Annotated in this window: 48 protein-coding genes (2 of these 48 cut by a window edge); 17 read left to right on the forward strand and 31 right to left on the reverse strand. The window is 72.2% G+C overall.

The window, feature by feature from the left end:
* The 6 genes from hflX to miaA form a co-directional block, all read right to left on the reverse strand.
* Nucleotides 1-353, reverse strand: partial view of a GTPase HflX gene (gene hflX / locus ADL29_RS15585; protein WP_053924252.1) — the 5' portion only. The gene continues 1,135 nt to the left of window position 1, outside the view; 353 of the gene's 1,488 nt are visible here — the first part of the coding sequence; it begins with the start codon at nt 351-353; its stop codon lies off the left edge, out of view.
* 248 nt (nt 354-601) lie between these two features.
* On the reverse strand, nt 602-2,122 hold the full coding sequence (locus ADL29_RS15590; RefSeq protein ID WP_053924253.1) for a M1 family metallopeptidase: 1,521 nt from the start codon (nt 2,120-2,122) through the stop codon (nt 602-604).
* A 110-nt stretch (nt 2,123-2,232) separates the two neighbouring features.
* Nucleotides 2,233-4,413 carry a RelA/SpoT family protein gene (locus ADL29_RS15595; RefSeq protein ID WP_053924254.1) on the reverse strand — a complete coding sequence of 727 codons (2,181 nt, stop codon included), beginning with the start codon at nt 4,411-4,413 and terminating at the stop codon, nt 2,233-2,235.
* Between the two features lie 170 nt (nt 4,414-4,583).
* Entirely contained in the window at nt 4,584-5,456 is an 873-nt protein-coding gene (dapF, locus tag ADL29_RS15600; protein WP_053924255.1) for a diaminopimelate epimerase, read from the reverse strand.
* Nucleotides 5,457-5,831: 375 nt separating this feature from the next.
* On the reverse strand, nt 5,832-6,341 hold the full coding sequence (locus ADL29_RS15605) for a hypothetical protein (RefSeq protein ID WP_053924256.1): 510 nt from the start codon (nt 6,339-6,341) through the stop codon (nt 5,832-5,834).
* Between the two features lie 108 nt (nt 6,342-6,449).
* Complete coding sequence (gene miaA / locus ADL29_RS15610) at nt 6,450-7,388, reverse strand: tRNA (adenosine(37)-N6)-dimethylallyltransferase MiaA (protein WP_046925662.1); 939 nt, start codon at nt 7,386-7,388, stop codon at nt 6,450-6,452.
* 199 nt (nt 7,389-7,587) lie between these two features.
* On the opposite strand from miaA, the gene ADL29_RS15615 reads away from it, so the two are divergent.
* A complete protein-coding gene (locus ADL29_RS15615) occupies nt 7,588-7,908 on the forward strand; it encodes a hypothetical protein (protein WP_053924257.1) in 321 nt (106 codons plus the stop codon).
* A gap of 88 nt (nt 7,909-7,996) precedes the next feature.
* Here ADL29_RS15615 and ADL29_RS15620 read toward each other — a convergent pair whose 3' ends face one another.
* Both ADL29_RS15620 and miaB read right to left on the reverse strand, forming a co-directional pair.
* Entirely contained in the window at nt 7,997-8,707 is a 711-nt protein-coding gene (locus tag ADL29_RS15620; RefSeq protein ID WP_053924258.1) for a class III extradiol dioxygenase subunit B-like domain-containing protein, read from the reverse strand.
* A 139-nt stretch (nt 8,708-8,846) separates the two neighbouring features.
* Nucleotides 8,847-10,364 (reverse strand): tRNA (N6-isopentenyl adenosine(37)-C2)-methylthiotransferase MiaB, encoded by a 1,518-nt coding sequence (gene miaB / locus ADL29_RS15625; RefSeq protein ID WP_053924259.1) that lies wholly within the window; start codon nt 10,362-10,364, stop codon nt 8,847-8,849.
* Nucleotides 10,365-10,658: 294 nt separating this feature from the next.
* Here miaB and ADL29_RS15630 point away from each other — a divergent pair, with 294 nt between their 5' ends.
* Nucleotides 10,659-11,561, forward strand: a complete 903-nt coding sequence (locus ADL29_RS15630; protein ID WP_053924260.1) for a 4Fe-4S domain-containing protein — start codon at nt 10,659-10,661, stop codon at nt 11,559-11,561.
* Nucleotides 11,562-11,580: 19 nt separating this feature from the next.
* On the opposite strand, the gene ADL29_RS15635 is transcribed toward ADL29_RS15630, so the two are convergent.
* Both ADL29_RS15635 and ADL29_RS15640 read right to left on the reverse strand, forming a co-directional pair.
* Nucleotides 11,581-12,843 carry an FAD-dependent oxidoreductase gene (locus ADL29_RS15635; protein ID WP_053924261.1) on the reverse strand — a complete coding sequence of 421 codons (1,263 nt, stop codon included), beginning with the start codon at nt 12,841-12,843 and terminating at the stop codon, nt 11,581-11,583.
* 116 nt (nt 12,844-12,959) lie between these two features.
* On the reverse strand, nt 12,960-13,604 hold the full coding sequence (locus ADL29_RS15640; protein ID WP_053924262.1) for a maleylpyruvate isomerase family mycothiol-dependent enzyme: 645 nt from the start codon (nt 13,602-13,604) through the stop codon (nt 12,960-12,962).
* Nucleotides 13,605-13,790: 186 nt separating this feature from the next.
* On the opposite strand from ADL29_RS15640, the gene ADL29_RS15645 reads away from it, so the two are divergent.
* Nucleotides 13,791-14,729, forward strand: coding sequence for a LysR family transcriptional regulator (locus ADL29_RS15645; protein WP_053924263.1), 939 nt, complete (start codon nt 13,791-13,793; stop codon nt 14,727-14,729).
* A 56-nt stretch (nt 14,730-14,785) separates the two neighbouring features.
* The gene (locus ADL29_RS15650) at nt 14,786-15,784 is read left to right on the forward strand and encodes a TAXI family TRAP transporter solute-binding subunit (RefSeq protein WP_053924264.1); all 999 of its coding nucleotides are present in this window, start codon (nt 14,786-14,788) and stop codon (nt 15,782-15,784) included.
* Nucleotides 15,785-15,807: 23 nt separating this feature from the next.
* Here the strand turns inward: ADL29_RS15650 and ADL29_RS15655 are convergent, their stop codons facing one another.
* From ADL29_RS15655 to ADL29_RS15670, 4 genes are all read right to left on the reverse strand, one after another.
* Entirely contained in the window at nt 15,808-17,283 is a 1,476-nt protein-coding gene (locus ADL29_RS15655) for a DEAD/DEAH box helicase (protein WP_078971027.1), read from the reverse strand.
* The gene (locus ADL29_RS15660) at nt 17,280-17,483 is read right to left on the reverse strand and encodes a cold-shock protein (protein ID WP_030809389.1); all 204 of its coding nucleotides are present in this window, start codon (nt 17,481-17,483) and stop codon (nt 17,280-17,282) included. The genes ADL29_RS15655 and ADL29_RS15660 overlap by 4 nt, the downstream gene beginning before the upstream one ends.
* Nucleotides 17,484-17,734: 251 nt before the next feature.
* Nucleotides 17,735-19,150 (reverse strand): sensor histidine kinase, encoded by a 1,416-nt coding sequence (locus tag ADL29_RS15665; RefSeq protein WP_053924265.1) that lies wholly within the window; start codon nt 19,148-19,150, stop codon nt 17,735-17,737.
* 16 nt (nt 19,151-19,166) lie between these two features.
* Nucleotides 19,167-19,922: a response regulator transcription factor gene (locus tag ADL29_RS15670; protein ID WP_053924266.1), complete on the reverse strand. Its 756-nt coding sequence runs from the start codon at nt 19,920-19,922 to the stop codon at nt 19,167-19,169.
* 330 nt (nt 19,923-20,252) lie between these two features.
* Here ADL29_RS15670 and ADL29_RS15675 point away from each other — a divergent pair, with 330 nt between their 5' ends.
* The 8 genes from ADL29_RS15675 to ADL29_RS15705 all read left to right on the forward strand — a co-directional run bounded on the left by ADL29_RS15675 (nt 20,253) and on the right by ADL29_RS15705 (nt 26,869).
* Nucleotides 20,253-21,038 carry an amino acid ABC transporter ATP-binding protein gene (locus tag ADL29_RS15675; protein WP_053924267.1) on the forward strand — a complete coding sequence of 262 codons (786 nt, stop codon included), beginning with the start codon at nt 20,253-20,255 and terminating at the stop codon, nt 21,036-21,038.
* A 56-nt stretch (nt 21,039-21,094) separates the two neighbouring features.
* Nucleotides 21,095-22,009, forward strand: a complete 915-nt coding sequence (locus ADL29_RS15680) for a glutamate ABC transporter substrate-binding protein (protein ID WP_046930730.1) — start codon at nt 21,095-21,097, stop codon at nt 22,007-22,009.
* A 133-nt stretch (nt 22,010-22,142) separates the two neighbouring features.
* Nucleotides 22,143-22,790: an amino acid ABC transporter permease gene (locus ADL29_RS15685; RefSeq protein WP_053924268.1), complete on the forward strand. Its 648-nt coding sequence runs from the start codon at nt 22,143-22,145 to the stop codon at nt 22,788-22,790.
* A 73-nt stretch (nt 22,791-22,863) separates the two neighbouring features.
* A complete protein-coding gene (locus tag ADL29_RS15690) occupies nt 22,864-23,805 on the forward strand; it encodes an amino acid ABC transporter permease (protein WP_053924269.1) in 942 nt (313 codons plus the stop codon).
* Between the two features lie 202 nt (nt 23,806-24,007).
* A complete protein-coding gene (locus ADL29_RS15695) occupies nt 24,008-25,762 on the forward strand; it encodes an FAD-dependent monooxygenase (protein WP_053924270.1) in 1,755 nt (584 codons plus the stop codon).
* Entirely contained in the window at nt 25,755-25,841 is an 87-nt protein-coding gene (locus tag ADL29_RS46290; protein WP_342671165.1) for a putative leader peptide, read from the forward strand. The genes ADL29_RS15695 and ADL29_RS46290 overlap by 8 nt, the downstream gene beginning before the upstream one ends.
* A 78-nt stretch (nt 25,842-25,919) precedes the next feature.
* Nucleotides 25,920-26,480, forward strand: a complete 561-nt coding sequence (locus tag ADL29_RS15700) for a cupin domain-containing protein (protein ID WP_053924271.1) — start codon at nt 25,920-25,922, stop codon at nt 26,478-26,480.
* Nucleotides 26,477-26,869 carry a rhodanese-like domain-containing protein gene (locus ADL29_RS15705; protein ID WP_053924272.1) on the forward strand — a complete coding sequence of 131 codons (393 nt, stop codon included), beginning with the start codon at nt 26,477-26,479 and terminating at the stop codon, nt 26,867-26,869. Before ADL29_RS15700 ends, ADL29_RS15705 begins: the two co-directional genes overlap by 4 nt.
* 85 nt (nt 26,870-26,954) lie before the next feature.
* On the opposite strand, the gene recX is transcribed toward ADL29_RS15705, so the two are convergent.
* The 5 genes from recX to ADL29_RS15730 form a co-directional block, all read right to left on the reverse strand.
* Nucleotides 26,955-27,608 carry a recombination regulator RecX gene (gene recX, locus ADL29_RS15710; protein WP_053924273.1) on the reverse strand — a complete coding sequence of 218 codons (654 nt, stop codon included), beginning with the start codon at nt 27,606-27,608 and terminating at the stop codon, nt 26,955-26,957.
* Between the two features lie 6 nt (nt 27,609-27,614).
* Nucleotides 27,615-28,736 carry a recombinase RecA gene (gene recA, locus ADL29_RS15715; RefSeq protein ID WP_053924274.1) on the reverse strand — a complete coding sequence of 374 codons (1,122 nt, stop codon included), beginning with the start codon at nt 28,734-28,736 and terminating at the stop codon, nt 27,615-27,617.
* Between the two features lie 190 nt (nt 28,737-28,926).
* Complete coding sequence (locus tag ADL29_RS15720) at nt 28,927-30,477, reverse strand: hypothetical protein (protein ID WP_053924275.1); 1,551 nt, start codon at nt 30,475-30,477, stop codon at nt 28,927-28,929.
* Between the two features lie 65 nt (nt 30,478-30,542).
* Nucleotides 30,543-31,790, reverse strand: coding sequence for an AI-2E family transporter (locus tag ADL29_RS15725; RefSeq protein WP_107094986.1), 1,248 nt, complete (start codon nt 31,788-31,790; stop codon nt 30,543-30,545).
* A 122-nt stretch (nt 31,791-31,912) separates the two neighbouring features.
* On the reverse strand, nt 31,913-32,107 hold the full coding sequence (locus ADL29_RS15730; RefSeq protein WP_046925681.1) for a DUF3046 domain-containing protein: 195 nt from the start codon (nt 32,105-32,107) through the stop codon (nt 31,913-31,915).
* Between the two features lie 78 nt (nt 32,108-32,185).
* Between ADL29_RS15730 and ADL29_RS15735 the strand changes: the two genes are divergently transcribed.
* Nucleotides 32,186-33,109: a hypothetical protein gene (locus ADL29_RS15735; protein ID WP_053924276.1), complete on the forward strand. Its 924-nt coding sequence runs from the start codon at nt 32,186-32,188 to the stop codon at nt 33,107-33,109.
* 36 nt (nt 33,110-33,145) lie between these two features.
* On the opposite strand, the gene ADL29_RS15740 is transcribed toward ADL29_RS15735, so the two are convergent.
* From ADL29_RS15740 to ADL29_RS15750, 3 genes are read right to left on the reverse strand one after another with little or no spacing between them, the layout of a single operon-like run.
* On the reverse strand, nt 33,146-33,454 hold the full coding sequence (locus ADL29_RS15740) for an AzlD domain-containing protein (RefSeq protein WP_053924292.1): 309 nt from the start codon (nt 33,452-33,454) through the stop codon (nt 33,146-33,148).
* Between the two features lie 5 nt (nt 33,455-33,459).
* Nucleotides 33,460-34,278: an AzlC family ABC transporter permease gene (locus tag ADL29_RS15745; RefSeq protein WP_078971029.1), complete on the reverse strand. Its 819-nt coding sequence runs from the start codon at nt 34,276-34,278 to the stop codon at nt 33,460-33,462.
* Between the two features lie 10 nt (nt 34,279-34,288).
* A complete protein-coding gene (locus ADL29_RS15750; protein ID WP_053924277.1) occupies nt 34,289-35,230 on the reverse strand; it encodes a helix-turn-helix transcriptional regulator in 942 nt (313 codons plus the stop codon).
* A 123-nt stretch (nt 35,231-35,353) separates the two neighbouring features.
* Between ADL29_RS15750 and ADL29_RS15755 the strand changes: the two genes are divergently transcribed.
* The 3 genes from ADL29_RS15755 to ADL29_RS15765 all read left to right on the forward strand — a co-directional run bounded on the left by ADL29_RS15755 (nt 35,354) and on the right by ADL29_RS15765 (nt 41,797).
* A complete protein-coding gene (locus ADL29_RS15755; RefSeq protein WP_245689427.1) occupies nt 35,354-40,129 on the forward strand; it encodes an Lhr family helicase in 4,776 nt (1,591 codons plus the stop codon).
* 41 nt (nt 40,130-40,170) lie between these two features.
* On the forward strand, nt 40,171-40,959 hold the full coding sequence (locus ADL29_RS15760; protein WP_046925685.1) for a DNA-formamidopyrimidine glycosylase family protein: 789 nt from the start codon (nt 40,171-40,173) through the stop codon (nt 40,957-40,959).
* A gap of 61 nt (nt 40,960-41,020) precedes the next feature.
* Nucleotides 41,021-41,797: an SDR family NAD(P)-dependent oxidoreductase gene (locus ADL29_RS15765; protein ID WP_053924279.1), complete on the forward strand. Its 777-nt coding sequence runs from the start codon at nt 41,021-41,023 to the stop codon at nt 41,795-41,797.
* A gap of 397 nt (nt 41,798-42,194) precedes the next feature.
* Here ADL29_RS15765 and ADL29_RS15775 read toward each other — a convergent pair whose 3' ends face one another.
* From ADL29_RS15775 to ADL29_RS15815, 9 genes are all read right to left on the reverse strand, one after another.
* Complete coding sequence (locus tag ADL29_RS15775) at nt 42,195-42,665, reverse strand: Dps family protein (RefSeq protein WP_053924280.1); 471 nt, start codon at nt 42,663-42,665, stop codon at nt 42,195-42,197.
* Between the two features lie 244 nt (nt 42,666-42,909).
* Nucleotides 42,910-43,293, reverse strand: a complete 384-nt coding sequence (locus ADL29_RS15780; protein ID WP_046925688.1) for a helix-turn-helix domain-containing protein — start codon at nt 43,291-43,293, stop codon at nt 42,910-42,912.
* A 94-nt stretch (nt 43,294-43,387) separates the two neighbouring features.
* Nucleotides 43,388-43,924, reverse strand: coding sequence for a CinA family protein (locus ADL29_RS15785; protein WP_046925689.1), 537 nt, complete (start codon nt 43,922-43,924; stop codon nt 43,388-43,390).
* The gene (gene pgsA / locus ADL29_RS15790; protein WP_046925690.1) at nt 43,921-44,580 is read right to left on the reverse strand and encodes a CDP-diacylglycerol--glycerol-3-phosphate 3-phosphatidyltransferase; all 660 of its coding nucleotides are present in this window, start codon (nt 44,578-44,580) and stop codon (nt 43,921-43,923) included. Before pgsA ends, ADL29_RS15785 begins: the two co-directional genes overlap by 4 nt.
* Nucleotides 44,577-46,070: a 30S ribosomal protein S12 methylthiotransferase RimO gene (gene rimO / locus ADL29_RS15795; RefSeq protein ID WP_053924281.1), complete on the reverse strand. Its 1,494-nt coding sequence runs from the start codon at nt 46,068-46,070 to the stop codon at nt 44,577-44,579. Before rimO ends, pgsA begins: the two co-directional genes overlap by 4 nt.
* 125 nt (nt 46,071-46,195) lie before the next feature.
* Nucleotides 46,196-47,038 (reverse strand): helix-turn-helix domain-containing protein, encoded by an 843-nt coding sequence (locus tag ADL29_RS15800; RefSeq protein WP_053924282.1) that lies wholly within the window; start codon nt 47,036-47,038, stop codon nt 46,196-46,198.
* 233 nt (nt 47,039-47,271) lie between these two features.
* Nucleotides 47,272-50,037: a DNA translocase FtsK gene (locus ADL29_RS15805; RefSeq protein ID WP_211274327.1), complete on the reverse strand. Its 2,766-nt coding sequence runs from the start codon at nt 50,035-50,037 to the stop codon at nt 47,272-47,274.
* A gap of 113 nt (nt 50,038-50,150) precedes the next feature.
* Nucleotides 50,151-50,807 carry a response regulator gene (locus ADL29_RS15810; protein WP_046925694.1) on the reverse strand — a complete coding sequence of 219 codons (657 nt, stop codon included), beginning with the start codon at nt 50,805-50,807 and terminating at the stop codon, nt 50,151-50,153.
* 255 nt (nt 50,808-51,062) lie between these two features.
* Nucleotides 51,063-56,573: a HAMP domain-containing protein gene (locus ADL29_RS15815; protein WP_078971030.1), complete on the reverse strand. Its 5,511-nt coding sequence runs from the start codon at nt 56,571-56,573 to the stop codon at nt 51,063-51,065.
* Nucleotides 56,574-56,871: 298 nt separating this feature from the next.
* Here ADL29_RS15815 and ADL29_RS15820 point away from each other — a divergent pair, with 298 nt between their 5' ends.
* Nucleotides 56,872-57,671, forward strand: the beginning of a protein-coding gene (locus ADL29_RS15820) for a SpoIIE family protein phosphatase (protein WP_107094987.1). Its footprint extends 1,831 nt past the window's final position; the window shows 800 of its 2,631 coding nt (coding positions 1-800); its start codon is at nt 56,872-56,874; its stop codon lies beyond the right edge, outside the window.

Here is a 57,671-nt window from a genome sequence, read left to right on the forward strand (position 1 = left end):
TCGCGGCGCTGGATGACGCCGTCGAGCACCACGGCGCCGGCCGTCTCGGCCAGGGCGGCGAGCTCCGCCAGGGAGTTCTCCGACTCCTGCACCGAGCCGGTGGTCCAGACGCCGACCAGGACGACCCGCTCCAGACGCAGCTGGCGGTACTCGACCTCGGTGACGTCTTCGAGCTCGGTGGACAGGCCCGCCACACGGCGCAGCGCGGCGCGCTCCGAGCGGTCGTACTGGTCGCCGTCACGCTCCCCGTCGATCTCGTGGCTCCAGGCGACGTCCTCTTCCATCAGGGCGTCGGCCCGAAGGCTCTCGGGGAGGCGCTGCCGGTCCTGCGGAAGGGAAGAAGAGGAGGTCATTTGATCCTTTGTGTCGTCGGTATGTGCGTGCCGGGGACCGGGCGGTCCCTGGGACGGGCGCGGATGCTCTGCGCTGTCGCCCATCACAACGTCGGAGCCACCCCGAATGATTCCCGGGCGGCCGTCGGCGTCGACCCGAAGATGGTCGCACGGCCCGTTACGGCGCGTCACGCGGGTTTCCGGCGTTTTTCCGCGGCGGGGCGCGCTGTGCCTCGTACGGCCCACCGGGGAGGCGGGCCGTCCGGTCATTACGGCTTCTTGGACTGCCACTCCGGGTGGCCGGGCATCGGCGGGGTCTTCGCCTCGTAGAGCCAGCTCCGGAAGAAGCCGGTCAGGTCCTGCCCGGCGATCTCGGAGGCGAGGCGGACGAAGTCGGCGGTCCCTGCGACGCCGTCGCGGTGGCGGGTCACCCAGGTCCGCTCGAGGCGGTCGAAGGCGGCGGCGCCGATGCGTTGCCGCAGGGCGTAGAGGGCCAGTGCGCCGCCGTCGTAGATGGAGGGCCGGAAGATGCTGATCTTCTTGCCGGGGCTGGCGGCCTTGGGGGCCGCGGGCGCGCCGCCGTCGGCCCGCCAGCCGTCCGACTGCTGGTAGGCCCGCTGCATCCGGGTGTCCAGGTTGGCCTGCCCGCCGGCCTTGTCCTGGGCGTAGAGCGCTTCGTACCAGGTGGCGTGTGCCTCGTTCAGCCAGACGTCGGACCAGCGGTGGGGGCTGACGCTGTCGCCGAACCACTGGTGGGCCAGCTCGTGCACCATGACCGACTCGATGTACCAGTCGGGGATCCGGCCGGTGGTGAACAGGTCCTTCTCGAAGAGCGAGAGGGTCTGGGTCTCCAGCTCGTAGCCGGTGCGGGCATCCGCGAGCAGCACCCCGTAGGTCTCGAAGGGGAAGCGGCCGACGTGGCGCTCCATCCAGGCCAGATGACCGGGTGTCTTGGCCGCCCAGCGGGCGAGTGCCGCGCGGTGGGCGGTCGGCACGACGCTCCGTACCGGCAGGCCGTGCGGCCCCTGGGACCGCAGGACGGTGGACCGGCCGAGGGAGACCTGCGCCAGCTCGGTGGCCATCGGATGGGCGGTGCGGTAGGTCCAGACGCGGCGCGGTCCGCGGTCCGCCTGTCCGGCGGGCTCTCCGTTGGCGACGGCCGTCACGCCCTGGGGTGCGGTGATCCGGAAGGTGAAGAAGGCCTTGTCGGAGGGGTGATCGTTGCAGGGGAAGACGCGGTGCGCGGCGTCCGCCTGGTTCGCCATCGCCAGCCCGTCGGCGGTACGGATCCAGCCTGCGTCGCTTCTGCCCCGGGGGTCGCTGGTGTGCCGTACGACGATCCGCAGCTTCTGCCCGGGGGCGATCCGCTCGGCCGGGGTGATCACCAGGTCCTCGCCGTCCTGCTGGTGGCGGGCGGGCCGGCCGTCGATCTCCACGGAGTGGACCTGGCCGCGGGCGAAGTCGAGGTTGAGGTGGCCGAGCCCCGTGGTGGCGCGGGCGGTGATCTCGGTGACGGCGTTCAGCGGGCGGTCGTTGTGCCCGGAGTAGTCCAGGTCGACGCGGTAGGAGGTGACGTCGTAACCGGGGTTACCGAGGGTGGGGAACAGCCGGTCGCCGATGCCGAGCGCACGGGGGGCGTCCGGGGGCGAGGCGGCGCCCAGCAGGGTGACGGCGGCGAGCGAGAGGGCGGCGGCCCGGCGGGCGCCCCGCGACGGGATCCGCCGGCGCGGGCTGTGGGGCGCGGCGGCGGGGCCGGTATCGGGGGCAGGTCGACGCGAGGGAAGGGACATGGGCTAGGGCTTATCAGCGCCGTCGCCCGGCCTGTGGACGGCGCGGCAAAACGGCACCCGAACGGGCGGTGGATCGGGCGTCCGGCTCCTCCACGGGTGCGGCGCTGCTCTCAGGGCCGCAGTGCGGCGGCCGGCCTGTCCCGTCCCGCGCGCAGGACATCGAAGACGCCCGGGACCTCGCGCATCGCGCGCATCAGGGAGGGCAGTCCGGCGGCGTTGGGCAGATGCAGCGTGTAGGTGTGCCGCACCCGCTGCTCATGCGGTGGTTCGACGGCGGCGGACACCACGGCGACGCCCTGGGCGGCGATCGCCTCGGTGAGGTCGGCCAGCAGATGAGGGCGGCTGAATGCCTCGGCCAGCAGGGTCACCCGGCAGCCGTGGTTGGTGCGGCCCGCGCGGCGCCAGCGCACTCCGACCGGCTGGCGGCCGGTCGCGGCCATCCGGGCCACGACGGGGCACAGGGCGCGGTGCACGGTGACCGTGCCGCCCCGTACGGCGAATCCGGTGACGTTGTCCGGCGGCACCGGGGTGCAGCAGCCCGCCAGGCGCACCGAGGCGCCGGGCAGATCGGCGACGGCCAGGACGGCGGCGGGGGTGATCTCGGCCGCGGCTCCGGTGTCGTGGCCGCTGGCGGCGGGGCCCGGCGGGGGCGGCTGCGGGGCCGGCTCGCCGGTGTCCTGCCCGGCGGACCGGGACAGCCACCGGGAGATGGCGAGCCGGGCGGCCGGGGTACGGGCGTGGTCGAGCCACTCCGGTGCGGGCCCGGCGGCCGTATCGGGGGCGTCCGGCGCCATCAGGAGGTGCAGGCTGTCGCCGTCGTGCAGGACGGTGGCGAGGGCGGCGAGGCGGCCGTTGACCCGCGCGCCGATGCAGCAGTGCGCCGCCTCGCCGTACCGGGCGTAGGCGGCGTCCACACAGCTCGCCCCGGCGGGCAGGCCGATGGTGCCGTCCGCGGGGCCGCCGGGCGGGCCGCCCGCGCAGAAGACCGTGATCTCCAGGTCCTGCGCCAGGTCGTCTCGCAGCGAGGTCCAGAAGGTGTCGGGGTCGGGGGTGGTGCGCTGCCATTCCAGGAGGCGGGAGAGCCAGCCGGGGCGGGTCGGGTCGGCCCGCTCGCCTTCGGGGGCGTCCGGGCCGTCCGTGGGGGTGTACGGGTTGCCCAGCGCGATCACCCCGGCCTCGGCGACGCGGTGCATCTGGTGCGTGCGGATCAGCGTCTCGGCGATCTGGCCGGACTCGCCGGTGACGGCGGTGTGCAGCGACTGGTAGAGGTTGAATTTCGGGGCGGCGATGAAGTCCTTGAACTCGGAGACGACCGGGGTGAAGCAGGTGTGCAGCTCGCCCAGGACGGCGTAGCAGTCGGCGTCCTCGGCGACCAGGACCAGCAGTCGCCCCAGGTCCGCGCCGGTCAGCTCGCCGCGGGCCATCCGGACGCGGTGCACGGAGACGAAGTGGCGGGGGCGTACCAGGACCCGGGCCTGGATTCCGGCCTCGTCCAGGGTGGTGCGGACCCGCGCGGCGATGGCGGCGAGCGGGTCGGGGCGGCCGGCGTGCTCGTCGACCAGGCGGCGGGTGGTGGCGTATTCCTCCGGGTGCAGGATCGCGAAGACCAGGTCCTCCAGCTCGGTCTTGAGTGCCTGGACGCCGAGGCGTTCGGCGAGCGGGATGAGGACGTCGCGGGTCACCTTGGCGATCCGGGCCTGTTTCTCGGGGCGCATCACACCGAGGGTGCGCATGTTGTGCAGCCGGTCGGCGAGCTTGATGGACATGACCCGGACGTCGTTCCCGGTGGCGACCAGCATCTTGCGGAAGGTCTCCGGCTCGGCGGCCGCGCCGTAGTCGACCTTCTCCAGCTTGGTGACCCCGTCGACCAGATAGCTGACCTCGGCGCCGAACTGTTCCCGTACCTGATCGAGTGTCACCTCCGTGTCCTCGACGGTGTCGTGGAGCAGGGAGGCGGTCAGGGTCGTGGTCTCCGCGCCGAGTTCGGCAAGGATGAGGGTGACCGCGAGGGGGTGGGTGATGTACGGCTCGCCGCTCTTGCGCATCTGTCCGCGGTGCGAGGACTCGGCCAGCACATACGCCTTGCTCAGGATGTCCAGTCCGGCGTCCGGGTGGTGGCGGCGGTGCACCTGGGCGACGTGTTCCAGGGCGTCGGGGAGGCCGTCGCGGCCGGCCGTGCCGATCAGCGCGGCCCGTCCGATCCGGCGCAGCCCCCGGACGTCCAGCCGGGGGCGGGCGCGCCTGCGGCCCGCCGCTTCAGGGGTAGCGGGGTCAGTGGCCTCTGCGCTCATGGGCACCTCCGGCGGCGTCGACCGGCGGCGGGACGCCCTCCCTCGGCATCACTCGGAACGTCCGGGCCGGTGCTTGATGCTACCGAGCCCATCACGCACCGCTGTACGCCTCTCGCTCAGCGTGAAACGGATCATCCATTCGAGCGAATTTCCCGGCGAAACCGCACCCGTCAGCTGAGCGCTGTGGTCAACCAGGCCGGGTCGAAGGTGCCCTCGGCGACGATCACGGCCGGTCCGGTCATCTCGACCGTGCCGTCGGGCAGCTCGGTGATCGACAGGCTGCCGCCGAGGACGTCGACGGTGTAGGTGACGGGCAGTCCGGTCACGGCGGGGTCGGCGCCGTCCCGGCGGGCGGCGGCGACCGCGACCGCGCAGGCGCCGGTGCCGCAGGAGCGGGTCTCGCCCGAGCCGCGCTCGTGCACCCGCATCGCCACATGGCGCGGGCCGCGGTCGACGACGAACTCGATGTTCACGCCGTCCGGATAAACCGCCGCTGGGCTGAACGGCGGTACGGTCCGCAGCTCCCCGGCGTGGGCCAGGTCCTCGACGAAGGCGACCGCGTGCGGATTGCCCATGTTGACGTTGCGGGCCGGCCAGCTGCGGCCGTCCAGGGTGACGGTGACGCTCTCCTCGGGGAGCTGGGCGCGGCCCATGGAGACCGTGACATCGCCGGTCTTGTCCAGATGCACCCGGCGCACTCCGGCGCGGGTGGCGATCGCGAGGTCGCCCGCCTCCACCAGGCCGGCGTGCAGCAGGTAGTGCGCGAAGACCCGGACGCCGTTGCCGCACATCTCGGCGAGGGAACCGTCGCCGTTGCGGTAGTCCATGAACCACTCGGCCTCGCCGGCCTGGTCGCGCGCCTCCGGGTGCGCGGCGGACCGTACGACATGCAGCAGGCCGTCGCCGCCGAGCCCCGCGCGCCGGTCGCAGATCCGGGCGACCGCGGCCGCGGACAGGTCGAGGCGGCCGTCCGGGTCGGGAACGATCACGAAGTCGTTCTCGGTGCCATGGCCCTTGAGGAAAGCGATGCGCTGTGTGGTCACCCCTGCATCGTACGGGCTTGCGCCTGGCGGGGACGGGTTGTCCACAGGCACCTGGGACGGGCTGCGTGCGGCCGGCTGCGGATTCAGCGGCCCGCCCCTCGGAGGCCACGCTCGTACGCCCGGGCCGCCCCCGGAGGCCGCGCTCATGGATCCGCTCCCGCGTCGCAGGCCGCGCTCCTGCACCCGGCCGTCCCCTCGCAGGCGACACTCATGCACCCGCTCCCCCGTCGCAGGCCGCGCTCATACACCCGCCCACCCCCCGAAGGGGGGTGGGCGACGGGGAAAAATCTGGGCGGGAACCTGGACGCACACGACGGGACCCCGGACAAGAGCCTGCCCACGCACCCGAACAGGCACCCCGCGGAAACCGGCCGCTCAGCGCAGCCGGGCCACCCGCCAGATGGCGAGCGCCGCCAGGACGGCCACCACCGCGGCGTAGATCAGCAGGATGCGCCAATCGGCGCGGCGGCCGGAGCTCCGGGAGGGCAGGCCGGGCCAGGTGTGGCCGGCGCGGCGGGCGGCCATCATGCCCCAGCCGGCGGCGCAGCAGCACAGCAGCAGGCCGAGCATGGCTATCACCGCCCCGCCGTCGCCGCCGAATTCGAAGGCCAGCGGGAAGCCGAACATCAGCGAGCCGACGGAGGCGAGCACCACGATCGGAGCGAGCTGCCACAGGCGCAGTCGGCGCGGAGGGCGCAGCTCCCGGAAGGACTCGCCGCCCTCCGGGGGCGTGTCGGCGTCGGCGTCCAGGCCGTCGTGGGCGTCAAGACCACCGTCGAGGCTGTCAGGGGCGTCGTGGAAGTCCGGACCGTCCTGGGTCAGCGGTGTCGTTCCGTCGCCGCCGTGGTCGGTTTCCTGGGCTCCGTTGCGAGGGCCGGCCTCCATTGCCACGCGCCCTCCCCACTGCAGACTGCACGCCTCGATCGAAGGTCGATGATGACACGCCCTCAGGGGCCCGGATGACGGCCGGAGCGTCCCGATGCCATGACGTGATCAGGCTGTGACCGGTCGTTCGAGCAACTCCAGCGCGAGCCGCGGCAGGTCCGCGCGGCGGTCGGCGGCGCCGCTGAGCCAGTGGACCCGCGGGTCCCGGCGGAACCAGGAGTCCTGGCGGCGCGCGAAGCGCTTGGTGGCGCGCACCGTTTCGTCGCGCGCCTCCTGTTCGGTGCACTCCCCCGCCAGCTGGGCGAGCACCTGCTGGTAGCCGAGCGCCCGGGAGGCCGTACGGCCCTCGCGCAGCCCCTCGCCCTCCAGACGGCGCACCTCGTCCACCAGGCCCGCGTCCCACATCCGGTCGACCCGGCGCGCGATGCGCTCGTCGAGTTCGGGGCGTTCGACGTCGACGCCGATCTGCAGGGTGTCGTAGACCGCCTCGTGACCGGGGAGGTTGGCGGTGAACGGACGGCCGGTGATCTCGATGACCTCGAGGGCGCGCACGATGCGCCGGCCGTTGCTGGCCAGGATGGCGCGTGCCGCCTCCGGGTCGGCGGCGGCGAGCCGGTCGTGCAGGGCGCCGCTGCCGTGTTCGGCGAGCTCGGCCTCCAGGCGGGCGCGTACCCCGGGGTCGGTGCCGGGGAAGTCGAGGGCGTCGATGGCGCCGCGTACGTACAGGCCGGAGCCGCCGACGAGCACCGGCGTGCGCCCCTCGGCCAGCAGCCGGTCGATCTCGGCGCGGGCCAGCCGCTGGTACTCGGCGACGCTGGCCGCCCGGGTCACGTCCCAGATGTCCAGGAGGCGGTGCGGGACGCCCTGCTGCTCCTCGGGCGTGAGTTTGGCGGTGCCGATGTCCATGCCGCGGTAGAGCTGCATGGAGTCGGCGTTGATGACCTCGCCGCCCAGGTGGCGGGCGAGCGCGACGCCCAGATCGGACTTTCCGGCCGCGGTGGGACCGACGACGGCGATGACCCGCGGAGCGGGAACGGCGGTGTTCACCCGGTCAGTCTCGCAAACATCACGCTCTCATCCCGAATGAGCGACGTGACGGGCTACCCATGGCGTCGTTGCCTGTTCGGGGTCCCGAGAGCCGGTGCACAACCGGCGCCCGCGGGCGGCGCAACAGGACGCTCCGGGCTTCGACGGATTTCACCCTTTTGTGCACAGCTGAAGACGTCATGAGAAGTAAGGAGCGGTTATGGGCCTGTTTTCGCGGTTCGGGCGGCGCAAGGAAGCGGCCGGTTCCGAGGAGTCGGCGGTGGCGTCGGATTCCGTGGAGCCGGGGGACGCGGCGGACGAGGCCGGTGTGACGGCCGGGGCCGAGGGGGCGGCGAAGGAGCCGGCCGCCGACGGCCGGGCCGAGAGCCGGGATGCCGGGAAAACCGCGGCGGGCGAGAAGGACCGGGAGGCGGAGGAGACCGGCAAGGGCGACGAGTCCGCCGGGAGCCCGGGGATCCCGCGGCAGCAGTCCGCGGAGGCGGCGGCCGACAGCGGGACGGGGGACGGCGCCCGCAAGTAGGGCGGCGCGGGACACGGCGGCGGCCGCGGGGCACCAAGCCCTCGTGGCCGCCGTTGCCGTACGGACGCCGCCTCAGGGGCGGCGGCGGTCAGGACCAGGCCGCCACGAAGTAGCCGACGCCGTAGGGCGCCTCCTCGCGGAGGAGTTCGCCCTGCAGGTCCGCGCCCTGGGCGGCGCCCGCCAGGATCTGCCAGCAGGCGCGCCCGGACGCCTGGAGGTCGAAGGCGAGTTCCTCGTCCAGTGCGGTCAGCGCGGAGGTGTCGGCGGCTCCGAGGGCGCGGGCCGCCGCCGCGTCGAACGCCTCGGCCCGCTCGTCGAAGTACCCCGGGGCCTTCACCGTGCGGCGGGCGCTGCCGTCGCCCATCGCCAGGATCGCGATCCGCGGCGCGGAGGCGGCGATCTCGCGGCCCACCGGGAGGCAGCGGTCGCGGGGCAGCGGTTCGCCCACGCCCAGCCCTTCGACGGGGGCGTCGTCCCAGTCCGCGCGGGACAGCAGCCAGGCGCCGACGGCCAGCGACGGCGGGAGTTCCCGCTCGGGCGACTCGTCCGAGGCGCCCAGCGGGACCTCGAGGTCCACCCCGAAGCCGCGGAACGAGCCGACGGCGCCCTGGGGATGCGGGCCGCGGCCCGCCTGTTCGGCCGGGCCGAGGACGACCAGCCGATCCGGGCGGGCGGCGGCCAGCACGCCGACCGCGTCGAGGCAGGCGGCCCGCAGCGGGTCCAGCTCGGGCGCGGCCCCGGAGGCGACCTCCGGGACGAGGAGCGGCGGACAGGGACAGATGGCGGCGGCTACGAGCATGGCACGCAGCGTAACGCTCCGGGTGGGCGGCACTGCGGCTCGGCCGCCCTTCGGCCGGGCCGGTGGACGCGGCCCGGCAACCGGCGTGCGCCGGCAACGGGCATGCCCCGCAACAGGCATGCCCGCTCACCGTCGCGGCTCAGTCGCAGCCGCAGCCCGCCGCCGGGGCCGGGGCGGGCGCCGGGGCACCGATCGTCGGCAGCCCCAGGAGAACGCCCTTGGGCTTCTCCTGCGGGGCGGCGTTGCGCTTCTCCCAGGCGTCGCCGGCCCGGGTGCGCCGTACGGAGCGGACCGGGCCCTCGGCGAGGAGGTGGTGCGGGGCGGCGTAGGTGATGTCGACCGTGACCATGTCCCCGGGGCGGACCGGCTCTTCGGGCCGGGTGAAGTGGACGAGGCGGTTGTCGGGGGCGCGGCCGGACAGCCGGTGCGTGGCGTCGTCCTTGCGTCCCTCGCCCTCGGCGACCATGACCTCGAGCGTGCGCCCGACCTGTTTCTTGTTCTCCTCCCAGGAGATCTCCTCCTGGAGGGCGACCAGCCGCTCGTAGCGCTCCTGGACGACCGCCTTGGGGATCTGGTCCTCCATGTCGGCGGCCGGCGTCCCGGGGCGCTTGGAGTACTGGAAGGTGAAGGCCTGTGCGAAGCGGGACTCGCGGACCGTGTGCAGGGTCTGCTCGAAGTCCTCCTCGGTCTCGCCCGGGAAGCCGACGATGATGTCCGTCGAGATGGCGGCGTCCGGCATGGCGGCCCGCACCTTCTCGATGATGCCCAGGAAGCGCTCCTGGCGGTACGAGCGACGCATGGCCTTCAGCACGCGGTCGGAGCCGGACTGCAGCGGCATGTGCAGCTGCGGCATGACATTGGGCGTCTCGGCCATGGCGGCGATGACGTCGTCGGTGAAGTCGCGCGGGTGCGGCGAGGTGAAGCGCACCCGCTCCAGCCCCTCGATCCTCCCGCAGGCCCGCAGCAGCTTGCTGAACGCCTCGCGGTCGCCGATGTCGGACCCGTACGCGTTCACGTTCTGGCCGAGCAGGGTGATCTCGCTGACGCCCTCGGCGACCAGCGCCTCGACCTCGGCGAGGATGTCGCCGGGCCGGCGGTCCTTCTCCTTGCCGCGCAGCGCCGGGACGATACAGAAGGTGCAGGTGTTGTTACAGCCGACGGAGATCGAGACCCAGGCCGCGTACGCGCTCTCGCGCCGGGTCGGCAGCGTCGAGGGGAACGCCTCCAGCGACTCGGCGATCTCGACCTGCGCCTCCTCCTGGATGCGGGCGCGCTCCAGCAGGACCGGCAGCTTGCCGATGTTGTGCGTCCCGAAGACCACATCGACCCAGGGTGCCTTCTTGACGATGGTGTCCCGGTCCTTCTGGGCCAGGCACCCGCCGACCGCGATCTGCATACCGGGCCGCGCCGCCTTCTGGGGAGCGAGCTGCCCCAGGTTGCCGTAGAGCCGGTTGTCGGCGTTCTCCCGTACCGCGCAGGTGTTGAAGACGACCACGTCGGCGCCGTCGGCGTCCTTGGGCGCCCGGACATACCCGGCGTCCTCGAGGAGGCCCGACAGCCGCTCGGAGTCATGGACGTTCATCTGGCACCCGTAGGTGCGGATCGCATAGGTCTTGGGAGAACGCACGTCATGGCTCCGGTCGCTGCTGCTGGTCATCCTTCAAGGTTAAGGGGACGCCGGGGAAGCATTCGCCCCCGTCGGCGGGCTGCCGTTTCCCGCCCGGGGACCGCGTGACAGGCGCATCGGCCAGCAGTCACTGTCAGTGACTTTCCGCGAGCGATCCGCCGAGAGATTTCTGACATGAGCATGCCTATATCCATGTCTGCTGAGAGACGCACCGGCCGGAAGAAACAAGACCTGACGCCCCTTCCGCTTCCGGCCGCCACCGGGCAATCCTCGTGCCCGGAGACCGGAGCACCGGTACGCAGCACACACGAAGCGAGTCACACCGTGAACGACGACAACAACCAGGACGACAACAACTGGTACGTGGACGACCGCTGCACCAACTGCGACGTCGCCAGACAGCTGGCGCCGGGCCTGATCGGTGAGGTCGACGGACGCTCCGAGGTCCTGCGGCAGCCGCGCGGCGCGGCGGAGGAACGCCGCTTACACGCCGCCGCGTTCGCCTGTCCTTCGCGTTCCGTCCGCCACCCCTCCCGTCGGCTCGCCCCGGCGCTGGACCCGTTCCCCCTGCCTCTCGGCGACGGCGACGACACCGTCCTCCTCTGCGGACACAACTCCCCGCACACCGCCGGGGCCAACGCGTTCCTCCTGAAGCGCCCCTCGGGGACGGCGATGATGATCGACACCCCTCGCTGGAGCGAGGCGCTGGCCACGCGCTACGAGAGCTTCGGCGCCGTGACCGACGTCCTGCTCACCCACCGGGACCACGCGGCGCACGGCCGCCGCTACGCCGACCGCTTCGGGGCCCGGCTGTGGATCCACGAGGGCGATCTGGACGCGGCTCCGGATGCCGACCGGATCCTGCGCGGCACCGGGCCCGCCGAGATCGCCGAGGGCGTGGTCGCCCATCCGCTTCCGGGCCACACCCGGGGAAGCGTGCTCTATGTCGCGGACGAGCGGTACTGCTTCAGCGGAGACAGCTTCTACTGGTCGCGCACCACGGACGACATCGAGGTGGCGGAGAGCGTCACCTGGTACTCGATCACGGAGCTGGCCGCCTCGCTGGCCCGTACGGCCGACCGGCTGCGTTTCGAGTGGCTGCTCGCCGGACACGGCGACCGCAAGCAGCTGCCCGCGCCGCAGATGGCACAGCGCATGCGGGAGCTGACCGCCCGTGTCCGGGAGATGCGGCCGCGGCCCATCGACTTCACCGCGGTGCGCTGGTGAGCGGCCGTCCGTCCGCCGCTCACCGCACCGAAGCGGCCGGCGGGCGTTCCCGTACCGCGCCATAGGCGAGGAAGTAGGCGGGCACCCGGTTCAGCCACCTCGAGGTGGTGAGCAGTTCGGCCATCCGCTTGGCCCGCCGGGGATTGCCGAAGGGCGGCTGTCCCTCCAGTACGGGTGCGATGACCCGAGCATGGGCGAACCGCTGCAGTGCCTGGGTCAGGGCCGCGGTCGGCCACCGGCGGCGCTGGATGCCGCGCACGTCCCGCAGGCCGACCGCGCCCGTGCGCAGCGGTCCGGCGAGATACCGGGCGGCGGCCACCGCGTCCTCGACGGCCAGGTTGATGCCGATGCCGAAGACCGGCGACATCGCATGCGCCGCGTCGCCGATGCACAGCAGGCCCGGGCGGTGCCAGCGCCGCAGCCGGTCGAGCCGTACGTCGAGCAGCTTCACCTCGTCCCAGGAGCCCAGCGCCTGCACCCGGTCCGCGAGCCAGGGTGCGGCGGCCGCGTAGTTGACCATGAAGGGCCCGAGACCGGCGGCGCGGCGCTCGGCATCGGTTCCCTTGGGGATCAGCGCGGCGCACTGCCAGTAGTCGCCACGGTCGATCATGGCGGCGAGAAGCCGGTCGCCGGCGCCTCCCACGAGCCCGTGCGGGTCGCCGTCGCGCCTCGGCAGCCGGAACCACCAGGCGTCCATCGGGCAGGCGAAGGTCCGCAGTCCGAGTTCGGGCAGCGACCGGGCGAGCGAGCCCCGGCCGTCGCAGGCCACGGTCAGGGTGGCCCGCAGCTCACCGGTACGTCCGTCGGCGGTGCGGTAGCGCACTCCGGCGACCCGGCCGCGCTCCTTCAGGAACGAGGTCGCCTCGGTGCTCATCCGTACGGCGAAGGACGGCTCCCGCCGGGCCTCGTCCGCCAGGAGGTCGAGGAGGTCCCATTGCGGCACCATCGCGATGTAGTTGTACGGGCCCCGCAGCGCGGCGATGTCCCCGACGGTGACCAGCGAGCCGTCCGGGCCGAGCGGCAGCTGGACGGTCCGCACCCGCCGCTGCGGCAGCCGGGCGAACCGTGCGCCCAGCCCCAGGTCGTCCAGCAGTGCCAGGGTGGAGGGGTGCACGGTGTCGCCGCGGAAGTCGCGCAGGAAGTCCCCGTGTTTCTCCAGGACCGTGACCGCCACGCCCGCCCGCGCAAGCAGCAGGGCGAGCACCATGCCGGCCGGGCCGCCGCCCACCACACAGCAGGCGGTCCGCTCCGGCGTGGCCCGGTCCTGTGTGGTCCTTTCCATCGCAACGGCTCCCTTCGGCGACGCAAGGTGACGTAGGACTCGTTCCGCCGGAGCGGGAAGAACTAACGCCGCACGGGATGCGGTGGTGCGGGCGGGCAACGGGCCCGTCGCGGCCGTCAGACGGTGAACCGTCCGCCGTGCTCCCCCCGGAGCCGCCCCGGCGGCAGCTTGCGGCCGAAGGCGACGAGCACCAGGTCCTGGGCCGCGCCGTACAGGGGCGTACCGCTGCCGAAGGACCAGTCGAGGTCGTCGGCGTGCAGGGAGACGCCGGTGAGATCGGCGCCGAAGAACCTGGTGGAGCGCGGGGTGACGGTGTCCAGGACGGCGCGCAGCCGGTCTTCGGGGACGCGGCGGTCGAGGTCCAGGGCGACCGCGATGTCCAGGCCGTGGACGACATCGTGGCCGAGCGCCAGGGCGAGTCCGCCGACCGGCGGCTTCCACGGGTGGTGCGCATTGTCCCGGAGGAAGGCGGCGAGCTCGCGCGGCGAGGCGGCGGCCGCGTCCTGGCGGGCGAGGCGGTCGGCCACCCGGTCGATGCTGCCGCGGGCCTTGAGGAGCTCCCGTGCCTGACGGGCGAACGAGTGGCGGAAGCCCATCGACATATGGGCCGCGACCTCCCGTACCCGCCATCCCGCGCACAGGCTCGGCGCGTCCCAGGCGTCGGGCGGCAGGGCGTCCAGCATGTCCGCCAGTTCCCGGCGTTCGGCGGCGATGGCGGCTTTGAGGGCCGTGGTGCTGCTGTTGTCCGTGCTGCGGACCATGGGTGGTCTCCTCCCCTGCGGTGTACGGGGCCGCTGACCGGTTCGCTGATCGGGGCCCGCCTGTCCAGGCTCCCGGCCCCGCCGGTATAAGTCCAAGAGATTGATCTTCTTGTCACCAGAACCCTTGGTTATGGGAGCCTCTGGTGAGTGACGGGGCGGCATCGGACATCGCACAAGGGAGCGCTCGTGGAACTCCGGCAGCTGCAGTACTTCGTCGCCGTGGTGGAGGAGGCCAACTTCACCCGCGCCGCGGCCCGGCTGCATCTGGCGCAGCCGGGGGTGAGCGCGCAGATCCGGCAGCTGGAGCGGGAGCTGGGGCAGCCGTTGCTGGACCGGTCCGGCGGGCGGGTGACGCCGACGGAGGCGGGCGAGGCGGTACTGCCGTATGCGCGGGCGGCGCTCGCCGCGGCCGAGGGGGTGCGGCAGACGGTGGACGAATTCACCGGCCTGCTGCGGGGGCGGGTCGCGCTCGGCATGGTCTCCGGGGCCGCCGCCGACGGATTCGATGTGGCGTCGCTGCTCGCCGACTTCCACGACACCCACCCCGGGGTCGAAATGGCCCTCACCGAGGACAACTCCGAACGGATGCTGGCGGCGCTGCGCGGCGGCGAGCTCGATATCGCGCTGATCGGGCTGGCGGACGAGCCGCCACCGGGCATCTCGGCCCAGATCGTGCTCGATGTGCCGCTGGTCGCCGCGGTCGCGGCGGACGATCCGCTCGTCGCGCCCCCGGGCCGTACGGAGCTGCCGCCGGCCGCGCTCCGCGACCGTCCGCTGATCAGCCTGCCGCGCGGCACCGGACTGCGTGCGGTCCTCGAGCGCCTCTGCGCCGCGGCGGGATTCCGGCCCCGGATCGCCTTCGAGGCGGCCTCGCCGCATCTGCTGGCGCAGCTCGCCGCGCGGGGCCTGGGCGTGGCCGTGGTGCCGGACCTGCCGGCCGACGCCGCCCGGGCCTACGGACTGCGCACGCTGCCGCTCACCGGGCGGCCCCGGCCCCGTGGCCGGATCGCGCTGGTCTGGCGCACGGAGGGGCCCGCCGGTCCCGCGGCCAGGGCCCTGCTGGACCGGCTGCGTACCGCACTCCCCGAGCGCGCCGGGCGCCACGGCCACGAGACCCGCCAATAGCACGGTTGGGTATCCGCCCCTCCCGCACACGCCCCGGTGATGGCAGGATCCCGCCCATGGTCCCCGCACTCCCTCAGTTCAGCGGCCGTCGCGCGCCCCAGGTGGCGGTCGCGGCGCTGGTCGCGCTCGCGCTGGTGGCGTGGGGGCTGCTGTCGGTCCGTGGCGAGCCCGCGCCCAGCGGAAAGGTGACGCTGGCCACCGGGGTGCCGACCGGGGTGTACGCGCGCTACGGGGAACTGCTGAGGCAGGATCTGGCGCATGACATGCCGGATGTGGATCTGCGGCTGGCGCGCAGCGAGGGGTCCATAGACAATCTGCGTCAACTGGTCAGCGGGCGCGCGGAGTTCACCATCGCGACGGCGGACGCGGTGGCCACGTACCGGGCCCGGGGCGAGCGGGGCGCGGACCGGCTGCGGGCCTGTGCGCGACTGTACGACGACTACATGCAGCTGGTGGTGCCGAAGAAGTCCGCAGTCCGCTCGGCCAAGCAGCTGCGCCGGCTGCGGGTCGGTGTCGGCTCGGACGGCTCCGGCGTCCAGCTGATCACCAAGCGGCTGCTGAAGGCGGCGGGCCTGGACTTCGCCAAGGACATCGAGCCGGTACGGGTGGGCATCGACCGGATGCCCGGGCTGCTGGAGCAGGGCAAGCTGGACGCGTTCTTCTGGTCGGGCGGGCTGCCGACCACCGCGGTGCAGCGTCTGGCGCGGCGGTTCCCCATCCGACTGGTGCAGCTCGGCGACCTGAGCGAGGCACTGCACGCGCAGGGCGAGCCCACCCGCCACTACCGGGCGGCCGTGATGCCCGCCGACGCGTATCCGACGGTGCAGAACGGGCAGGCGGTGAAGACGATCGCGGTGGCGAACCTGCTGGTGACGACGGACCGGGAGGATGCCGCAATGACCTTCGGCATGACCCGGACCGTCATCAACAGCCGGGACTGGATCGGGCGCCAGGTCCATGCCGCGCAGCGGGTGGATCTGCGGACCGCGGTGTTCACGGATCCGCTGGCGCTGCACCAGGGGGCGCGGCAGTACTACCTGTCGGTCAAGCCCTGAGGGTTCGCCGCCTGCACCGTCACCTACGCCTTCGCCGGACGCCGGGCCGGGCGGCTGCGGCGGGGGCGCCGGCGGCGGGGGCCGTTGCCGGGGGCGGACGCCGCGGGGGACGGGGCCGGTGCGGTCACCTGGACCGGGACGCCGGAGGGCGTGCGGGCGCCGGTGATCCGTATCAGGTCGGGGTCGCCGGGGCGGACCGTGGCGGTGGCGGGGGTGATCTTCGCCTGGCGCATCAGCCGGGTCATATCGCGGCGCTGGGCGGGCGTGACGAGGGTGACGACGGTGCCGGACTCGCCGGCCCGGGCGGTGCGGCCGCCGCGGTGCAGATAGTCCTTGGCCTCGGTGGGCGGGTCGACGTTGACGACGAGGTCGAGGCCGTCGATGTGGATGCCGCGGGCGGCGACGTTGGTCGCGATCAGCGCCGAGGCCTGGCCGGTGCGGAACTGCTCGAGGGTGCGGGTGCGCTGCGGCTGGGACTTGCCGCCGTGCAGCGCCGCGGCGCGCACGCCCTGGGCGAGCAGATGCTTGGTGAGGCGGTCGGCGCCGCGCTTGGTGTCCACGAACATGATCACCCGGCCCTCGCGGGCGGCGATCTCGGCGGCGGTGGCGCGCTTGTGGGTGTCGTCCACGTACAGGACGTGGTGATCCATGGTGGTGACGGTCGCGGCCGACGGGTCCACGGAGTGGGTGACCGGGTCGGTCAGGAAGCGGCGGACGAGTTTGTCGACATTGCGATCGAGGGTGGCGGAGAACAGCATCCGCTGACCGTTCGGATCAACCTTCTCCATCAGCCGGGTGACCTGCGGAAGGAAGCCCATGTCGGTCATCTGGTCGGCCTCGTCGAGGACGGTGATCGCGACGTCGCCGAGCGCGCAGGCACGGCGGTCGAGCAGATCGGCGAGCCGGCCGGGGGTGGCGACGAGGACCTCGGCGCCCTTGCGCAGCGCCTCGACCTGGCGGTTGATCGAGGTGCCGCCGACGACGGTGGTGGTGCGCAGGCCGAGGGCGGTGGCGTACGGCGCGAGGGCGTCGGTGACCTGGCCGGCGAGTTCACGGGTGGGGACGAGGACCAGGGCGAGGGGCCGCTTGCTCTGCGCCCGCTTTCCGGCCGTACGGCTGAGCAGTGCGAGGCCGAAGGCGAGGGTCTTGCCGGAGCCGGTGCGGCCGCGGCCGAGCACATCGCGGCCCGCGAGGGTCGCGGGCAGGGTGGCGGCCTGGATGGGGAACGGCTTGCTGACACCTTGCGCACGCAGCGCGGTGAGGAGGGCCGGTGCCAGCGGCAGCTCGTCGAAGGAGCCGGCGGACGGGGTGGAAGCCGCAGCGGTGGACGGCTTCGGGTCGGCGCTCGGTCGCGGTGCGGTGGCTCGTGTCACGAAAGACCCTTCAGGGGGAGGGGGGTGGGTGTCCGTGTGGGGGCGCGGTGGCGCCCGTACGGAAACGGGACGGGGCCCGCACCGGTCTGGCCGGTGCGGGCCCTGTCCGCGACGCGGATGCGTCAGGCAGGCATGATGTTCTCAGCCTGCGGGCCCTTGGGGCCCTGGGTCACGTCGAAGCTGACCTTCTGACCCTCGAGGAGCTCGCGGAAGCCCTGGGCCTGGATGTTCGAGTAGTGGGCGAAGACGTCGGGGCCGCCGCCGTCCTGCTCGATGAAGCCGAAGCCCTTTTCCGAGTTGAACCACTTCACGGTGCCGGAAGCCATGATTTTCTCCTTCACGGGGCAAACCGGAGACCGCACCGTGCGGCCTCCTTGTCGCCGAGATGATCGCCCCACACCGCAAAGGTCCCGGAAAGCTCCGGAAAACAAGGAACGCCCGGGGCTACCAGCCTCCGGGCGCACACAACGTTCATGGGTACCACAACTGCAACGTCATTAAGACTAGCACAGTCGCATCCGCCACCGGCGGATCCGTAGCGCGGCGCAGATCACGACGCCGCAGCACCGGCCACCGTTCACGGCGCGCTGCGCGGCAGAGTGACCGTGGCCTTCAGGCCGTGCGGCGGATGCGGTGCGAACGCGATCGTGGCGCCGCCCGCGGCGAGCAGGGTGCGGGTGATCGACAGGCCCAGGCCCGAGCCCGAGACGTTCTGATGGCGGCCGCTGCGCCAGAACCGGTCGCCGATCCGGGCGAGTTCGTCCTCGGTGAGGCCGGGGCCGCGGTCGGCGACGGTGACCGTCACCCGCTCGCCGTCCGCCGCGACGGCCACCGTGACCGGCTCGCCGGGCGGGGTGAACTTCAGGGCGTTGTCGACGACGGCGTCCAGGGCGCTGGAGAGCGCCACGGGGTCGGCCCAGCCGGTGACCGCACTGTGGCCCTCGTACGTCAGCCGGACACCCTTGTCGTCGGCCAGCGGGCGCCAGGAGCCGACGCGTTCGGCGGCCAGCGCGGCGATGTCGGTGAGCTGGAGGTCGGCGGCGGTGTGTTCGGCCAGGGCCAGATCGAGCAGGTCGTCCAGGACGCGGGCCAGCCGCTTGCCCTCGGTGCGCACCGAGGCGATCTCCTCGTTGCCCTCGGGGAGTTCGAGGGCCAGCAGCTCGATGCGCAGCAGCAGCGCGGCCAGCGGGTTGCGCAGCTGGTGGGAGGCGTCGGCGACGAAGGCACGCTGCTGCTCGAGGACGTCCTCGACGTTGTCGGCCATCTCGTTGAACGAGCGGGCCAGCCGGCGCAGTTCCGGCGGTCCGACGGTGGCCGCGACCCGGGCCTTCATCCGGCCGGTGGCGATGTCGTGGCTGGCCGTGTCCAGCACCCGTACGGGGCGCAGCACCCAGCCGGTGAGCCGGATGGCCGCGGCGACGGCGACGAGCATCGCCACGCCTTCCCCGGCCGCGATCAGCAGCCACCACCGCAGGATGCGTGAACGCAGCTGCCCGGTGGGCGAGTCGGTGACCACGACCGCGACCACATCGCCGTCGCGGATGACCGGCGAGGCGACCGGGATGCGGCCACCCTCGTCCCAGGGCCAGATCTGGTGCGGATCATGGCTGCGGCGCCCGGCCAGCGCCTCGCTGAAGGCCTGGGCGCCCTCGCCGCCCCGGGGCACCGCCAGGCCCGCGGGGGCCACGCACATCCGGGTGCGGTCGCGGTAGAAGACGCCGGCGCGGATGCCGTAGAGGTCGTAGTAGCGGGCGAGTTCGGTGCCGAGGGTGTCGCGCCGCTCGTCCTCGTCGGGGCTCCTGGTGGCGCTCCCGGCGTCCGGGCGGGCGGTGACGAACTGGGCGAGCGCGGCGAACCGCGCGGCGTCGTCGATCCGGTCGACGACCACCTTCTGCTGTTCCACGCCCGCGGTGATCACGGCGAGCGGGACGCCGAGCGCGAGCAGCACCCCGGCCATGAGGACGATGAGAAGGGGAAGGAGTCGGGTGCGCACGTGCTCGCGGCGGCCTTCAGGACGCCGGCGAGCCGGGGGCCGCAGCCGCGGCCGGGGCCCCGGCGGCGGGGACGACGAGGCGGTAGCCCACGCCCCGTACGGTCTCGATCAGCGCGGGCATCCGCAGCTTGGCGCGCAGCGAGGCGATGTGCACCTCCAGCGTCCGGCCGGTCCCCTCCCAGCTCGTGCGCCACACCTCGCTGATGATCTGCTCCCGGCGGAAGACCACCCCGGGGCGCTGGGCGAGCAGTGCCAGCAGATCGAATTCCTTGCGGGTGAGCGGCACCGCGGCACCGTCCACCGACACCTGGCGGGTGGGGAGTTCGACGGTGACCGCGCCGAGGTGCAGCGCCTCGTCGGGCGCGGATTCCTCGGTCTGCTGCTCGCCGCCGCCGGTGGGGGTGGTGGTGTTGCGCCGGCTGACCGCGTGGATACGGGCGAGCAGCTCACCGGTGTCGTAGGGCTTGACGACATAGTCGTCGGCGCCGAGGTTGAGGCCGTGGATGCGCGAGCGGACGTCGGACCGCGCGGTGACCATGATCACCGGGGTGGTGCTGACCTTGCGGATCCGGCCGCACACCTCGAAGCCGTCCTGGTCGGGCAGGCCGAGGTCGAGCAGTACCACCGCGAACGGTTCCGCGTCGTCGGGCAGCAGGGCCCGCAGCGCCTCTTCACCGTTGCGCGCGTGCCGGACCGTGAGACCGTGCCTGGCCAGCACCGCGGACAGGGCCGCGGCGACATGGTCATCGTCCTCGACGAGCAGCAGTCTCATCCGGCCTCCTCCTTCTTCGGTGCGTGGGTATGGGCCGGTACGTGCGGACAGGCCAAAGGGCATCTACGGCGATAGGAGGCGTCCGCGTCAAGAGGCGGCCGCCTGTGCGCCACCATCCGTTACCCAGCCGGTACGCCCGTCACGGGAACGGCACAGGAAACGGAGCGGAAACGGCCCGGGGACTCCCCGTCACGCGCGGGCGGGTGCCCCTCACGCACAGTGATTCCATGCGGCCGGATCGTTATGCTCAATTCTCCCTCAGATGTAATGACGCTGGTCGTGGCCGTCATTACTGTCCTCCCCAACCGAGGAGGACGGAGCTGTACGCCGATGAGCGAAGTATCGGTGACCAAGAACGACGGGGGGCCCGCGCCGACGGGTGACCCGCTGGTCGTGCTGGACAACGTCAACAAGCACTTCGGCGCGCTGCACGTGCTCCAGGACATCGACCTGACCATTCACCGCGGCGAGGTCGTCGTGGTGATCGGACCCTCCGGGTCCGGCAAGTCGACGCTCTGCCGCACCATCAACCGCCTGGAGACGGTCGACACCGGGTCCATCACCATCGACGGCAGACCGCTGCCGCAGGAAGGCCGGGAGCTCGCACGGCTGCGCGCCGACGTGGGCATGGTCTTCCAGTCCTTCAATCTCTTCGCGCACAAGACGGTGCTCGAGAACGTGATGCTGGGGCAGCTGAAGGTCCGCAGGAAGGACCGGAACACCGCCGCCGAGAAGGCCCGCGAACTGCTCGACCGGGTCGGCGTCGGCACCCAGGCGGACAAGTACCCCGCACAGCTGTCCGGCGGTCAGCAGCAGCGTGTGGCGATCGCCCGGGCGCTGGCGATGGACCCGAAGGTGATGCTGTTCGACGAGCCGACGTCGGCGCTGGACCCGGAGATGATCAACGAGGTGCTGGACGTCATGCAGCAGCTCGCCCGGGACGGCATGACGATGGTCGTGGTCACACACGAGATGGGCTTCGCACGCTCCGCGGCGAACCGCGTGGTCTTCATGGCGGACGGCCGCATCATCGAACAGGCCGAGCCGAACCAGTTCTTCACCAACCCGCGCAGCGACCGGGCGAAGGACTTCCTGTCAAAGATCCTTCACCACTGAGGCCGCAGTTCGGCCACGATGATTGCCAACAACTGCTGAACCAAAGGATGTTCACCATGAGGATGCGTAAGACGGCTGCGGCGGGTGCGGTGGTGCTCGCGCTGGCGGCTACGGCCACGGCGTGCGGGGGCAAGTCGGGGTCGGCAGGGGACAAGGCGGCCGCCGCCGATGTCTACAGCCACGATTACACGCCCGCCAAGAACGTGAAGCTCGACTCCGCGGTGCTGAAGGCTGCCCAGAAGAAGGGGCACATCACCATCGGCGTCAAGGCCGACCAGCCGTTCCTGGGCTTCTATGACACCGGGACGAAGAAGTACTCCGGTTTCGACATCGAGATCGCCAAGATGGTCGCGGCCGACCTGGGCTTCTCCACCAAGCAGATCACGTTCACCACGGTCGACTCCAACGCCCGCGAGACCAAGATCAGCAGTGGCGACGTCGACTTCTTCGTCGGTACCTACACGATCAACGTCGAGCGCAAGAAGCAGGTCGGCTTCGCGGGCCCGTACTACACGGCCGGCGCGGACCTCCTGGTGCGCAAGGAAGACAAGTCGATCACCGGCCCGAAGAGCCTCCGCGGCAAGAAGGTCTGCTCCATCAAGGGCTCGACCCCGCTGCAGGAGATCAAGAAGGCGCAGTACGGCACCTCCGAGACCCTGGAGCTGTCCAAGTACTCGGAGTGCGTGACCAAACTCCTCGACGGCAGCGTCAACGCGGTCACGACCGACGACGCGATCCTCAAGGGTTTCGCCGCCGAGCGTCCCGGCAAGCTCCGGGTGGTCGACCAGCCGTTCACCAAGGAGCCCTACGGCGTCGGCCTGAACAAGGACGACAAGGTCCTGCGCGAGGCGATCACCAAGGCGCTGGAGAACCACATCGCCAACGGCGACTACGAGAAGGCGTACAAGGGCACGCTCGGCAAGTCGGGCTCCAAGTTCGTCAAGCCGCAGACGCCGCTGCCGCGCGGCTGACGCCCGCCCCCGGTGACCGCGCCGCCCCGTACGCCCGCCGCGGCGGGTGTACGGGGCGCGCTGCCTTCCGGCCGTCGCGCCCCGAGCGCCCGCCCTTCCCCGCCGCCGACCTGACCGCTACCGCGGAGACCCCATGAACGTACTCCTCGATTATCTGCCCGAGTTCCGGGCCGGGTTCCTCGGAACCCTGGCGATCACCGCCGCCAGCGCGGTCATCGCCCTGGTGCTCGGCGTGCTCATAGCCGGTTTCCGGGTCTCTCCGATTCCGCCGCTGCGCGCTTTCGGTACGGCCTGGGTCACGCTGCTGCGCAACACCCCTCTGACGCTGCTCTTCCTGATCGCGTTCTTCGTCGTACCGAAGATCCTCTTCCAGGGGGCCAGCCCGTTCGTGCTGGGCATGCTGGCACTCGGCCTCTACACCTCGTCGTTCGTGTGCGAGGCGATACGGTCCGGCATCAGCACGGTGCCGGTCGGCCAGGCCGAGGCCGCGCGCAGCATCGGCCTGAGCTTCACCCAGACGCTGCGCCTGATCGTGCTGCCGCAGGCCACCCGCACCGTGCTGCCGCCGCTCAGCAGCATCTTCATCGCACTGACGAAGAACTCCGCCGTCGCGGGCGCCTTCAGCGTCACCGAGCTGTTCGGCTACGCCAAGCTCCTCAGCGACAAGGGCTACGCGATCGCCGTGATCTTCCTGTGGGTGGCCTTGGCCTATCTCCTCATCACCTTCGCCATCAGCGGTGTCTTCCGGCTGCTGGAGCGCCGGATGGGAGTCGCCCGGTGAACGGACACGGCAGCCGGAACAGCATGACGGGGGTGCCACGCGTGGGCGGGGCGGATCGAAGCGAGGTTGTGGCATGAGTGGTGCCAGCGTTCTCTACGACGTACCGGGGCCGAAGGCGAAGGTACGGAACCGCATATACAGCGTCCTGGGCGCGCTCGCGGTACTGGCCCTGATCGGGTTCATCGTGCTGCGGCTGTCCGCCAACGGCGATTTCGATCCGGCGCGATGGGACATCTTCAATTACGCGGGGGTGCGCAACAGCATCCGCGACGGTGTGCTGGCCACCCTCCAGGTCTTCGCGATCGCCGCGGTGCTCTCCCTGGCTGTGGGCGTGCTTCTCGCGGTGGCGCGGCTGTCGGACCACCGGCCCGTCCGCTGGCTGGCGACCGGGTTCATCGAGCTCTTCCGCTCCATCCCCCTGCTGATCACCATCTACGCGATCTGGGTGCTCCTCCTCAACAACCGCACGGAACTGGGGCTGTCGGACAACCAGCCGCAGTTCTGGGCGCTGGTCATCGGGCTGACGGTCTACAACGGTTCGGTGCAGGCCGAGGTGCTGCGGGCCGGCATCCTCTCCGTCCCGAAGGGGCAGCGCGAGGCCGCCTACGCGCTGGGGATGCGCAAGACGCAGGTCATGACGACCGTGCTCATCCCGCAAGCCGTCCGGGCCATGCTGCCGACCATCATCAGCCAGCTGGTGGTGACCCTCAAGGACACCTCCCTCGGCTACATCATCACCTACGAGGAGCTGCTCTACTCGACCCGGCTGCTGGCCGGCAACACCACGGTCGGCGGCGAGAACCCCTACGTCCAGGTCATCATCGTCACCGGAGCCATCTACATCGCGATGTGCCTGGCCCTCTCCGCCCTCGCCAACTGGATCGAGCGGCGCGGCCGCCGTGCCAAGACCGGCATCGGGGTGGTCGAGGCCGGTGACGTGGGCAATGCCGGCGCCCTGACGGCGGCGGTGGCTGCCGAGGCGGCGGCCGACACCACCGCCGATACGGCGAACTGACGGCGGAACACACCGGCGCCGCGACAGGCGGCCGGGACGGTACGGAGGCGGCGGCCGCTGGAGTGGGCCGCCGCCTCCATCACTTGACGCGGGGCGTCGCAGTGGGTTGCATACGCTGTGTGATCACGCACCGGGCTCCCACTGCCAGTTCTGCCAGTTCCCCCACGTCCCGTCGGCATCACGAGGCCCAGGGAGCCACGCCGTGGACCCGGTGATCGTCGTCGGGGCCGGCCCGGTCGGCCTCTGCCTCGCCCTCTCGCTCACCCGTCGCGGGGTGCCCGTCGTCGTCCTGGACGAGACCGACGGCCAGGACGACACCCGCCCGGCCCGCACCGCCGTGCTCCGCCAGGACACCGCGGCCCTCGTCGGCCGGCTCGGCTGCGGCGACACCCTCGAGAGCGAGGGCACCCGGTGGACGGCGTGGCGCACGGTGCGGCGGCGGCGCCTGCTGGAGCGGGTCGCCTTCGCCCCCCGTATCCCGGACGACGCGGCGCCCGCCGCCCTCGCCTCCCCGGTGCACCTCCCCCAGCACTCCCTCGCCCGCGCGCTGCACGCCGCGCTCGCCCGGGAGAAGCTCGCCCGGATCGTCACCGGCAGCCGGCTGACGGAACTGGAGCAGGACGAACACGGCGTCAGCGCGCACACCCGCGGCACCAACGGCACGTGGTGGCGCGGGAGTTACCTGGTCGGCTGTGACGGGCCGCGCTCGACCGTCCGCAAGCTGCTGGGGATCCGCTTCCCGGGCCGTACGGCCGTCGAACGGCATGCCGTGGCCGCGCTGCGCACCGAACTGCCCTGGCCCGGCGAGGGGCTGCTGCACCGTTCGCCGCCCCGGCACGGCGCAGGCTCCGGCGGCCCCTGCATCGAGGTAGCGGCCCGGCCGCTGCCCGACGGCGCCTGGCGGGTGGACTGGCTGCTGCCGCCCGGCCGCGAGCTGGTTACACCGGACGCCCTGGTGGCCCGGGTCCGGGACACCCTGGCGGGGTGGGCGGCGGAGCCGGGGGACGCGAGCGGGCGGTCCGCCGACCGGCCCGTCCCCCCGTACGAGCTCCTCGACACCGGCGTGCACACCGTTCACCACCGGCTGGCCCGGACCTGGCGGCAGGGCCGGGCGTTCCTCGCGGGGGATGCCGCGCATCTCCTGGGCGCGCTCGGCACCCAGGGGCTGGACGAGGGGCTGCGGGACGCCGAGAACCTCGCCTGGAAGCTGGGCCTGGCCTGGCACCACGGCGGCTCCGAGACGCTGCTGGACAGCTATCAGGACGAGCGCCGGGGCGCGGTGGCGGACCGGCTGCGCGCCGCGGACCAGGCGCTGCCGCTGCTGCGGGACGGCGGCGCGGTGCGCTGGCGGACCGTGCTGCCGGGCGCGGCGCGCGGGCAGAGCGCTCTGCTGACGGACGGCCATCTGGGGCGCGGACCGCTGGGCGCGCCGCCCGCCTATCCCCGTTCCCCGCTCGTCCCGGCCGCCGGGCAGGCGGGCACGGCGGCGGCCGGCACCCGGCCCGGGGCGCCGGTCACCGATGTGCCGGTGACCGCCGGCGACGGCTCGGTGGTCCGGCTGCGGGACCGCCTCGGGCACGGCCTCCTGGTGGTGCTGGTGGCGCCCGGCACCGGCGTCTGGGACCGGCGGCACTGGCAGTCGGCGGGGCTGATGCCGCAGCTGACCGCCGCGGTCGAGGCGTTGCCGATGGCCGCCGAGATCCTGGTCACCGAGGCCTATCCGGGCGCCGCCGCGCACACCGTCCTGGTCGTACGGCCCGATGGCCATCTGGTCACGGCACTGTCCGGCGTCCGTCCGGCCGAGCTGTCGGCGTGCGCGGACGCGGTACGGGGCGGCGGGGCGTCCGGGCGCGGGGCCGGTGCGTCCGGTGCCGGTGACGGCCGGAGCGGGGATCCGGGGGCCGGTCCGGCGGTTGACCCTGCGGGAGCCCCCGTGCTTCACTCCGAAGGTGACTGATCACGGCTCGCGTTTCTGGCGGAGGGTCCATCTGGACCTGGTCCGCTACGCGGGCTGCATGTGTCGTCCGTCTGTTTGATCCGCCTCTTCTTTCTCACGCGGCCCCGCGCTTCCCTCCGGTGGCCGCGTCTCCTCGCGATCACTCAGGACGGTTTCCGTGCCCGATGTCCCTACCCTCGCGCGCCCGCACACCCGCGGCGAGGACGCAGATCCCGACCACGACCGCGGCCCCGGCGCCGCCGAACTTCTCGACTTCGCCCGCCGCACCGCCGCGGACGCGGCACTCGTCGCCACGCTCCCCCTCGACCCCGAGGGCCGTACCTGGATCCGGCTGGACGGGCCCGGCGGCAGCGAGGCCTGGCTGATCGGCTGGCCGCCCGGCACCGGCACCGGCTGGCACGACCACGGCGGCTCGCGGGGCGCCTTCGCGACGGCCGCGGGCGAGCTGACGGAACAGTCGCTCGCCGTCCAACTGCCCACCGAGGGCTGGAAGACGCTGGAACTCGCGGATGGCGTGGACCGCGAGCGCCGGCTCCGCGACGGCCTCGGCCGGGCGTTCGGCCCGCACCATGTCCACCAGGTCCTCAACCTTTCCGAGGACACCCATGCGGTCTCGGTGCACGCCTACTATCCGCCGCTGCCCCTGATGCGGCGCTACAGCCGCACCGGACCGGTACTGCGGCTGGAAGAGGTCGAGCGCCCGGAGGTGTGGACATGACCGCCGTCGACGCACTTCTCGCGCAGGCCCGCGCCGTACTGCGGCGGGTGGGCCCCGAGGAGGCCGCGGCCGTCCAGGAGGCGGGCGGGCTACTGGTGGACATCCGGTACGCGGCGCTGCGCGAGCGCGACGGCACCGTCCCCGGCGCCCTGGTCGTGGAACGCAATGAGCTCGAATGGCGCCTGGACCCGACGGGCGACCACCGCGCCCCCGAGGTGATGCACCATGATCTGAGCACGCTTCCGGTCGTGGTGATCTGCAACGAGGGCTATGCGTCCAGCCTCGCGGCGTTCTCCCTGCGGCAGTTGGGGCTGCGCGGGGCGACCGACCTGACGGGCGGTTTCCAGGCCTGGCGGGCGGCGGGGCTGCCCGTTGCCCGCGGGACCTGAGGCCCCGCCGGAACGCCCCGCCGGCGAACCGGCTCCGCCCCCTGCGCCGGTCACCCGGCCGACCGCACCTCCGGCGCTCCTCGGGTCACATCTCCGGCAGCTGCTGCTCCAGCAGCTCCGGGTCCTCCCCCTCCTCCTCCAGGGCCCGGCGGACCACCCGGAGGGCGAGCCCTTCCGCATAGCCCTTACGGGCCAGCATCCCGGCCAGGCGGCGCAGGCGTTTGTCGCGGTCCAGGCCCCTGGTCGACCGGAGTTTGCGGTCGACCAGCTCCCGGGCGGTGGACTCCTCCTGCTCGGAGTCGAGACGGCCGACGGCCTCGTCGATCAGGGCGGAGTCCACCCCCTTGGTGCGCAGCTCGCGGGCGAGGGCGCGGCGGGCCAGGCCGCGGCCGTGGTGGCGGGACTCCACCCAGGCACCGGCGAACGCCGCGTCGTCGATCAGACCGACGTCCTCGAACCGGGAGAGCACCTCCTCCGCGGCCTCCTCGGGGATGCCTCGCCGGCGCAGGGCGTCCCCGAGCTGTTTGCGGGTACGCGGGCTCCCGGTGAGCAGGCGCAGGCATATCGCCCGTGCCTGCTCCTCGGGAGTACGCGGCGGTTCCGTCCCGGCCCTCGACGAGGCGGAACCGCCGCTGTCCTTGCGGCCCCTGCGGCCCGGGCCTCCGATACGGGTCTCGGCGTCACCTGCGGCGCTGACGGTGTCGTCCTCGCCGCCCGGCCATTCCGTTCGCCGTGTCATGACGGGTCAGCTCTTGGCCGCGGCGGCCTTGGACCCCTTGGCGGCCTTGGTCGCGGGTGCCGCGGCGGGGGCGGGGGCGCCGGCTGCCGCGTCCGCGGCCTCAGCGCCGGGCTCGGCCGCCGGGTCCTGCGGCTTCACGCCGATACCCAGCTTCTCCTTGATCTTCTTCTCGATCTCATTGGCGAGATCCGGGTTGTCCTTGAGGAAGTTGCGGGCGTTCTCCTTGCCCTGGCCGAGCTGGTCGCCCTCGTAGGTGTACCAGGCACCGGACTTGCGGATGAAGCCGTGCTCCACACCCATGTCGATCAGGCCGCCCTCGCGGCTGATGCCCTGGCCGTAGAGGATGTCGAACTCCGCCTGCTTGAACGGCGGGGAGACCTTGTTCTTGACGACCTTGACGCGGGTGCGGTTGCCGACCGCCTCGGTGCCGTCCTTGAGGGTCTCGATGCGGCGGATGTCCAGGCGCACCGAGGCGTAGAACTTCAGCGCGCGGCCACCGGTCGTGGTCTCCGGCGAGCCGAACATCACGCCGATCTTCTCGCGGAGCTGGTTGATGAAGATCGCGGTGGTCTTGGACTGGTTGAGCGCGCTGGTGATCTTGCGCAGGGCCTGGCTCATCAGCCGGGCCTGGAGGCCGACGTGGGAGTCACCCATCTCGCCCTCGATCTCGGCCCGCGGCACCAGGGCGGCCACGGAGTCGATCACGATGAGGTCGAGCGCACCGGAGCGGACCAGCATGTCCACGATTTCCAGCGCCTGCTCGCCGTTGTCGGGCTGGGACAGGATCAGGGCGTCGGTGTCGACGCCGAGCTTCTTGGCGTACTCGGGGTCGAGCGCGTGCTCGGCGTCGATGAACGCGACGGAGCCGCCGGCCTTCTGGGCGTTCGCGACGGCGTGCAGGGTCAGGGTCGTCTTACCGGAGGACTCCGGGCCGTAGACCTCGATGACCCGGCCGCGGGGGAGGCCGCCGACGCCGAGCGCGACGTCGAGCGCGGTGGAGCCGGTGGGGATGACCTCGATGGGTTCCTTCGAGCGCTCTCCCATGCGCATCACGGCGCCCTTGCCGAATTGCCGTTCAATCTGTGCGAGCGCGGCGTCCAGCGCCTTCTCGCGGTCGGTGCCTGCCATGGGTTCCACCCGGTTTGCTTGAGTCGATCGCTTCACGTCCATGACGCTAACGCCTGCCACTGACAATGCGCCCGGACCCGGCTCCAGCCTGTGGATAACTCCGCGGAAAGCCGCCGGATCACGGACTGGAGCCCCCATAAGAATGGATGTTCGAATTTGGTGTCAAGCGCGACGCCCGGGGGCGAACGCCTCACCCCACGGGCACGGTGGCGCCGGGTGCTCCGCTCGGCGCGAGCACCAGCCTCGACATCACCGCGAGCGGCAACGACGGGTTGGCCGCCGCCGCTTCCGCCACCTGGCTGTCGGCGTCGGCGAGCAGCTCCTCGATGACCGGCGGCGGCAGGGCGGGGTGGCCCGCGGCGATGCCTCTCGCCCGCTTGTCCGCCAGGCAGGCGAGCAGCGACGCGGCCGTCGCATTGGGGTGCCGGGCGATCTCGCGGAGCGCCTTGCGCACCGGCGGTTCGTGCCGGGCCAGGTCCTCCAGCAGCGCCGGCGGCGCATCCGGGTTGGCCGCCACCTTGGCGACGACCGCAACCGAGTGCCGGTCGACCATGGCGCGCAGCCGGGCTTCGGTGAGGCCCGGGTGCGGCGCGATGGACTTGACCACTTTCGCGTCGGGGTCGGCGGCCAGCGCGTCGCGGATCCGGGGCGGCAGATCGCGTCGTTCGGCCAGGAGCATCCGCACGGCCGCATCCGGCGACCCGGCCAGCTCCTCGGCCTCGGCGGGCGAGGCGGCGGCGATCCGCGGCAGCAGGGTCGCGCCGATCCTGGTGGTGCCGGCCAGGCGGGCGAGCACGTCGAGCGGCACCTGCGGGTTGTGGGCGAGCATGCGCCGCACGTCGTCCGCACGGTCGGTGGCCAGCGCGCGGATCGTGGCGTCATCGATCGCGGGGTTGCCGGCGAGGTCGGCCCGGACACCGGGCACGGGATCGCCGGCGAGCCGTTCCGCCGCCTCCGGCGGGAGGTCGGGACGGGCGGCGAGCTGCCAGCGCAGCAGCATCGAGGGGTGACCGGCGAACCCGGCGGCGGCTTCGGCGGGTGTGGCCGGGTTCCCCAGCGCCATGTGCTGTATCTCGTGCACGGTGGACTGGTGGGAGCCGTCACAGGCGGCACCCGCCCGGAGATCGCAGTCGGTCCGCGGGCAGTGCGGATCATGCACGAACGGCGTCTCTTCGCGGTCGCAGACCAGGCAGCGCAGTGCCTCAGGCAGCCCCTCGCCCGTGAGCAGCATCGCCAGTACGTCCGGTGGTGCCGCCTCGTTGGCCGCCACCGCACGGCGGACCTCGGCATGCGGATGGCGCGCGAGCCGGGCGGCCGTCTCCGGCGTCGTCCACAACGCGAGCTCGGCGACGACCCGTACGTCCGGATCGGCGGCGAGTGTCTCCACGACGTCGGGCGGCAGACCGGGGCAGGCCGCCAGCCTCTCCCGGCGCCCGACGGCCGGATCCGCCGCGAGCAGGCGTGCCCACTCCGGGCGGCCGGCACCCCTGTCGAGCAGGGCGAACGCGGCGTCCGGCTGCGTGACGGGATCGATGTCGGCGGCGGTCAGCCGGCCCTCGTACACAAGCCGGGCGGCGGTCTCCGCCACCCGCGCGGACAGCGCGAGCGCCTGCGCACGGCTGAGGTCCTCGCGCGTGGCGAGGACCTCGCCGATGTCCTCGTCCGCGATTGCTGTCAGCCGGTCGACCAGCTCGGCCGGCAGGGCGGGATTGGCGGCGAGGCCGCACGGGAGAGGGTCCACGGGGTCATCCTGCCCCGGCCATGATCGGTCGGCCCGTGGATTTCGGTGCCGGCCCGGTCCGCCGCTCAGCCCTCACCGGACGCGTCCTGCGCGGGGGCCGGCGGCCGGTCGCGGTCGCTGTGGAGGGTGCGGCGGACGCGGGCGAGGGCCCTGGCGCCGCGGGTGCGGCCGGCCCTGCCGTGGACACGGGGGTCGTCGGTGACCTCGTAGCGCTTGACGTAGGCGCCCAGGAACGCCTGCAGCGTGGCGGTGGCCGGGATGGCGATCAGGGCGCCGACCGCGCCCATAAGGGCCGTGCCCGCGACGACCGAGCCGAAGGCGACGGCCGGGTGGATGTCCACGGTCTTGGCGGTGATCCGGGGCTGGAGGAGGTAGTTCTCGAACTGCTGGTAGACCACGACGAAGCCGAAGACCCACACCGCGTACCAGGGGTTGACCGTGAAGGCGATCAGGATGGGCAGCGCGCCCGCCAGATAGGTGCCGATGGTCGGTATGAACTGCGAGATCAGCCCGACCCACATGCCCAGCGCCGGGGCGTAGGGCACGCCCAGGATCTCCAGCAGGACGTAGTGCGCGATGCCGGAGATCAGCGCCATCAGCCCGCGCGAGTAGAGATAGCCGCCGGTCTTGGTGACCGCGATCTCCCAGGCCCGCAGCACCTCTGTCTGGCGCCGCGGCGGCAGGACGGAGCACAGCGCACGGCGCAGCCGGGGGCCGTCCGCGGCGAAGTAGAACGAGAACAGCGCCACCGACAGGAAGTTGAACAGGCTGCCCAGCACCGTCGCGGAGACCGCGAGGACGTTGTTGGCGCTGTCCTGGACGTACTTCTGCAGCCAGTCGGACCGGAGCAGGTTGTTCTGCACCTCGACCCGCGAGAGGTGGGAGTGGAAGGTGCTGTTCAGCCAGCTGATGAGGGAGTCCAGATACTGCGGGAACTCCTCCACCATCGTCGCTATCTGGCCGGCGAGCATGGAGCCGAGCAGAGTGAAGAACCCGGCCGCGCCGACGAGGATGCCGAGGAAGACCGCGCCGGTGGCCACCCCGCGCCGCACACCGCGGGCCGCCATCCAGTCGACGGCCGGCTCGATGGCCAGCGCGAGGAAGAACGCGATCAGAATGTTCAGCAGCAGCGTGATCAGCTGGTGGAAGCCCCAGGTGGCGAGCTGGAAGCAGGCCACCAGGGCGAGCGCGAGCACCATGGCGCGCGGCAGCCAGCGCGGCATCCGCGCACCGGACCGGTCGTCGGGCCGGTCGTGGGGCCGGTCGTCGCGGCTCGGTTCGTCGTTGCTGGTGATCTTATCTGTCGCGGGCACCCAGCCAGTGTGGCCTACGGCACCGACATCCCCGGCCCGGCCCCGCACATCCGTGCACCGCCGGTCAGGACCGGTGGCCGCGCCCCGTCCGCCGCGGGTGGCTCACCGTTCGTCCCAGCGGGTCACTGCTTGTCGTAGGGGACGTCCATCGTCGCGCAGACCACCCGCCACACCTCTTTGGCGCTCCATCCCGCGTCCAGCGCCTCATGGACGGTCCGTCCGCCGAGGCCGGACATCACATGGTCGCGCGCGAAGGAATCGGCGTACGCCGCTCCGAAGTGATCCGCCATCCGCTGCCAGAAAACCGTCAACCGCATGCCGTTCAGTATCCCGCCCTGGGAGGGCAGCCGGGCACGACCGGTGCCGCCGGGGGATTTCGGCCCTACGGTCGGGCCATGGCCGAAAACGTGAGCCCACCGCCGACCCCTCTGGCGCGCGCCGAGCGCTTCATCTGGCTGACCGCCCGGGTACTGGAGCAGCGGCTCTTCGAGTACCACTTCCTCGGCGGCGGGGCGGACGCGGTGCTGACCGCGCTCGCCGCGTACCGCAATGACGACGACGGCTACGGGCATGCGCTGGAGCCCGATCTGCGCGGCCCGGTCAGCCAGCCGCTGCACACCGCGCACGCCCTGAAGGTGCTGCATCGCATCGGGCGCTGCGACGGCCGCCAGGTGGAACGGATCTGCCGCTATCTGACGCGGATCTCGACCCCGGAGGGCGCGCTGCCCGCGCTGCACCCCTCGCTGCGCGGGTATCCGGCGGCGCCCTGGATCCCGGTGACCGACGATCCGCCGAGTGCCCTGCTGTCCACCGGCCCGGTGGTGGGCGTGCTGCACCGCAACGAGGTGTGGCACGCCTGGCTGTTCCGGGCCACGGACTACTGCTGGGCCGCGGTGGAGTCCCTGGAGCGGACCCATCCGTACGAGGTGGAGGCGGCGGTCGCCTTCCTGGACGGCGCTCCGGACCGGCCTCGGGCGGCCGCGGCGGCACAGCGGCTGGGCCGGGTCGTACGGGATCAGGGGCTGGTGCTGCTGGACCCGGAGCGGGCGGCGGAGGTCCCGGTGGCGCCGGGGTACGCCCCCGGGGAGCACCACCTGGCGTACGACTTCGCGCCGTCGCCGGACTCGCTGGCCCGTCAGTGGTTCAGCGACGCGGAGCTGGACCGGTCGCTGGACCACCTCGCCGCGCTCCAGTGGGAGGACGGCGGCTGGCCCATCACCTGGCGGGCGTGGGCACCGGGGACGGCGCTGGAGGGCCGCCCGATGGTGACGCTGGAAGCCCTGCTGACCCTGCGGGCGTACGGGCGTCGCATCGGCTGAACCCGGCGGGCCTCCCGGCGGTGGCCGCCCTCCAGGTCACCCTCCCAGGGCCCGCACCCCGGCGGCGACCGCCACGGCGACGGCGACCACCAGGAGGAACGGCGCCCGCAGCACGAGCGCGAGGGCCGCGGCGGCCACTCCGGCGGCCCTGGCGTCGAGCATCAGGTCCTGGCCTTCGCCGAAGGTCTGCTGGGCGGTGAGCGCGGCGAGCAGGGCCACCGGGAGCAGCGCGGCCAGCCGCTTGACGAGCGGGCGCTCCAGGATGCCGGCGGGTGCCGCCAGGCCGAGGTACTTGACCAGATAGCACCCGACGGCGGTGACGCCGATCGCGATCCAGGTGTGCAGAGGGTTCATCGCGGGTCCTCCTGGGCGTCGGAGCGGTGTGCGGTCCCGGTGGCGTTCCCGCCCCGTCCCCGGTCAGGGCGCCGCTGGTCGAGCCGCCCCTGGACGAACAGGACGGCGGGGGCGGCGAGCGCCGACAGGAGCACCGGTACGCCGGCGGGCAGGACCGGCAGCGTCACCAGGACCAGCACCACCGCGAGGCCCGCGGCCGCCCGCTCGACGGTGGTGGTGAGCATCGGCGCGAGCAGCGCCAGGAAGACGGCGGGGCCGGCCGCGTCCAGCCCCCAGGCCTTGGTGTCGCCGAGCGCCTCGGCCCCGAGGGCGCCGCCGAGCGTGGTGAGGTTCCACAGGACGTACAGGCTCAGCCCGGTGACGGTGAAGCCCAGGCGCGCGGTGCGCCGGTCGGGCTGGGCCATGGTGACGGCGGCGGTCTCGTCGATGACCCAGTGGGCGGCGAACGGCCGGACGGAGGCCCGGTAGCCCAGGAGGGCGGACAGCCGCAGCCCGTAGAAGGCGTTGCGGACGCCCAGGAAGAACGCGCCGGCGGCCGCGGTGAGCGGGTTGCCGCCCGCGGCGAGCGCGCCCACCAGGGCGAACTGCGAGGCGCCGGTGAACACCAGGAGGCTGAGCGCGCAGGTCTGCAGGACGCCGAGCCCGGCGCCGGCCGAGGTCACGCCGAAGGCGAAGCCGGAGAGGCCGACCGCGACGCCGACGCCCAGCGCGTCCCGGATGACGGCGGAGTCCGGTGGGGCCGCAGGGCCCGGTGCGGCGGGGCGGGCATCGGGTGCGGCCCGCTCCGGGGTGGGTATCTGTGTCTGTTCTGGCACGCCCCGGACGCTACGGGGCGGTGCCCCCGGCGGTCTTGTACGTTATTGCGCCGCCCGCCTCGGGCGTACGCGCCCTGCGGTACGCGCCCGGCGGCACCCCGACGATGCGGGTGAAGTGCCGGTTCAGATGCGGCTGATCGGTGAAGCCGACGGCGACCGCGGCCTCGGCGGGCGGGCGGCCCGCCTCCAGGAGACTCCGGGCGCGGCGTACCCGGGCGTCGGTGAGCCAGGTGTGCGGCGGCATCCCGTACGCGTCCTTGAAGGCCCGCAGCAGCGCGAACGGGCTGGTGCCGAGCTCCTGCGCGAGCTTCTCCAGGGAGGGCGGGTCGGCCATCCGCGCGTTCAGGATGACCGTGGCGCGGGCGGCGGTGCGGGCGCCCGCCGTACGGGGTGTGCGGGACGGCAGCGGGCCCCCGTTGCGGCGCAGCAGCCGGGCGACGGTGAGGCGCAGCAGGGTGTCGGCGGCGAGGGCGTTGCCGGCCTCGGCGGCCCGGTGGACCTCGGTGATCAGGCGGCCGAGGTGCGGGTCCTCGATGACGGTCTCGGCGAATCCCGCGGTGCCGCGCACGGTGGTGGTCTCCTCGGCGATCTCGGCGACGAGCCCGGCCGACGGATAGAGCGTGGCGTACGCCCAGCCCTCGGGGGCGCCGGCCCGCGCGGTGTGCGCGACCTCCGGGTTGATCATGACGACCTCGCCGGGTCCGGCGCGGACCGGGCCCCGGGTGAAGCCGATCTCCTCGATACCGTCGGTGACCGCGCAGACGACGTACCCGTCGTGGGCATGGCGCGGGAAGGAGTGCCGCACATAGCGGGCACGCAGCAGGTCGAGGCCGGGCAGTCCGGCGTGGCGCCAGTGGCGGGCCCATTCGCCGCGGGCCCGCGGGGCGACGTCCGGGCCGGTCCCGCACTCGCCCGCGGTCCCGTCCGTACCGGCTGCGCTCCCCGTGATCATGCCTCCATTCTGCGGCCGTGCGGCGGCCGCCGGCCCGTGTGTCCGCACCGTGGACGGGCCGCGGGGGACCGCCGGGACCGGCCCGCGGCCGCGTTGTCAGTGGTCCGGTGCACGATGGAGAACATGGCAGAGGCAGCCCCAGAGGCAGACATCCCCGAGTCGGCGCTCGCATCGTTCTCGCCCGCGACCCGCGGCTGGTTCACGGGAGCCTTCAGCGCGCCCACCGCCGCGCAGGAGGGTGCCTGGCGGGCGATCGGCGCGGGCTCGGACGTCCTGGTGGTGGCCCCGACGGGCTCCGGCAAGACCCTCGCCGCATTCCTGGCCTCGCTGGACGCCCTGGCGAGCACGCCGCCGCCCGCCGAGCCGAAGAAGCGCTGCCGGGTGCTGTACGTCTCCCCGCTCAAGGCCCTGGCCGTCGATGTCGAGCGGAATCTGCGCAGCCCGCTGACGGGCATCCGCCAGGAGTCGGTGCGGCTGGGCCTGCCCGAGCCGGAGATCACGGTCGGCATCCGCTCCGGCGACACCCCGCCCGCCGAGCGCCGCTCGCTCGCCAACCGCCCGCCGGACATCCTCATCACCACGCCCGAGTCGCTGTTCCTCATGCTGACGTCCTCCGCCCGGGAGGCGCTGACGGGCGTCGAGACGGTCATCCTGGACGAGGTGCACGCCGTCGCCGGGACGAAGCGCGGTGCGCATCTGGCGCTCTCCCTGGAGCGGCTGGACGAGCTGCGCGGCGCCGGCGCCGGGGGGCACACCCGCCCGGCCCGCCGGATCGGGCTGTCGGCGACGGTGCGCCCGGTGGCGGAGGTGGCCCGCTATCTGTCGCCGCAGCGGCGGGTGGAGATCGTCCAGCCGCCGTCCGGGAAGCGCTTCGATCTCTCGGTGGTCGTCCCGGTGGAGGACATGGGAGAGCTGGGCGGATCCCCCGTCAAGGAGGGCGATACGGGCGAGAAGCCGTCCATCTGGCCGCAGGTCGAGGAGAGGATCGCGGATCTCGTCCAGGCACACCGCTCCACGATCGTCTTCGCCAACTCCCGCCGCCTGGCGGAGCGGCTGTGCAACCGCCTGAACGAGATCGCCTACGAGCGGGCCCATGGGGAGCCCCTGCCCGAACACCACTCCCCCGCCGAGCTGATGGCCGAGGCCGGGGCCGCCAAGGGCGCGCCGCCGCTGCTGGCCCGCGCCCACCACGGCTCGGTCTCCAAGGAGCAACGCGCCCAGGTGGAGGAGGACCTGAAGGCAGGCCGGCTGCCCGCGGTGGTCGCCACCTCCAGTCTGGAGCTGGGCATCGACATGGGCGCGGTCGATCTGGTCGTCCAGGTGGAGTCGCCGCCGTCGGTCGCCTCCGGGCTGCAGCGGGTGGGCCGGGCCGGCCATCAGGTCGGCGCGGTCTCCCGGGGCATCGTCTTCCCCAAGTACCGCGGCGATCTCGTCCAGGCCGCGGTGGTCACCGAGCGGATGCGCTCCGGCGCCATCGAGGCGCTGCGGGTGCCGGCCAACCCACTGGATGTGCTCGCCCAGCAGCTCGTGGCGATGACCGCGCTGGACACCTGGGACGTCGGGGAGCTGCTGGCCGTCGTCCGGCGGGCGGCGCCGTTCGCCGCGCTCCCGGAGTCGGCGTTCACCGGCGTGCTGGACATGCTCGCCGGCCGCTATCCCTCCGACGCCTTCGCCGAGCTGCGGCCGCGCATCGTCTGGGACCGCATCGCGGGGACGGTCACGGGCCGCCCCGGGGCGCAGCGGCTGGCCGTCACCTCCGGCGGCACGATCCCCGACCGCGGGCTGTTCGGCGTCTTCCTGGCCGGCTCCGAGTCGGGCAAGGGGGGCGGGCGCCGGGTGGGAGAGCTGGACGAGGAGATGGTCTACGAGTCCCGGGTCGGCGATGTCTTCACGCTCGGCACGACCTCCTGGCGCATCGAGGACATCACCCGCGACCGGGTGCTGGTCACCCCCGCCCCCGGGGTGCCCGGCCGGCTGCCCTTCTGGAAGGGCGACCAGCTGGGCCGCCCGCTGGAGCTGGGCCGGGCGCTCGGCGCGTTCCTGCGCGAGATCGGTTCGATGACCGCCGAGGACGCCCGCGCCCGCCTGGCCGCCGCCGGTCTCGACGACTGGGCGGCCGGCAACGTCCTGGGCTATCTCGCCGAGCAGAAGCAGGCCTGCGGGCATGTCCCGGACGACCGCACGATCGTGGTCGAGCGGTTCCGCGACGAGCTCGGCGACTGGCGGGTGGTCGTCCACTCCCCCTTCGGGGCGCAGGTGCACGCCCCCTGGGCGCTGGCCCTCGGCGCCCGCCTCGCCGAGCGCTACGGCCTGGACGCCCAGGTGATGCACGCCGACGACGGCATCGTGCTGCGGCTTCCGGACGCGGATCTGATGGGCCTCGATCTCCTCGACGGGGACGGGGGGTTCGCCCCGTCGTCCGGCCCCGGCCCCGCCGCCCTGGGCGCGGAGTGGGACCCGGAGCAGTCCCCCGTCGGGGCCGCCGATGTCGTCTTCGACCACGGCGATGTCGACCAGCTCGTCACCGACCAGGTGGGCGGCTCCGCGCTGTTCGCCTCCCGGTTCCGCGAATGCGCCGCCCGCGCCCTGCTGCTGCCCCGGCGCAGCCCCGGCAAGCGCACCCCGCTGTGGCAGCAGCGCCAGCGCGCCGCCCAGCTCCTCCAGGTGGCGAGCGAGTTCGGGTCCTTCCCGATCGTGCTGGAGGCGGTCCGCGAATGCCTCCAGGACGTCTTCGACGTACCGGGCCTCACGGAACTGATGGGGGATATCGAGGCCCGCCGGGTGCGCCTGGTGGAGGTCACCACCCCCGAGCCGTCCCCGTTCGCCCGCTCGCTGCTGTTCGGCTATGTCGCCCAGTTCCTGTACGAGGGCGACTCCCCGCTCGCCGAGCGCCGCGCCGCAGCCCTGTCCCTGGACTCCCGGCTGCTGGCCGAGCTGCTGGGCCGGGCGGAGCTGCGCGAGCTGCTGGACGCCGAGGTGCTGGCAGAGCTGGAGCGCGAGCTGCAGTGGCGCACGGAGGACCGCCGGGTCAAGGACGCCGAGGGCGTCGCCGACGTCCTGCGGCTGCTGGGGCCGCTGACCGATGCCGAGCTGGCCGGGCGCGGGGCGGATCCGGCGTGGCCCCGGGAGCTGGCCGCCGCCCGCCGCGCGATCACGGTACGGATCGCCGGCGCCGACCACTGGGCCGCCGTCGAGGACGCCGGGCGGCTGCGGGACGCGCTGGGCACGGCCCTGCCGGTCGGCGTACCGGAGTCGTTCACCGAGCCCGTCAAGGACCCGCTCGGCGATCTGCTCTCCCGTTACGCGCGCACCCACGGCCCGTTCACCTCCGAGCAGGCCGCCGCCCGCTTCGGCCTCGGAACGGCCGTCACCGAGGGCGCGCTGCATCGCCTCGCCGCCGCCGGGCGCATCGTCCAGGGGGAGTTCCACCCGGCGGGAGTGGGCCAGGAGTGGTGCGACGCCCAGGTGCTGCGCCGGCTGCGCCGCCGGTCGCTCGCCGCGCTGCGCGAGGAGCTGGAGCCGGTGCCGCCCGCCGCCCTGGCCGCCTTCCTCCCCCAGTGGCAGCACGTCAGCAGCCCGGCCCCGGCGGCGGGCCCGCGCGGCGGCTCGTCGCACGGCCTGCGCGGTATCGACGGCCTGGTCCGCGCCGTCGAGCAGCTCCAGGGCGCCCCGGTGCCCGCCTCCGCCCTGGAGAAGCTCGTCCTGCCGTCCCGCGTCGGCGACTACTCCCCCGCCCTGCTGGACGAACTGACCGCCACCGGCGAGGTGTTGTGGGCGGGTGCCGGAGCGCTGCCCGGCAAGGACGGCTGGCTGAGCCTTCATGTCGCCGACACCGCACCCTTGTTGCTCCCGCCCCCGCTCCCCCTCGAGCAGACCGCGCTGCACGAATCCGTCCTGGCCGCCCTCGCCCCCGGCTACGGCCTGTTCTTCCGCCAGATCGCCGATCAGGTCCGCGCCACCACCCACCCCGACGCCTCCGACCCCCAGCTCGCCGACGCCCTGTGGGACCTGGCCTGGTCCGGGCGGCTCACCAACGACACCCTCGCCCCGCTGCGCGCCCTCCTCGGCTCGGGCCGTACGGCCGGGTCCACCGCCCACCGGGCGCGGCGGTCGACCCCTCGGGGCAGGTACGGCGCACTGACCGGCCCCGGGGTGCGCCCCACCGCCTCCCGCAGCGGCCCGCCCACCGTCGGCGGCCGCTGGTCCCTGCTCCCCGCCCCGGAGCCGGACGCCACCCACCGCGCCCACGCCCTGGCCCGTACGCTCCTGGACCGGCACGGCATCGTCACCCGCGGCGCGGTCGCCGCCGAGGGCGTCGAGGGCGGGTTCTCCGCCGCCTACCGCGTGCTGTCCGTATTCGAGGAATCCGGCCAGGCCCGCCGGGGCTATGTCGTCGAGGGGCTCGGCGCGGCCCAGTTCGCGATGGACGGCGCGGTCGACCGGCTGCGCGCCGTCAGCACGCAACGGGAGCGTGCGGCCGATGAGGCGCTGCCCGGCAGGGGCCCGCAGCGCGCCGTCGTCCTGGCGGCCGCCGACCCGGCCAACGCCTACGGCGCCGCCCTGTCCTGGCCCGATCCCCCCGAGGGCTCGACCCACAAGCCGGGCCGCAAGGCGGGCTCCCTGGTGGTCCTCGTCGACGGCGAGCTGGCGCTCTACATGGAGCGCGGCGGCAAGACCCTGCTGCTCTGGCCGCTCGGCCGGGATGCCGCGGAGCGCGGCGGCGACGCCCGTGTCCGGCCCGCCGTGGCGGCGCTGTGCGAGGCCGCCCGCGCCGGAGCCCTCGGCACCATCACCACCGAACGCATCAACGGCGCCTCCGCCCTCACCTCCCCCTACGCCCCTGTCCTGGAATCCGCCGGCTTCCACCCGACCCCGCGCGGGTTCCGGCTGCGGGGGTGAGCGGATGACGGCTCCCCGGCGCCGGACGGCATGATGGTCCCATGCCCGAAGGCGACACCGTCTGGCGTCTTGCCCAGCGCCTCCACGAGGCGCTGTCCGGCGCCCCGCTGACCCGCTGCGACCTGCGCGTTCCGCGCCTCGCGACGGTGGATCTGACCGGTCGCGGGGTGCTGGAGACGGTCCCCCGCGGCAAACATCTCCTCACCCGTGTCGAGGGCGGCCTGACCCTCCACTCCCATCTGCGGATGGACGGCACCTGGAAGATCTACGCCCCCGCGGAGCGCTGGCGCGGCGGCCCCGCCCACCAGATCCGGGCGATCGTGGGCACCGCCGGGCACACCGCCGTCGGCTACCGCCTCCCCGTCCTCGGCCTCCTGCGCACCGCCGAGGAATCCCGGGTCGTCGGCCATCTTGGCCCCGACCTCCTCGGCCCCGACTGGGACCCGGCCGAGGCCCTGCGCCGGCTTCTCGCCGACCCGGGGCGCCCCCTGGGCGAGGCCCTGCTCGACCAGCGGAATCTGGCCGGCATCGGCAATGTCTACAAGTCCGAGCTGTGCTTTCTGCTGCGTGCCTCCCCCTGGCTGCCCGTGGGGCGGCTCCCCGACCCGGAACGCGCCCCGGCGCTCGCCAGGAAGCTCCTCGAGGCCAACAAGCGGCGCCCCGCCCGTATCACCACCAACAGCGCCCGCCCCGACCGCCGCCTGTGGGTCTACGGCCGCGCCGGGCGCCCCTGCCCCCGCTGCGGCACCCCCGTACGCACCGCCGACCAGGACCCGGCCGCCGACGAACGCGTCACCTACTGGTGCCCCGCCTGCCAGCCCGCCCCGTAGGACAACATCCGCACCTCCCCCTCCAATTGACGGTGCATCAGATGCTCCCTACCCTCACCCCATGCCCCTCACGGCGTACGACCTCACCGGCCGCACCGCGATCGTGACCGGCGCGGCGGGAGGCATCGGCCGCGCCACCGCCGTCCTCCTGGCCGAGGCCGGCGCCACCGTGCACTGCGCGGATCTGGACGGCGACGGCGCCCGGGAGACCGCCGCAGCCATCGCGGCAGCGGGCGGCGACGCGCATCCGCACCGCCTCGATGTCACCCGCCGCGCCGAGGTGGCCGCCGTCGTCGATACGGCCCGCCGGACCAGCGGCCGCCTGGATGTGATGGCCACCATCGCCGGGATCATGCAGACGTCGAGCGTCCTGGAGACCACCGACGCGGACCTGGACCGGGTCTGGAACACCAACTTCAAGGGCGTGCTGTACGGCTGCCAGGAGGCCGCCCGCACCATGATCGCCACCGGCACCCGGGGCAGCATCGTGACCATGGCCTCCGGCGCGATCGACACCGGCGCCCCGGGCCTGCTCTGCTACGGCGCGGCCAAGGCCGCCGTCGTCCAGCTCACCAGGACCCTGGCCACCGAGACCGGCCGGTACGGGATCCGCGTCAATGCCGTCGCCCCCGGCTGGATCCGTACGCCGATGACCGAGCGCCACAGCGCCGAGGAGCAGCGGCGGGCCGAACGGCCCATGATCCGGATGTCTCCTCTGGGGCGGGTGGGCGAGCCCGAGGACATCGCACACGCCGTGCTCCACCTGGCCTCGGACGCCTCGTCCTTCACCACCGGCCAGATTCTCCGCCCTAACGGCGGCGTCGCCATGCCCTGGTGACCGCCGCCCGCGTCCCCCTCAGCCGTGCCCCACGCCCCGCCTCACCCTTCCCCCGGCCCGACCAGGGAACGCAGTGCACGGGCAACAGGCTGAGCCCCCAGCTCCCCATCACCACCGCCCCCTCGACCGTCCCCGCCGCCTGCGGCTGCAGCGTCAGCCGGAGCGCGGCCCACCACCACAAGGCCCCGATGAGGGCCCCGGCTATCCGGCGGCCGGGCACGACGCGGGGGCGCCGGCCGCCCGGGCCCCGTGCCGCCGGCCCGCCGACCGGGCCGTGGGCCGCAGCGTCATGCCACACCATGGCTTGCCTCCCTCGGCCGACGCTAGACGGGCCCGCAGCCGGGCGGCAGAGCGCACCGGGGCGCGCAGGGGGCACGGCCGGATATGGCACGCCCGTTCACCGGGACTCCGCCTGGAACATCCAGTGGTGCTTCTCCAGGTCGGCGGTCAGGCCGATGAGAATGTCCTGGCTGACGGGATCGGGCTCCGCGGTGTCGATGATCCGCTCCCGCATCCGCTCGATGACCGACGCCAGGGCCGTCACCAGCGTCTGCACCACCTCGCCGTCGTGGATCCAGCCGTCCGGCACCTCGCCGATGCCGCTGTTCTTGGCGACCGTCGCGGCCCGCCCATCCGGCGGCACCCCGATCGCCGAGGCGCGCTCGGCGACGGTGTCCGCGTGCTGGCGCGCGGTGTCCACGACCTCGTCGAGCTGGAGGTGTACGGAGCGGAAGCGCGGACCGACGACGTTCCAGTGCACCTGCTTGGAGACCAGGGAGAGATCCACCAGATCGACGAGGGCACCCTGCAGGGCGCTTCCGACGACGGCGCGGTCGCCGTCGGACAGCGGGCTGTTGACCACAGACATCCGGCTACTCCTGTTCGCGCGGAAAACCTCGGCACTACGCAGATTTACGTAACTCTGGACCGGTTCGCTAGGTTCTTTTTACCTTTACCCCGTTCACCCCGTTTCGCCCATCGTATAAACGACCGGGCGCTTCGGGGCAGGTCAAGGGGGCCGGCCGAGGCTCCGCCCCGGGGCCGCGCGGGCAGCACAAAGCCCCGGTCAGCTGCTGCCGACCGGGGCTCCGGGGTATGCAGGAACAGGGGTGTCAGGCCGCGACGACATCCACGACGTCGGCCGGGGACTTGATCGTCACACGGTCCTCCGGCACACCGGCCAGGGACGTGACGGACACCGAATTGAGCTTCGGCCGCACCGGTGCCGGTACCGGGTCGCTCGCGGCCGCGGACGCTGCCAGCTCGGCGAGTGCCAGCTCATCGCTGACCTCCCGCATAAGCTCTGACATGCGCACATCCAGCGCGTCACAGATCGCCGAGAGCAGCTCGGAGGACGCCTCCTTCTGGCCCCTCTCGACCTCGGACAAATAGCCGAGCGACACCCGGGCGGAGGAAGAGACCTCGCGCAGGGTTCGGCCTTGGCGCTGACGCTGTCGGCGCAGCACGTCACCCAGCAGGCGACGAAGCAGAATCATCGCTGGCTCCCTCCTCGGACCTCGGATCCGGATCCTTCTCGCCCCACCGTACCGCCTTGGGCCCTGGCCGTGCCGGGCGTGAGTTCGTGTTCACTCAGGGCTGCAAACATCCATTCCCCCCGTGTTGTTCCGTATCCTGTGCCGCAAATTTTTGTGTCAGTTCGCTCAACAAGAGTGCGAGCGCGGCCTGGACGGTGTTCCTGCGAATCCGGTCGCGGTCCCCGTCCAGTGCGAGCCGGCGCACCTCGCCGGTGCCGTCCGGCCCTTCGACCGCCACGAAAACGGTGCCCACGGGCTGCCCGTCCTGGGGCTCGGGCCCGGCCACACCGGTGGTCGCGACGCCCCAGTCGGCGCCGAGGACCCGCCGGACACCGCTCGCCATCTGCCGGGCGACCTCGGCGTCTACCGCGCCGCGCGCGGCCAGCAGCGCGCCGTCCACGCCCAGTACATCCCGTTTGATCCCGGTCGCATACGCCGTCACCGAGCCCCGTACCACCCGCGACGCCCCGGGAACGGCGGTCAGCTCGCCGGCCACCAGGCCGCCGGTCAGCGATTCGGCCACCGCCAGGCTCTGCCCGCGCTCCGCGAGCGCCTCGAGCGCTCCGGCCGCCGCAGAACCCGGCCCGGTCACCGCGCGGCTTCCCGGTCCGTCCGGGCGGCGCGCTCGGCGCGCTCCGCGGCCAGCCCCGCCCGGCGCAGGACGACGGCCTGACGGACGTAGTCGAGTCCGGTGGCGACCGTCAGCACGACGGCTACCGCCATCACCCACCAGCGGAAAGTGGCCAGCGGCCCGGTCAGCACCAGGACGTACATCCCGACCGCGGTGCCCTGCGCCAATGTCTTGATCTTGCCGCCACGACTGGCCGGAATCACTCCATGCTTGATCACCCAGAACCGCATCAGCGTGATGCCGAGCTCCCGGAAGAGGATCACGCCCGTCACCCACCAGGGCAGATCCCCCAGGACCGACAGGCAGATCAGCGCCGAGCCCATGATCGCCTTGTCCGCGATCGGGTCGGCGATCTTGCCGAAGTCGGTGACCAGGTTGTACGTCCGCGCGAGATGCCCGTCGAATACATCGGTGATCATGGCGATGGCGAAGGCGGCCCAGGCGAAGGAGCGCCAGGCCTTGTCCGTCCCGCCGTCGTGCATCAGCAGCAGCACGAAGGCCGGGACCAGCAGCAGCCGCATCATCGTCAGGACGTTGGCGATGTTCCACAGCCCGGCCTGCCGGACGGCCGGCGCCGTGCGCGGCCCACCGGCGGCGGAAGCCGGGACTCCGCTCATCTGCCCGCCTCCTCGGTACACGCGGTGTCGTCCACCGACAGCACCTCGGCCACGAGATCGACGCCCTCGCTCGCAACGACCTTTGCTTCGACCATACGTCCGGGAGCCAGGTCCCGGCCGTTCGTGAGGATCGTGACACCGTCGGTCTCCGGCGCCTGGTGCGCGGCCCGCCCGACGACGCCGTCCTCCTCGTCGATCCGGTCCACCAGCACCCGCACGGTCTCGCCGACCCGCTCCTCCGCGCGCTGCGAGGTCAGCTCCTCGGCGAGCCAGGACACCTTCGCCAGCCGCTCGGCGACCACCTCGGGATCGACCTTGTTGTCGTACGTGGCGGCTTCCGTACCGTCCTCGTCGGAGTAGCCGAAGACGCCGACGGCGTCCAGGCGCGCCTCGGTGATGAAGCGCTCCAGCTCGGCGAGATCACTCTCGGTCTCGCCCGGGAAGCCGACGATGAAGTTGGAGCGGGCACCGGCCTCGGGCGCCTTCGTACGGATCTGCTCCAGCAGGCCGAGGAACCGGTCGGTGTCGCCGAAGCGCCGCATCGCGCGCAGCACGCCGGGCGCCGAGTGCTGGAAGGACAGATCGAAGTAGGGCGCGACCTTGTCCGTACCGGTCAGGACGTCGATCAGCCCGGGGCGCATCTCGGCGGGCTGCAGATAGCTGACCCGGATCCGCTCGATGCCGTCGACCGCCGCCAGCTCCGGCAGCAGCGTCTCCAGCAGGCGGATGTCGCCGAGGTCCTTGCCGTAGGAGGTGTTGTTCTCGGAGACCAGCATGATCTCCTTGACGCCCTGCTCGGCCAGCCAGCGGGTCTCGCCGAGCACGTCCGAGGGCCGGCGGGAGATGAACGAACCGCGGAAGGACGGGATCGCGCAGAACGAGCAGCGCCGGTCGCAGCCGGAGGCCAGCTTCACCGAGGCCACCGGGCTGCTGCCGAGTCTGCGGCGCAGCGGCGCACGCGGCCCGGAGGCGGGCGCGAGGCCCTCCGGCAGGTCCTCGGGCGCGGTGTCCTGGGGGGCGTCCTGGGCGTGGCCGGGCAGCGCGACCCCGGCATCCTGGCGCTCGGCCGGGCTGATCGGCAGCAGCTTGCGGCGGTCGCGGGGGGCGTGGGCCTCGATGTTCCCGCCGCTGAGGATGGTCTGCAGACGGCCGGAGATATCGGCGTAGTCGTCGAAGCCGAGCACGCCGTCGGCCTCGGGCAGCGCCTCGGCGAGCTCCTTGCCGTAGCGCTCGGCCATGCAGCCGACGGCGACGACGGCCTGGGTGCGGCCATGATCCTTGAGATCATTGGCTTCCAGCAGGGCGTCGACGGAGTCCTTCTTGGCGGCCTCGACGAATCCACAGGTGTTGACGACGGCGACATCCGCGTCGGCGGCTTCCTCGACGAGCTCCCAGCCGTCCGCTGCCAAGCGGCCTGCGAGCTCCTCCGAGTCCACCTCGTTACGGGCGCAGCCAAGAGTGACAAGGGCGACGGTACGGCGTTCGGGCATGGGGCTCAGCCTACTTCGTCCCGCCGACAGTCATGGCGTGCAGGTCTGCCCCGATGCCTCCCCGATGCTTCCCCGCCGCTTCCCTGGGGCGGCCCCGGACGCCCGGGACCGGCGCCGGGCCGCGCTCAGCCCGCCTGGGGGTCCCCCGGGGTGTAGCTCAGCCGCTCCACGGAACCCTCGTCGCCGACGTGCTTGACCTCCTTGCCGTTGACGTACAGCTGTACGGCCCCGGCATTGCCCAGGACAAGATCGATCCGCTTCTTGTCGGTGAAGGTCTTGGACTGGCCCTTCTTGAGCAGGCCGTCCTGGAGGAGCCTGCCGTTGGCGTCCTTGGCCGACACCCAGCTCTGTCCGTCACGCGCGGTCACCTTGATCGTGACCTTGTCCTTGGGCAGCCCGGCGATCGCGCTGTCGGAGGGCGCGGGGTCGGGAGCGGTGGGCCTGGCCGTCGGCCTGGTGGTGTTCGGCGCCGGCGCGGGCTTCTTTTCAGCATTTGCCGTCCCGCCCGCCGAGACCGGTCCGTCGCCGCCCTTGCCGCCGCCGCTGAACAGCGTGAAGCCGACGAATCCGATGACGGCGACGATCGCCGCGACCATCGCGGCGGTCCAGTTCGGGCGGCGCGGCTCGGGACGGATCCGCTCGGACTCGAAGAGCGGCGTGGGGACGGTCGGCTCGGGACGCCCGCCGTGCGCGGCGTCGAACTGCTCGATCAGCGGGCCGGGGTCGAGGTCCACGGCGCGGGCGAGCGTCCGGATATGCCCCCGCGCGTAGACGTCGCCGCCGCAACGCGAGAAATCGTCCTGTTCGATCGCCTGCACGATCGGGACGCGCACCCGTGTGGCCGCACTGACCGCTTCCACGGTCAGTCCTGCTTCGCTACGGGCCTGCTGGAGGGCTCGACCGACGGAAGGCCGGTCGTCTTCACCGACGGAAGGCCGGTCGTCTTCGGGGGAGTTGCCGATGGACACGGGGGCGCCTTTCGAGCGTGTAGCCACCTGCTGGAGGTTCAGTCTAGGGGTGGAGCGAAAGGGTCGGGCAAGCGGGAGAGCGGAGTTTGTACGCCATCAGAACGCCCCCGGACCGGCATGGATGCGGCCGGCGGGCGCGGTGATGAGCCATCATCCCGCACCTCCCTCAACTTGACGTATCAGCAGGAGAAACGGTTGCTTTCTCTCACGTACGAGTGACCCGGACGGGTGTGCTACTGGGTAGCTTCCCCCCGAATGACCGAGAGCACTCCGTCCAATTCATCCGGCTTCACCATGACATCCCGCGCCTTGGAACCCTCACTGGGCCCGACGATGTTGCGCGATTCCATCAGATCCATCAGCCGTCCGGCCTTGGCGAAGCCCACCCGCAGCTTGCGCTGGAGCATCGACGTCGACCCGAACTGGGTGGAAACCACCAGCTCGGCGGCCTGGCACAGCAGGTCGAGGTCGTCGCCGATGTCCTCGTCGATCTCCTTCTTCTGCTTGCCGCCCACGGTGACGTCGTCGCGGAAGACCGGCGCCATCTGATCCTTGCAGTGCTGCACGACGGCCGCGACCTCGGCCTCGGTGACAAAGGCGCCCTGCATCCGGACCGGCTTGTTCGCGCCCATCGGCAGGAACAGCCCGTCGCCCTTGCCGATCAGCTTCTCGGCGCCCGGCTGGTCGAGGATGACCCGGCTGTCGGCGAGCGAGGAGGTGGCGAACGCGAGCCGGGACGGCACATTGGCCTTGATCAGACCCGTCACGACGTCGACGGACGGGCGCTGGGTGGCCAGCACCAGATGGATGCCGGCCGCGCGGGCCAGCTGGGTGATGCGGACGATCGAGTCCTCCACATCGCGCGGCGCGACCATCATCAGGTCCGCCAGCTCGTCCACGATGACCAGCAGATACGGGTACGGCGCCAGCTCCCGTCCGCTGCCCTCGGGCGGGCTGACCCGGCCCTCGCGGACCGCCTCGTTGAAGTCGTCGATGTGCCGGAAGCCGTACGCCGCGAGGTCGTCGTAGCGCAGGTCCATCTCGCGCACCACCCACTGCAGCGCCTCGGCGGCGCGCTTGGGGTTGGTGATGATCGGCGTGATCAGGTGCGGAATGCCCTCGTACGCGGTCAGCTCGACCCGCTTGGGGTCGACCAGCACCATCCGCACGTCCTCCGGGGTGGCGCGCAGCATGACCGAGGTGATCAGGCAGTTGATGCAGGACGACTTTCCGGAGCCGGTCGCGCCCGCCACCAGGACGTGCGGCATCTTCGTCATGTTCGCCATGACATAGCCGCCTTCGACGTCCTTGCCGAGCGCCACCAGCATCGGGTGATCGTCGCCCGCGGCATCCGCCAGCCGCAGCACATCGCCGAGGTTGACCATCTCGCGGTCGGTGTTGGGGATCTCGATGCCGACCGCGGACTTGCCCGGGATCGGGCTGATGATGCGCACGTCGGGGCTGGCCACGGCGTAGGCGATGTTCTTGGCCAGCGCGGTGATCTTCTCGACCTTGACGGCCGGGCCGAGCTCGACCTCGTACCGCGTGACCGTCGGGCCCCGGGTGAAGCCGGTGACCGCGGCATCGACCTTGAACTCCTGGAAGACATTGGTCAGCGAGGCCACTATCGCGTCGTTGGCGGCGCTGCGGGTCTTGCCGGGGCCGCCGCGTGACAGCAGGTCGAGGGAGGGCAGGGAGTAGGTGATGTCGCCGGAGAGCTGGAGCTGCTCGGCGCGCGGCGGCAGATCGCCGGACGGCTCGGGCGCGGGCTTGGTGAAGTCCGGTACGGCCACGACGGGCCCGTCCGCGGGCGGCTCGGCCTCCCGGGCCGGCGGCACCGCGCCGCTCTCCCCCTTGGTGTCCTCGGTGTCCTCGTAGTCTCCGCCCTCCCCGGAGATGCCGCTGCTGAGCCCGGCGACCAGCGGCGAGGGCTGGACGCCGTGCAGCACCGCACCGTCCAGCGCGGCGGCGGCCGCGGCGGCGACGTCCACCGCGTCCATGGGCCGGTCCGCACCGGACTGCACGGACGCCCGGCGCGGGCGGCGGCGCTTGGCCAGCGCCTCTTCCTCGTACGCATCCGGATCTTCGGCGACGCCGCGGCGGGCCCGCCGGGCGGGCTGCTCGCGCCACTCCTGCGCGTACTCCTCGTCGAACTCCTCCTCCGCGGGCCGGAGCACCCCCAGCCGGACGCCCGCCGCGCGCAGCCGCTGCGGAACGGCGTTGACGGGCGTCGCGGTGACCACGAGCAGTCCGAAGACGGTCAGCAGCGCCAGCAGCGCCACCGCCAGGGTCTGCCCGACGGTGAAGATCAGCGGCTTGGACGCCGCCCAGCCCACATAGCCGCCGCCGTCCTGTATCGCCGCGAGTCCGTCGTTCCGGCCCGGCGAACCGCACGCCATGGCGACCTGCCCCAGGACGCCGACCACCAGGGCGGACAGCCCGATGACGATCCGGCCGTTGGCCTCGGGCTGCTCGGGATGGCGCATCAGCCGCAGGGCGATGACCCCGAGCAGTATCGGCACGACCAGATCGAGACGGCCGAAGGCGCCGGTGACCAGCAGCTCGACGAGATCGCCCACCGGGCCGCTGAGGCTGGACCAGGTGCCGGCCGCGATCACCAGCGCCAGGCCGAGCAGCAGCAGCGCCAGACCGTCCTTGCGGTGCGCCGGGTCGAGGTTCTTCGCGCCCCGGCCGAAGTGGCGGAACACCGCGCCGATGCCGTGCGCCGCCCCGAGCCAGCAGGCGCGCGCGAGGCGGTAGACGCCGCCCGTCGGCGAGGGCGCCGGCTTGGCAGCCGCCGTCCTCTTGGCGGGCGCCTTCTTCGCCGGTGCCTTCTTCGCGGCCGCGGCCTTCTTCACCGGCGGCTTGCCGGCGGACGGTTTTCTCGCGGACGGCTTCTTCGCGGCGGTCTTCTTCGCGGCGCCCGACGACTGTCCGGCGCGCTGCTTGGAGGGTCCCGCCTTGCTCTGGGTTCCCTTGCCGGACGTACGTGAGGCCATGGCGACGAGATTACAGGCGTCGGCAGGCGTGTCACGAGCGCGCGCCGCTTCACCCATTCGTGTCGCGCGACCGCCTCATGAGAGCCCGTCAGCCGCCCGCCGGCGGACGCCGCTCAGGCCCCGGCGCCGCCCGACCCCGGTTCCAGCGCGTCCAGCGCCCGGCGCAGACCGGTCAGCTTGCGCTCCAGATGCGCGGCCGTGGCGACCGCGGCGGCCTCCGCGGTCTCGTCCAGCTGCTTGGACAGCGCCTCCGCCTGCTCCTCGACCGCCGCCAGCCGCGCCGAGAGCTCGGCGAGCAGCCCGGCGGACTCCCTCGCCTCCGAGCTCGGCCGCCCGCCTTCCAGCTGCAGCCTCAGCAGCGAGGCCTGCTCACGCAGTTGGCAGTTCTTCATGTACAGCTCGACGAACACCGAGACCTTGGCGCGCAGCACCCAGGGATCGAACGGCTTGGAGATGTAGTCCACCGCGCCGGCCGCATAGCCGCGGAAGGTGTGGTGCGGGCCGTGGTTGATGGCCGTCAGGAAGATGATCGGGATGTCGCGGGTGCGCTCGCGCCGCTTGATGTGCGCGGCGGTCTCGAATCCATCCATTCCCGGCATCTGCACATCGAGCAGAATCACCGCGAAGTCGTCCGTGAGCAGTGCTTTGAGCGCTTCCTCCCCGGACGATGCCCGCACCAGTGTCTGATCGAGCGCGGAGAGGATCGCCTCCAGCGCCAGCAGATTCTCCGGCCGGTCATCGACCAGGAGGATCTTGGCCTTCTGCACCATGGCCCGTCCTCCTCGCCCCGGCATGGAACCGGACGCCGCCCCAGGGGACGACTCCGTCACGTCGCCCGTTCTTGTGCCGGTCATGGTAGCTGCACCCCGCCTATCGCCACACCCTGTCACCGCGATGTCACTGTGCACGTAGCAGAAACGCAGCGAGAGACCAGAAGGTTCCCCGAATACCGCGCTTCCACACGTCCGCGGCAACAGTGAGTCAGCACGCGATGATCCTCTTTCGGCTCCATACTGGATGCACCGTCACCTCGCGCGCATCCATTGCTCCATGACCGACAACAGATGATCGGTATCCACCGGCTTGGTCACATAGTCGGAGGCTCCGGAGTCGATGCTCTTCTCCCGGTCGCCCTTCATCGCCTTCGCGGTCAGCGCGATGATCGGCAGCCCGGCGAACTGCGGCATCCGCCGGATCGCGGAGGTCGTCGCATAGCCGTCCATCTCCGGCATCATGATGTCCATCAGCACCAGGACGATATCGTCGTGCTGCTCCAGCACCTCGATGCCCTCCCGGCCGTTCTCGGCGTACAGCACCGACAGGCCGTTCTGCTCCAGGACGCTGGTGAGCGCGAAGACGTTACGGATGTCGTCGTCGACGATCAGCACCTTCTCGCCGTGGAAGCCGCCCCCGAAGCCCGGCTCCACCAGATCCTGGCCGTTGCCGATCCAGGGCTCCTCGGCGGGCTGCTGCGTGGTCGGCTCCGCCGGCTGGCGGGGCGTCTGCTGCGGCGGGGTGGACACGGGCTGGCCGCCCGGCAGCGCGAACCGCCGTGCACCGCCCGAAATCCCGCGCCGACGGCGCCGGTTGAGGCTGGAGGCCATCCCCTCCTCCGGCAGCGTCTCGGGCTCGGGCTGCCGCCCGACCTCCACCTCGCGCGCCTCCGCGTCCATCGCCAGCCCGCCGGCCACCAGCTGCGGGTAGCCCTGCGGCGGCAGCCCGCCCGGGTTGTGCGGAAGGTAGAGCGTGAAGGTGGAGCCCCGGTTGGGCTCGCTCTGGGCGTGGATCTCGCCGCCCAGCAGCCGGGCGATCTCCCGGCTGATGGACAGGCCCAGGCCGGTACCGCCGTACTTGCGGCTGGTCGTGCCGTCCGCCTGCTTGAACGCCTCGAAGATCACCCGCATCTTGCTGGACGCGATGCCGATACCGGTGTCGGTCACCGAGAACGCGATCATGTCGGCGTCCGGATCCCGCAGCGACCCGTGCTCCAGCAGCTGCTCGCGGATCGCCACCGGCACGTCCGCACCGGCCGGCCGGATCACCAGCTCGACGGCTCCGGTGTCGGTGAACTTCACCGCGTTGGACAGCAGATTCCGCAGCACCTGCAGCAGCCGCTGTTCGTCGGTGTGCAGCGTGGCCGGCAGCTCCGGGGAGACCCGTACGGAGAAGTCGAGTCCCTTCTCCGCGGTCAGCGGCCGGAATGTCGCCTCGACATAGTCGACGAGCTGGACCAGCGCGATCCGCGTCGGACTGACGTCCATCTTGCCCGCCTCGACCTTCGACAGATCGAGGATGTCGTTGATCAGCTGCAGCAGATCGGATCCGGCGCCATGGATCGTTTCGGCGAATTCGACCTGCTTCGGGGAGAGGTTCCCCTCGGCGTTGTCGGCCAGCAACTTGGCCAGAATCAGCAGGGAGTTCAGCGGTGTGCGCAGCTCGTGCGACATGTTCGCCAGGAACTCCGACTTGTAGCGCATGGAGACCGCGAGCTGCTCGGCGCGCTCCTCCAGGACCTGCCGCGCCTCCTCGATCTCGGTGTTCTTCACCTCGATGTCGCGGTTCTGCGCGCGCAGCTGCTCGGCCTTCTCCTCCAGCTCGGAGTTCGACAGCTCCAGCGCCTTCTGCCGGCTCTCCAGCTCCGCCGAGCGCTCCCGCAGCTGCTCGGTCAGCTCCTGCGACTGCTTGAGCAGCACCTCGGTCTTGGTGTTGACCGAGATGGTGTTGACGCTGGTCGCGATCATCTCGGCGATCTGGCTGAGGAAGTCCTTCTGGATCTGGGTGAACGGCTGGAACGACGCCAGCTCGATCACCCCGAGCACCTTGTCCTCGAACAGCACCGGCAGCACGATCACATTCGCCGGCGGCGCCTCGCCCAGCCCGGACGCGATCTTGAGGTAACCGGAGGGGACGTTCTCCACCAGGATGGTGCGCCCCTCCTCCGCCGCCGTGCCGATCAGCGTCTCACCGGGCTTGAAGGTGGTGGGCATACCGCCCATGGAGTAGCCGTACGAGCCCATCAGCCGCAGCTCGTACGCGCCCGGCTCGCCGCCGTCCGCACCGATCTCCTGAGTCTCGGGCTGGGCCGCGAGGAAGAACGCCCCGTGCTGTGCGGAGACCGCGGGCGACAGCTCGCTCATGATCAGCGTGGCGACGTCCTTGAGATCCCGCCGCCCCTGCATCAGACCGGAGATCCGGGCCAGATTGCCCTTGAGCCAGTCCTGTTCCTCGTTGGCGAGGGTGGTCTCGCGGAGCGTGGAGATCATGGTGTTGACGTTGTCCTGGAGCTCCAGGATCTCGCCGGCCGCGTCCACGTCGATGCGGACGTTGTGGTCGCCCAGGGTCACCGCCGCGGCGACGGCGGCGATCGCCCGCACCTGACGGGTCAGGTTGCCGGCCATCTCGTTGACGGACTCCGTCAGGTCCTTCCAGGTGCCGGCCACGCCCCGCACCTGCGCCTGACCGCCCAGCTGGCCTTCCGTACCCACCTCGCGGGCCACCCTGGTGACCTGCTCGGCGAAGGACGACAGCTGGTCGACCATGGTGTTGATGGTGGTCTTCAGCGCCAGGATCTCGCCCCGGGCGTCCACGTCGATCTTCTTTGTGAGATCACCCTTGGCCACTGCCGTGGTGACCATCGCGATGTTACGGACCTGGCCGGTGAGGTTGTTGGCCATGGAGTTCACCGACTCCGTGAGGTCCTTCCACGTACCGGCGACACCGGGGACGCGGGCCTGGCCGCCCAGGATGCCGTCGGTGCCCACCTCGCGGGCCACGCGGGTGACCTCGTCGGCGAACGACGACAGGGTGGTGACCATCGTGTTGACCGTGTCGGCCAGCTGCGCGACCTCGCCGCGCGCCTCGACCGTCACCTTCTTCGTCAGATCGCCGTTGGCAACCGCCGCCGAGACCTGGGAGATGTTGCGCACCTGGATGGTCAGGTTGTTGGCCATCAGGTTGACGTTGTCGCTGAGGTCCTTCCAGATGCCGGTGACACCCGGAACCCTTGCCTGGCCGCCCAGTTGGCCTTCCGTGCCGACCTCACGGGCGACCCGCGTCACCTGCTCCGCGAACAGCGACAGCTGGTCGACCATGGTGTTCACGGTCGTGACGAGTTCGAGGATCTCGCCCTTCGCATCGACAGTGATCTTCTTCGACAGATCACCGCGCGCGACCGCCGTGGTCACCTCGCCGATGTTGCGCACCTGCGAGGTCAGGTTGTTCGCCATGAAGTTGACGGACTGGGTGAGGTCCTTCCACGTACCGCTGACGCCCTGCACCTCGGCCTGGCCGCCCAGGATGCCCTCGGTACCCACCTCGCGGGCGACCCGGGTGACCTGCTCCGCGAAGGACGACAGCTGGTCGACCATCGTGTTCAGGGTGTTCTTCAGCTCGAGGATCTCGCCCCGGGCATCCACATCGATCTTCTGCGACAGGTCACCGCGCGCGACCGCCGTCGCGACCTGCGCGATGTTACGGACCTGGGCCGTCAGGTTGCCGGCCATACCGTTCACGGAATCGGTCAGATCCCGCCAGACTCCCGCGACGCCCGGCACCTGCGCCTGACCGCCCAGCCGGCCGTCCGTGCCGACCTCCCGGGCGACCCGGGTGACCTGCTCGGCGAACGCGGAGAGCTGGTCGACCATCGTGTTGATGGTGCTCTTCAGCTCCAGGATCTCGCCGCGCGCGTCGACGTCGATCTTCTGCGACAGGTCACCGCGCGCGACCGCCGTCGTCACCTGGGCGATCTGCCGCACCTGCGAGGTCAGGTTCCCCGCCATGAAGTTGACGGAGTCGGTCAGTTCCTTCCAGGTGCCGCTGACGCCGTCCACCCGGGCCTGCCCGCCCAGCCGGCCCTCCGTACCCACGTCCCTGGCCATCCGGGTGACCTGGTCGGCGAAGGACGACAGCTGGTCCACCATCGTGTTGACGGTGTTCTTCAGCTGGAGCATCTCACCGGAGACGTCGACGGTGACCTTCTGCGACAGATCACCGTTGGCGACCGCCGTCGTCACCTGCGCGATATTGCGCACCTGGCCGGTGAGGTTACGGAAGGCCGTGTTCACGGAGTCCGTGAGGTCCTTCCACGTACCGGCCGCGCCCGGCACCGCCGCCTGGCCGCCCAGCTCACCCTCGACGCCGATCTCCCGCGCCACACGGGTCACTTCGGAACCGAACGCCGAGAGCTGGTCCACCATCGTGTTGACGGTGTTCTTCAACTCCAGCATCTCACCGGCCACATCGACGGTGACCTTCTGCGACAGATCACCATTGGCGACCGCCGTGGTCACCTGCGCGATGTCCCGGACCTGCCCGGTGAGGTTACGGAAGGCGTTGTTCACCGAGTCGGTGAGGTCCTTCCACGTCCCCGCCGCGCCCGGCACCTGCGCCTGCCCGCCGAGCTGTCCCTCGGCCCCGACCTCGTTGGCCACTCGGGTCACTTCGTCCGCGAAGGTCCGCAGCGTCTCGGTCATGGTGTTGATGGTGTCGGCGAGCTGCGCGACCTCGCCGCGCGCACTGACCGTGACCTTCTGCGACAGATCGCCGTTCGCGACGGCGGTGGTGACCTGGGCGATACCGCGCACCTGGGCCGTCAGGTTGCCGGCCATGAGGTTGACCGAATCCGTCAGGTCCTTCCACACCCCGGCCACACCGGGCACCTGCGCCTGGCCGCCGAGCTCGCCCTCCGTACCGACCTCGCGGGCCACCCGCGTCACCTCGGAGGCGAACGAGGAGAGCTGGTCCACCATCGTGTTGACGGTGTTCTTCAGCTCCAGCATCTCGCCGGCGACATGCACCGTCACCTTGCGCGACAGATCACCCTTGGCGACCGCCGTCGTCACGAGAGCAATGTCACGCACCTGAGCGGTGAGCCGGGACGCCATCGTGTTGACGGATTCCGTGAGATCCTTCCACGAACCCGACATTCCACGCACTCGCGCCTGCCCGCCGAGCTTGCCCTCCGTACCGACCTCACTGGCCACCCGGGTGACCTCGTCGGTGAACGCGGACAGCTGGTCGACCAGCCCGTTGACGGTGCGCCCGACCTTGAGGAACTCCCCCCGCAGCGGATGCTCCGACGAGCTGTCCGAGCTGCGCGACCGCAGATCCATCCGCTGTTCCAGGTCGCCCTCGGACACCGCGGACAGCACCCGACCCACCTCGGAGACCGGCCGTACGAGATCGTCCACCAGGGCGTTCGAGGCATCGATGGCCGCCGCCCAGGAGCCCTCGGCCGCGCCGACCTCCAGCCGCTCGGTGAGCTTCCCCTCACGGCCGACCACTCTGCGCACCCGCGCCAGCTCGCCGGTCAGATGCAGATTACGGTCCGCGACCTCGTTGAAAACGGCCGCGATCTCCGACATGACGCCTTCGCCGTTGACCGTGAGCCGCTTGCGGAAGTTGCCGTCCCGCATGGCGACAAGAGCGACCAACAGCCGATTCAGGGCAGCCGTGTCCACCTCGGTCGTCCCGTTGTTCCGGGATCGTCCGCCTTTCGCGCGCGTGCTTGCGCCCCGCGCCGCTGCGCCAGACTCCACCGTGTCCCTCCCGCAGGGTCGACCGTTCTACCCGGGCTTTCTCTTGGTACTTGCCCAGTGTTTCACCATGGCCCAACGAGGCCATAACAGTTCGGCAGCATCGCATACCGTCCGGGGCACGATTAGGGCGGAAACACATGTGACCGGCATCCTCGGACGCGGCGAAGGTAAGTAACCTGGCATACGGCTGTCCACCCGCCCGGCAGGCCGGCGCGGGCGGTGGCCAAGCACAACAGGTATTCGGAGGGGCGCCGCGACCATGGGGGAGCAGATCACCGACACACGTATGAGGAGACCAGTGATCACCGCGCGGGCCGCCGCCACATTCGAGCCGGTCGGGCGCTCGGTCGCCACTGCCCGTGCGTTCGTCAGGGACACCCTCCAGGGCTGGGGCTACGCCGACATCGTCGACGACGCCGTCGTCCTCACCAGCGAGCTGGTCACCAATGCCGTGGTGCACGCCGGCACCGCCGCCGATGTGCTGTGCCTGCGCACGGACGGCGGCGTACGGATCTCGGTCGCCGACCGCTACCCCGAACGGGAGATCCCGGTCCGGGGCGCCCGCCAGGCCATGGTCCACCCCGACCGCGAGGGCGGCCGCGGCCTGCTCCTCTGCGGCGCGCTGGCCGCCCGGTGGGGCGTGGAGTACACCGCCGCCCAGAAGCACGTCTGGTTCCAGCTGGAGCTCCCCGAGCGCCCGGCCGGCACCCGCTCCGCCGGCCCCGCGCTCCCGGTGGACGCCCTCCCGGCCACCGACACCCGCGTCCGCGTCGCCGTCGTCCAGATCGACCGCACCGGCTGCATCAGCTTCTGGAACGACGACGCCCAGGACCTCTTCGGCTACGACCAGGAAAAGGTCATCGGCAAGCCGGTCACCGACTTCGCCGCCTGGCCGCACACCCCCGGCACCGGCACCGGCATCGCCGAGGCCCTCGAGCTCTCGCGCTGGGAGGGCTCGTACGGCATAAGGGGCGCCGACGGCCGCGTCGTCCCCGTCTACGCCTCCCACCTGCGGGTACGCGACGCCGACGGCGAGGCCTCCACGGTCTGCCTCCTGGTACGCGATCATGAGCGCGCCATCCTGCAGAGCCCCCAGCG

The organism is Streptomyces chattanoogensis (assembly GCF_001294335.1).
Taxonomy (GTDB): Bacteria; Actinomycetota; Actinomycetes; order Streptomycetales; family Streptomycetaceae; genus Streptomyces; species Streptomyces chattanoogensis.

Coding starts and splice junctions, on each gene's coding strand:
- recX (WP_053924273.1), bottom strand. CDS start 27,608: ATGACACGGCGAACGGAATGGCCGGGCGGCGAGGACGACACCGTCAGC.
- ADL29_RS15615 (WP_053924257.1), top strand. CDS start 7,588: ATGGGCCTGTTTTCGCGGTTCGGGCGGCGCAAGGAAGCGGCCGGTTCC.
- ADL29_RS15760 (WP_046925685.1), top strand. CDS start 40,171: ATGCCCGAAGGCGACACCGTCTGGCGTCTTGCCCAGCGCCTCCACGAG.
- ADL29_RS15660 (WP_030809389.1), bottom strand. CDS start 17,483: ATGGCTTCCGGCACCGTGAAGTGGTTCAACTCGGAAAAGGGCTTCGGC.
- ADL29_RS15685 (WP_053924268.1), top strand. CDS start 22,143: ATGAACGTACTCCTCGATTATCTGCCCGAGTTCCGGGCCGGGTTCCTC.
- ADL29_RS15730 (WP_046925681.1), bottom strand. CDS start 32,107: ATGCGGTTGACGGTTTTCTGGCAGCGGATGGCGGATCACTTCGGAGCG.
- ADL29_RS15605 (WP_053924256.1), bottom strand. CDS start 6,341: ATGGAGGCCGGCCCTCGCAACGGAGCCCAGGAAACCGACCACGGCGGC.
- pgsA (WP_046925690.1), bottom strand. CDS start 44,580: ATGAGCGGAGTCCCGGCTTCCGCCGCCGGTGGGCCGCGCACGGCGCCG.
- ADL29_RS15750 (WP_053924277.1), bottom strand. CDS start 35,230: ATGATCACGGGGAGCGCAGCCGGTACGGACGGGACCGCGGGCGAGTGC.
- ADL29_RS15780 (WP_046925688.1), bottom strand. CDS start 43,293: ATGATTCTGCTTCGTCGCCTGCTGGGTGACGTGCTGCGCCGACAGCGT.
- miaB (WP_053924259.1), bottom strand. CDS start 10,364: ATGACCAGCAGCAGCGACCGGAGCCATGACGTGCGTTCTCCCAAGACC.
- ADL29_RS15810 (WP_046925694.1), bottom strand. CDS start 50,807: ATGGTGCAGAAGGCCAAGATCCTCCTGGTCGATGACCGGCCGGAGAAT.
- rimO (WP_053924281.1), bottom strand. CDS start 46,070: ATGCCCGAACGCCGTACCGTCGCCCTTGTCACTCTTGGCTGCGCCCGT.
- ADL29_RS15670 (WP_053924266.1), bottom strand. CDS start 19,922: ATGAGACTGCTGCTCGTCGAGGACGATGACCATGTCGCCGCGGCCCTG.
- ADL29_RS15635 (WP_053924261.1), bottom strand. CDS start 12,843: ATGGAAAGGACCACACAGGACCGGGCCACGCCGGAGCGGACCGCCTGC.
- ADL29_RS15735 (WP_053924276.1), top strand. CDS start 32,186: ATGGCCGAAAACGTGAGCCCACCGCCGACCCCTCTGGCGCGCGCCGAG.
- ADL29_RS15595 (WP_053924254.1), bottom strand. CDS start 4,413: ATGAGCGCAGAGGCCACTGACCCCGCTACCCCTGAAGCGGCGGGCCGC.
- ADL29_RS15690 (WP_053924269.1), top strand. CDS start 22,864: ATGAGTGGTGCCAGCGTTCTCTACGACGTACCGGGGCCGAAGGCGAAG.
- ADL29_RS15590 (WP_053924253.1), bottom strand. CDS start 2,122: ATGTCCCTTCCCTCGCGTCGACCTGCCCCCGATACCGGCCCCGCCGCC.
- ADL29_RS15680 (WP_046930730.1), top strand. CDS start 21,095: ATGAGGATGCGTAAGACGGCTGCGGCGGGTGCGGTGGTGCTCGCGCTG.
- recA (WP_053924274.1), bottom strand. CDS start 28,736: ATGGCAGGCACCGACCGCGAGAAGGCGCTGGACGCCGCGCTCGCACAG.
- ADL29_RS15640 (WP_053924262.1), bottom strand. CDS start 13,604: ATGGTCCGCAGCACGGACAACAGCAGCACCACGGCCCTCAAAGCCGCC.
- ADL29_RS15775 (WP_053924280.1), bottom strand. CDS start 42,665: ATGTCTGTGGTCAACAGCCCGCTGTCCGACGGCGACCGCGCCGTCGTC.
- ADL29_RS15675 (WP_053924267.1), top strand. CDS start 20,253: ATGAGCGAAGTATCGGTGACCAAGAACGACGGGGGGCCCGCGCCGACG.
- ADL29_RS15620 (WP_053924258.1), bottom strand. CDS start 8,707: ATGCTCGTAGCCGCCGCCATCTGTCCCTGTCCGCCGCTCCTCGTCCCG.
- ADL29_RS15705 (WP_053924272.1), top strand. CDS start 26,477: ATGACCGCCGTCGACGCACTTCTCGCGCAGGCCCGCGCCGTACTGCGG.
- ADL29_RS15765 (WP_053924279.1), top strand. CDS start 41,021: ATGCCCCTCACGGCGTACGACCTCACCGGCCGCACCGCGATCGTGACC.
- ADL29_RS15805 (WP_211274327.1), bottom strand. CDS start 50,037: ATGGCCTCACGTACGTCCGGCAAGGGAACCCAGAGCAAGGCGGGACCC.
- ADL29_RS15755 (WP_245689427.1), top strand. CDS start 35,354: ATGGCAGAGGCAGCCCCAGAGGCAGACATCCCCGAGTCGGCGCTCGCA.
- ADL29_RS15650 (WP_053924264.1), top strand. CDS start 14,786: ATGGTCCCCGCACTCCCTCAGTTCAGCGGCCGTCGCGCGCCCCAGGTG.